General features: G+C 71.3%; 54 protein-coding genes and 1 riboswitch (2 of these 55 only partly in view). Of the genes, 22 read left to right on the top strand and 32 right to left on the bottom strand.

All coding sequences use genetic code 11. The annotated features are described in order from the left end of the window. The 8 genes from ACFQ6X_RS22225 to ACFQ6X_RS22190 form a co-directional block, all read left to right on the top strand. Positions 1-1,143, top strand: the 3' portion of a protein-coding gene (locus tag ACFQ6X_RS22225; protein WP_383183934.1) for a polysaccharide lyase family 1 protein. It extends 210 nt beyond the left edge of the window; 1,143 of the gene's 1,353 nt are visible here — the last part of the coding sequence; the start codon falls outside the window, past its left edge; its stop codon occupies positions 1,141-1,143. After that, on the top strand, positions 1,140-2,309 hold the full coding sequence (locus ACFQ6X_RS22220; RefSeq protein ID WP_383183932.1) for a Gfo/Idh/MocA family protein: 1,170 nt from the start codon (positions 1,140-1,142) through the stop codon (positions 2,307-2,309). Before ACFQ6X_RS22225 ends, ACFQ6X_RS22220 begins: the two co-directional genes overlap by 4 nt. Next, the gene (locus ACFQ6X_RS22215; RefSeq protein WP_383183930.1) at positions 2,306-3,130 is read left to right on the top strand and encodes a PmoA family protein; all 825 of its coding nucleotides are present in this window, start codon (positions 2,306-2,308) and stop codon (positions 3,128-3,130) included. The genes ACFQ6X_RS22220 and ACFQ6X_RS22215 overlap by 4 nt, the downstream gene beginning before the upstream one ends. Further along, a complete protein-coding gene (locus ACFQ6X_RS22210) occupies positions 3,127-4,671 on the top strand; it encodes a family 43 glycosylhydrolase (protein ID WP_383183928.1) in 1,545 nt (514 codons plus the stop codon). Before ACFQ6X_RS22215 ends, ACFQ6X_RS22210 begins: the two co-directional genes overlap by 4 nt. Positions 4,672-4,777: 106 nt before the next feature. Next, positions 4,778-6,109: an ABC transporter substrate-binding protein gene (locus ACFQ6X_RS22205; protein ID WP_383183926.1), complete on the top strand. Its 1,332-nt coding sequence runs from the start codon at positions 4,778-4,780 to the stop codon at positions 6,107-6,109. Between the two features lie 178 nt (positions 6,110-6,287). Continuing rightward, positions 6,288-7,112 (top strand): rhamnogalacturonan acetylesterase, encoded by an 825-nt coding sequence (locus ACFQ6X_RS22200; protein WP_383183924.1) that lies wholly within the window; start codon positions 6,288-6,290, stop codon positions 7,110-7,112. A gap of 53 nt (positions 7,113-7,165) precedes the next feature. Continuing rightward, a complete protein-coding gene (locus ACFQ6X_RS22195; RefSeq protein WP_383183922.1) occupies positions 7,166-8,497 on the top strand; it encodes a polysaccharide lyase family 1 protein in 1,332 nt (443 codons plus the stop codon). A 107-nt stretch (positions 8,498-8,604) separates the two neighbouring features. After that, entirely contained in the window at positions 8,605-9,708 is a 1,104-nt protein-coding gene (locus tag ACFQ6X_RS22190; RefSeq protein ID WP_383183920.1) for a pectinesterase family protein, read from the top strand. 96 nt (positions 9,709-9,804) lie between these two features. On the opposite strand, the gene ACFQ6X_RS22185 is transcribed toward ACFQ6X_RS22190, so the two are convergent. From ACFQ6X_RS22185 to ACFQ6X_RS22175, 3 genes are all read right to left on the bottom strand, one after another. After that, complete coding sequence (locus tag ACFQ6X_RS22185) at positions 9,805-10,644, bottom strand: pectate lyase (RefSeq protein ID WP_383183918.1); 840 nt, start codon at positions 10,642-10,644, stop codon at positions 9,805-9,807. Between the two features lie 136 nt (positions 10,645-10,780). Next, positions 10,781-11,503: a hypothetical protein gene (locus tag ACFQ6X_RS22180; RefSeq protein WP_383183916.1), complete on the bottom strand. Its 723-nt coding sequence runs from the start codon at positions 11,501-11,503 to the stop codon at positions 10,781-10,783. Continuing rightward, complete coding sequence (locus ACFQ6X_RS22175) at positions 11,503-12,075, bottom strand: SigE family RNA polymerase sigma factor (protein ID WP_383183914.1); 573 nt, start codon at positions 12,073-12,075, stop codon at positions 11,503-11,505. The genes ACFQ6X_RS22180 and ACFQ6X_RS22175 overlap by 1 nt, the downstream gene beginning before the upstream one ends. Before the next feature lie 218 nt (positions 12,076-12,293). On the opposite strand from ACFQ6X_RS22175, the gene ACFQ6X_RS22170 reads away from it, so the two are divergent. Beyond that, the gene (locus tag ACFQ6X_RS22170; RefSeq protein WP_383183912.1) at positions 12,294-13,778 is read left to right on the top strand and encodes an NCS2 family permease; all 1,485 of its coding nucleotides are present in this window, start codon (positions 12,294-12,296) and stop codon (positions 13,776-13,778) included. 42 nt (positions 13,779-13,820) lie between these two features. Here ACFQ6X_RS22170 and ACFQ6X_RS22165 read toward each other — a convergent pair whose 3' ends face one another. The 3 genes from ACFQ6X_RS22165 to ACFQ6X_RS22155 form a co-directional block, all read right to left on the bottom strand. Beyond that, on the bottom strand, positions 13,821-15,272 hold the full coding sequence (locus ACFQ6X_RS22165; RefSeq protein ID WP_383183910.1) for a peptidoglycan D,D-transpeptidase FtsI family protein: 1,452 nt from the start codon (positions 15,270-15,272) through the stop codon (positions 13,821-13,823). 94 nt (positions 15,273-15,366) lie between these two features. After that, positions 15,367-15,840 carry a GNAT family N-acetyltransferase gene (locus ACFQ6X_RS22160; protein WP_383183908.1) on the bottom strand — a complete coding sequence of 158 codons (474 nt, stop codon included), beginning with the start codon at positions 15,838-15,840 and terminating at the stop codon, positions 15,367-15,369. Positions 15,841-15,842: 2 nt separating this feature from the next. Beyond that, complete coding sequence (locus tag ACFQ6X_RS22155; protein WP_329212353.1) at positions 15,843-16,613, bottom strand: IclR family transcriptional regulator; 771 nt, start codon at positions 16,611-16,613, stop codon at positions 15,843-15,845. Between the two features lie 165 nt (positions 16,614-16,778). Here ACFQ6X_RS22155 and ACFQ6X_RS22150 point away from each other — a divergent pair, with 165 nt between their 5' ends. Further along, the gene (locus ACFQ6X_RS22150; RefSeq protein WP_383183905.1) at positions 16,779-18,299 is read left to right on the top strand and encodes an aldehyde dehydrogenase (NADP(+)); all 1,521 of its coding nucleotides are present in this window, start codon (positions 16,779-16,781) and stop codon (positions 18,297-18,299) included. Next, positions 18,296-18,901 (top strand): DUF1349 domain-containing protein, encoded by a 606-nt coding sequence (locus tag ACFQ6X_RS22145; protein WP_383183903.1) that lies wholly within the window; start codon positions 18,296-18,298, stop codon positions 18,899-18,901. The genes ACFQ6X_RS22150 and ACFQ6X_RS22145 overlap by 4 nt, the downstream gene beginning before the upstream one ends. Positions 18,902-18,957: 56 nt before the next feature. On the opposite strand, the gene ACFQ6X_RS22140 is transcribed toward ACFQ6X_RS22145, so the two are convergent. Continuing rightward, positions 18,958-19,743: an MBL fold metallo-hydrolase gene (locus ACFQ6X_RS22140; RefSeq protein ID WP_383183901.1), complete on the bottom strand. Its 786-nt coding sequence runs from the start codon at positions 19,741-19,743 to the stop codon at positions 18,958-18,960. A gap of 170 nt (positions 19,744-19,913) precedes the next feature. Here ACFQ6X_RS22140 and ACFQ6X_RS22135 point away from each other — a divergent pair, with 170 nt between their 5' ends. Continuing rightward, positions 19,914-20,888: a polysaccharide lyase family 1 protein gene (locus tag ACFQ6X_RS22135; RefSeq protein WP_383183899.1), complete on the top strand. Its 975-nt coding sequence runs from the start codon at positions 19,914-19,916 to the stop codon at positions 20,886-20,888. Positions 20,889-20,940: 52 nt separating this feature from the next. Here the strand turns inward: ACFQ6X_RS22135 and ACFQ6X_RS22130 are convergent, their stop codons facing one another. Both ACFQ6X_RS22130 and ACFQ6X_RS22125 read right to left on the bottom strand, forming a co-directional pair. Beyond that, positions 20,941-21,147: a DUF397 domain-containing protein gene (locus ACFQ6X_RS22130; protein WP_383183897.1), complete on the bottom strand. Its 207-nt coding sequence runs from the start codon at positions 21,145-21,147 to the stop codon at positions 20,941-20,943. Further along, complete coding sequence (locus ACFQ6X_RS22125; RefSeq protein ID WP_383183895.1) at positions 21,144-22,001, bottom strand: Scr1 family TA system antitoxin-like transcriptional regulator; 858 nt, start codon at positions 21,999-22,001, stop codon at positions 21,144-21,146. The genes ACFQ6X_RS22130 and ACFQ6X_RS22125 overlap by 4 nt, the downstream gene beginning before the upstream one ends. Positions 22,002-22,159: 158 nt before the next feature. On the opposite strand from ACFQ6X_RS22125, the gene ACFQ6X_RS22120 reads away from it, so the two are divergent. Next, positions 22,160-22,561: an ATP-binding protein gene (locus ACFQ6X_RS22120; RefSeq protein ID WP_383183893.1), complete on the top strand. Its 402-nt coding sequence runs from the start codon at positions 22,160-22,162 to the stop codon at positions 22,559-22,561. Here ACFQ6X_RS22120 and ACFQ6X_RS22115 read toward each other — a convergent pair. Continuing rightward, the gene (locus ACFQ6X_RS22115; RefSeq protein ID WP_383183891.1) at positions 22,554-22,964 is read right to left on the bottom strand and encodes an SgcJ/EcaC family oxidoreductase; all 411 of its coding nucleotides are present in this window, start codon (positions 22,962-22,964) and stop codon (positions 22,554-22,556) included. The two genes, ACFQ6X_RS22120 and ACFQ6X_RS22115, sit on opposite strands and share 8 nt — an antisense overlap. Before the next feature lie 104 nt (positions 22,965-23,068). Between ACFQ6X_RS22115 and cpt the strand changes: the two genes are divergently transcribed. Further along, the gene (cpt, locus tag ACFQ6X_RS22110; RefSeq protein ID WP_383183889.1) at positions 23,069-23,602 is read left to right on the top strand and encodes a chloramphenicol phosphotransferase CPT; all 534 of its coding nucleotides are present in this window, start codon (positions 23,069-23,071) and stop codon (positions 23,600-23,602) included. Between the two features lie 34 nt (positions 23,603-23,636). Here cpt and ACFQ6X_RS22105 read toward each other — a convergent pair whose 3' ends face one another. Further along, positions 23,637-24,134 (bottom strand): DinB family protein, encoded by a 498-nt coding sequence (locus ACFQ6X_RS22105; protein ID WP_383183887.1) that lies wholly within the window; start codon positions 24,132-24,134, stop codon positions 23,637-23,639. Positions 24,135-24,270: 136 nt separating this feature from the next. Here ACFQ6X_RS22105 and ACFQ6X_RS22100 point away from each other — a divergent pair, with 136 nt between their 5' ends. Beyond that, positions 24,271-25,005 (top strand): DsbA family oxidoreductase, encoded by a 735-nt coding sequence (locus ACFQ6X_RS22100; RefSeq protein WP_383183885.1) that lies wholly within the window; start codon positions 24,271-24,273, stop codon positions 25,003-25,005. A 69-nt stretch (positions 25,006-25,074) separates the two neighbouring features. Further along, positions 25,075-26,136 (top strand): aminotransferase class V-fold PLP-dependent enzyme, encoded by a 1,062-nt coding sequence (locus tag ACFQ6X_RS22095; protein WP_383183883.1) that lies wholly within the window; start codon positions 25,075-25,077, stop codon positions 26,134-26,136. 47 nt (positions 26,137-26,183) lie between these two features. On the opposite strand, the gene ACFQ6X_RS22090 is transcribed toward ACFQ6X_RS22095, so the two are convergent. Further along, positions 26,184-26,690: a MarR family winged helix-turn-helix transcriptional regulator gene (locus ACFQ6X_RS22090; protein ID WP_383183881.1), complete on the bottom strand. Its 507-nt coding sequence runs from the start codon at positions 26,688-26,690 to the stop codon at positions 26,184-26,186. Positions 26,691-26,858: 168 nt separating this feature from the next. Between ACFQ6X_RS22090 and ACFQ6X_RS22085 the strand changes: the two genes are divergently transcribed. Next, positions 26,859-27,929, top strand: coding sequence for an alkene reductase (locus ACFQ6X_RS22085; protein ID WP_383183879.1), 1,071 nt, complete (start codon positions 26,859-26,861; stop codon positions 27,927-27,929). 76 nt (positions 27,930-28,005) lie between these two features. Here the strand turns inward: ACFQ6X_RS22085 and ACFQ6X_RS22080 are convergent, their stop codons facing one another. The 6 genes from ACFQ6X_RS22080 to ACFQ6X_RS22055 form a co-directional block, all read right to left on the bottom strand. After that, positions 28,006-28,521, bottom strand: coding sequence for a DinB family protein (locus tag ACFQ6X_RS22080; RefSeq protein WP_383183877.1), 516 nt, complete (start codon positions 28,519-28,521; stop codon positions 28,006-28,008). Continuing rightward, positions 28,518-28,919 carry a VOC family protein gene (locus ACFQ6X_RS22075; RefSeq protein ID WP_383183875.1) on the bottom strand — a complete coding sequence of 134 codons (402 nt, stop codon included), beginning with the start codon at positions 28,917-28,919 and terminating at the stop codon, positions 28,518-28,520. Before ACFQ6X_RS22075 ends, ACFQ6X_RS22080 begins: the two co-directional genes overlap by 4 nt. Before the next feature lie 93 nt (positions 28,920-29,012). Then, entirely contained in the window at positions 29,013-30,047 is a 1,035-nt protein-coding gene (locus ACFQ6X_RS22070) for a LacI family DNA-binding transcriptional regulator (protein ID WP_383183873.1), read from the bottom strand. Positions 30,048-30,089: 42 nt separating this feature from the next. Next, positions 30,090-30,947, bottom strand: a complete 858-nt coding sequence (locus tag ACFQ6X_RS22065; protein ID WP_383183871.1) for a carbohydrate ABC transporter permease — start codon at positions 30,945-30,947, stop codon at positions 30,090-30,092. Beyond that, entirely contained in the window at positions 30,944-31,870 is a 927-nt protein-coding gene (locus ACFQ6X_RS22060; protein WP_383183869.1) for a carbohydrate ABC transporter permease, read from the bottom strand. Before ACFQ6X_RS22060 ends, ACFQ6X_RS22065 begins: the two co-directional genes overlap by 4 nt. Continuing rightward, positions 31,867-33,183 carry an ABC transporter substrate-binding protein gene (locus ACFQ6X_RS22055; protein WP_383183867.1) on the bottom strand — a complete coding sequence of 439 codons (1,317 nt, stop codon included), beginning with the start codon at positions 33,181-33,183 and terminating at the stop codon, positions 31,867-31,869. Before ACFQ6X_RS22055 ends, ACFQ6X_RS22060 begins: the two co-directional genes overlap by 4 nt. A 189-nt stretch (positions 33,184-33,372) precedes the next feature. Between ACFQ6X_RS22055 and ACFQ6X_RS22050 the strand changes: the two genes are divergently transcribed. Next, positions 33,373-35,418 (top strand): beta-galactosidase, encoded by a 2,046-nt coding sequence (locus ACFQ6X_RS22050; protein WP_383183865.1) that lies wholly within the window; start codon positions 33,373-33,375, stop codon positions 35,416-35,418. A gap of 76 nt (positions 35,419-35,494) precedes the next feature. After that, a complete protein-coding gene (locus ACFQ6X_RS22045) occupies positions 35,495-37,051 on the top strand; it encodes an arabinogalactan endo-beta-1,4-galactanase (protein WP_383183863.1) in 1,557 nt (518 codons plus the stop codon). 3 nt (positions 37,052-37,054) lie between these two features. On the opposite strand, the gene ACFQ6X_RS22040 is transcribed toward ACFQ6X_RS22045, so the two are convergent. The 6 genes from ACFQ6X_RS22040 to ACFQ6X_RS22015 form a co-directional block, all read right to left on the bottom strand. Next, positions 37,055-38,062, bottom strand: coding sequence for a VOC family protein (locus ACFQ6X_RS22040; protein ID WP_383183861.1), 1,008 nt, complete (start codon positions 38,060-38,062; stop codon positions 37,055-37,057). Positions 38,063-38,265: 203 nt separating this feature from the next. Beyond that, entirely contained in the window at positions 38,266-39,159 is an 894-nt protein-coding gene (gene thpD, locus ACFQ6X_RS22035; protein WP_383183859.1) for an ectoine hydroxylase, read from the bottom strand. Between the two features lie 3 nt (positions 39,160-39,162). Then, positions 39,163-39,561, bottom strand: a complete 399-nt coding sequence (locus ACFQ6X_RS22030) for an ectoine synthase (protein ID WP_037691652.1) — start codon at positions 39,559-39,561, stop codon at positions 39,163-39,165. 63 nt (positions 39,562-39,624) lie between these two features. Then, positions 39,625-40,893, bottom strand: a complete 1,269-nt coding sequence (gene ectB, locus ACFQ6X_RS22025; RefSeq protein ID WP_383183856.1) for a diaminobutyrate--2-oxoglutarate transaminase — start codon at positions 40,891-40,893, stop codon at positions 39,625-39,627. 73 nt (positions 40,894-40,966) lie between these two features. Then, complete coding sequence (gene ectA, locus ACFQ6X_RS22020) at positions 40,967-41,497, bottom strand: diaminobutyrate acetyltransferase (RefSeq protein ID WP_383183854.1); 531 nt, start codon at positions 41,495-41,497, stop codon at positions 40,967-40,969. Between the two features lie 336 nt (positions 41,498-41,833). After that, the gene (locus tag ACFQ6X_RS22015; RefSeq protein ID WP_383183852.1) at positions 41,834-42,940 is read right to left on the bottom strand and encodes a pyridoxal-phosphate-dependent aminotransferase family protein; all 1,107 of its coding nucleotides are present in this window, start codon (positions 42,938-42,940) and stop codon (positions 41,834-41,836) included. A 101-nt stretch (positions 42,941-43,041) separates the two neighbouring features. Between ACFQ6X_RS22015 and ACFQ6X_RS22010 the strand changes: the two genes are divergently transcribed. Then, on the top strand, positions 43,042-44,142 hold the full coding sequence (locus ACFQ6X_RS22010) for an amidohydrolase family protein (protein WP_383183850.1): 1,101 nt from the start codon (positions 43,042-43,044) through the stop codon (positions 44,140-44,142). A 316-nt stretch (positions 44,143-44,458) separates the two neighbouring features. Continuing rightward, on the top strand, positions 44,459-45,547 hold the full coding sequence (locus ACFQ6X_RS22005) for an SCO1860 family LAETG-anchored protein (protein WP_383183848.1): 1,089 nt from the start codon (positions 44,459-44,461) through the stop codon (positions 45,545-45,547). A gap of 80 nt (positions 45,548-45,627) precedes the next feature. On the opposite strand, the gene cobC is transcribed toward ACFQ6X_RS22005, so the two are convergent. Next, positions 45,628-47,139, bottom strand: a complete 1,512-nt coding sequence (cobC, locus tag ACFQ6X_RS22000) for an Rv2231c family pyridoxal phosphate-dependent protein CobC (protein ID WP_383183846.1) — start codon at positions 47,137-47,139, stop codon at positions 45,628-45,630. A gap of 78 nt (positions 47,140-47,217) precedes the next feature. On the opposite strand from cobC, the gene ACFQ6X_RS21995 reads away from it, so the two are divergent. Next, positions 47,218-47,940 carry a ZIP family metal transporter gene (locus ACFQ6X_RS21995; protein ID WP_383183844.1) on the top strand — a complete coding sequence of 241 codons (723 nt, stop codon included), beginning with the start codon at positions 47,218-47,220 and terminating at the stop codon, positions 47,938-47,940. Positions 47,941-47,969: 29 nt separating this feature from the next. Here ACFQ6X_RS21995 and ACFQ6X_RS21990 read toward each other — a convergent pair whose 3' ends face one another. The 7 genes from ACFQ6X_RS21990 to ACFQ6X_RS21960 form a co-directional block, all read right to left on the bottom strand. Beyond that, a complete protein-coding gene (locus ACFQ6X_RS21990) occupies positions 47,970-49,316 on the bottom strand; it encodes a cobyrinate a,c-diamide synthase (RefSeq protein WP_383183842.1) in 1,347 nt (448 codons plus the stop codon). Then, the gene (gene cobO / locus ACFQ6X_RS21985; protein ID WP_329212427.1) at positions 49,310-49,918 is read right to left on the bottom strand and encodes a cob(I)yrinic acid a,c-diamide adenosyltransferase; all 609 of its coding nucleotides are present in this window, start codon (positions 49,916-49,918) and stop codon (positions 49,310-49,312) included. Before cobO ends, ACFQ6X_RS21990 begins: the two co-directional genes overlap by 7 nt. Further along, positions 49,918-51,957 carry a putative cobaltochelatase gene (locus tag ACFQ6X_RS21980; protein ID WP_383183840.1) on the bottom strand — a complete coding sequence of 680 codons (2,040 nt, stop codon included), beginning with the start codon at positions 51,955-51,957 and terminating at the stop codon, positions 49,918-49,920. The genes cobO and ACFQ6X_RS21980 overlap by 1 nt, the downstream gene beginning before the upstream one ends. Further along, complete coding sequence (locus ACFQ6X_RS21975; RefSeq protein WP_383183838.1) at positions 51,954-53,579, bottom strand: cobyric acid synthase; 1,626 nt, start codon at positions 53,577-53,579, stop codon at positions 51,954-51,956. The genes ACFQ6X_RS21980 and ACFQ6X_RS21975 overlap by 4 nt, the downstream gene beginning before the upstream one ends. Beyond that, the gene (locus ACFQ6X_RS21970; RefSeq protein ID WP_383183836.1) at positions 53,576-54,523 is read right to left on the bottom strand and encodes a cobalamin biosynthesis protein; all 948 of its coding nucleotides are present in this window, start codon (positions 54,521-54,523) and stop codon (positions 53,576-53,578) included. Before ACFQ6X_RS21970 ends, ACFQ6X_RS21975 begins: the two co-directional genes overlap by 4 nt. Before the next feature lie 129 nt (positions 54,524-54,652). Then, positions 54,653-54,780: riboswitch (cobalamin riboswitch) on the bottom strand. Between the two features lie 163 nt (positions 54,781-54,943). After that, on the bottom strand, positions 54,944-55,165 hold the full coding sequence (locus ACFQ6X_RS21965; protein ID WP_329212435.1) for a hypothetical protein: 222 nt from the start codon (positions 55,163-55,165) through the stop codon (positions 54,944-54,946). A gap of 12 nt (positions 55,166-55,177) precedes the next feature. Then, on the bottom strand, positions 55,178-55,297 hold the 3' portion of the coding sequence (locus ACFQ6X_RS21960; protein ID WP_383183834.1) for an anion permease. 1,143 nt of this gene lie beyond the right edge of the window; 120 of the gene's 1,263 nt are visible here — the last part of the coding sequence; its start codon lies off the right edge, out of view — the gene reads right to left on this strand; the stop codon is at positions 55,178-55,180.

The raw sequence follows: 55,297 nt of genomic DNA, 5'->3' as shown, positions 1-55,297 counted from the left end.
GCCGCCGACGACGCCCACGTCTTCACCGTGCGCACCAGGGCCCAGCTCGTCGCCGCGCTCGACGGCGGCAGCTCCGTCCCCAAGATCATCCGTGTCGCCGGGACCATCGACGCGAACACCGACGACCGGGGACGGCGGCTGGACTGCGCCGACTACGCCACCGACGGCTACGCCCTCGACGCGTACCTCGCCGCCTACGACCCCCGTACCTGGGGCGGCGCCAAGCCCGCGGGACCCCAGGAGGACGCCCGCAAGGCGTCCGCCGCCCGCCAGGCGGAGCGCGTGGAGCTGCTCGTCGGCTCCCACACCACGCTCGTCGGCGTGGGCCGCAGCGGCGTGCTCAAGGGCGCGAGCCTCCAGGTCAAGGACGCCGACAACGTCATCGTCCGCAACCTCGAACTCCGCGACGCCTACGACTGCTTCCCGGCCTGGCAGCCCAACACCGGCGGACTCGGCGACTGGAAGACCGCGTACGACACCCTGTGGCTGCGCGGCGCCACCCACGTCTGGGTCGACCACGTCACCGCGAGTGACAAGGGCCACCCGGACGACCGCGAACCCACCTACTTCGGACGCAACTTCCTGCGCCACGACGGGCTCCTCGACATCACCAACGGCGCCGACCTCGTCACCGTCTCCTGGAGCCGGTTCGCCGACCACGACAAGGCGATCCTCATCGGCAACGGCGACGGCGTCACCACCGACCGCGGCAAACTCCGCGTCACCCTGCACCACAACGAGTTCCACTCCGTCGTCCAGCGCGCGCCCCGCGTCCGCTTCGGCCAGGTCCACCTCTACAACAACCGCTACGTCATCCCCGGGGAGGGCGACTACCGCTACTCCCTCGGAGTCTCGACCGAGTCCCGGATCGTCGCCGAGAACAACTCCTTCGAGAGCCCCGGCCACGTGGAGGTCGCCGACCTGCTGAAGAGCTGGAACGGCAGCGCCCTCACCCAGCGCGGCACGGTGTTCAACGGCTTCCCCGTCGACCTGGTCTCCATCTACAACGCCTACAACTCCGGCAGCGAGACCGACCTCGCCACCGACACCGGCTGGACACCCACCCTGCACGGCCGGGTCGACAGCGCCGAACGCGCCGCCGCCGACGTCGCCCGCGAGGCCGGAGCGGGGAGGGCCCGATGACCACGACACCGCTGACCGTCGTCCTCGCGGGCGCCCGGGGCCACGGCCGCTGGCACCTCGCCAACCTCCGCCGCCTGCAGCACCAGGGTCTCGTCAGACTGGCCGGGATCTGCGAACTGAACCCGCTGACCGACGGCGAACTCGACGCGTTCGCCGGAGAGATGCCCGAGCAGTCCGCCGACTTCGGTGCGCTCCTGGACTCCACCGGGGCCCGCGCCGCCATCATCTGCACCCCCATCCCGACCCACACCGCGCTGGCCCTGACGGCGGCGGCCCGCGGTGTGCACCTCCTCCTGGAGAAGCCGCCCGCCGCGACCTGGGCCGACTACGCCCGCATGGCCGACGGTGTACGGGAAGCCGGCATCGCCTGCCAGGTCGGCTTCCAGTCCTTCGGCTCGCACGCCGTGCCCGCCATCAAGGAACTCGTACGCTCCGGAGCCATCGGGAACGTACGCGGCATCGGCGCCGCCGGCGCCTGGGTCCGCGACGACGCCTACTTCCGGCGGGCGCCCTGGGCCGGCCGCCGCACCCTGGGCGGCACGGACGTGGTCGACGGTGTGCTGACCAACCCGTTGGCACACGCCCTCGCCACGGCGCTCGAACTCGCCGACCGGGGCACCGCCGAGGACGTGGCGTCCATCGAGACCGAGCTGTTCCGGGCCCATGACATCGAGGCGGACGACACCAGCTGCGTCCGCGTCACCACCACGGACGGGCTGCCGGTCACCGCCGCGGTCACCCTCTGTGCCGAACAGGCCGGGGAGCCCTATGTGATCGTCCACGGCGACCGGGGGCGCATCACCTTCTGGTACAAGCAGGACCGGGTCCTCGTCCAGCGCGCGGGACACGGTCCCGAGGAAGCCGTGCACGGGCGGACCGACCTCCTGGAGAACCTCGTCGACCACCTGGAGCGGGGCACCGACCTGCTCGTACCGCCCCACCGCACCGGCGCGTTCATGCGGGTCGTCGAGGCCGTGCGCACCGCCCCCGAACCCACCGCGCTGCCCGCCGGCGCCTGGGTCACCCGGCCCGCCGAGACCGGTGGCGGGGTGCGGCGCATCGTGCGCGGCATCGACGCCGTGGTCGCCGCGGGGGCCGACACCCTCACCCTCTTCTCCGAACTAGGCGCCCCCTGGGCGCAACCCAGCGAGGTGAGCACACCGTGACCACCGCACTCCTCAGCTGCGCCGGACGCCCCGTAGGCCGCTACAGCTACCGGCCCGGGACGGACAGCCGCCCCTACCTCCACCCCGTCACCACCCTGGCGGGCACCCCCGTCACCGAGGAACGCCCGGCCGACCACATCCACCACCTGGGCGCCTCCGTCGCCGTCCCCGACGTGGCCGGGCACAACTTCTGGGGCGGGCGCACCTACGTCCGCGACCAGGGCCCCACCGAGCTCGACAACCACGGGGTCCAGCGCCACCTCGGCTGGAAGCTCCGCGACCCGGACGGCTTCGTGGAGGAGCTCAGCTGGGAGGCCGACGGCACCGAGCTGCTGCGCGAGCACCGCACCGTCGCCGTCAGCGAACTCACCGACACCGCCTGGGCGCTGGACTTCTCCTTCTCGCTGACCAACCGGGGCAGCACGGACCTCTCCATCGGCAGCCCCGCCACCAACGGCCGGCCCGGCGCCGGATACGGCGGCTTCTTCTGGCGCGCCCCCAAGGAACCCACCGCGCCCGGTGTGTTCAGCGGCACCCTCGACGGTGAGGAGGCGGTGCACGGCAGGGCCGCCGACTGGCTGGCGCTGACCGGTGACGGCTGGACCCTCGTCTTCGCCGGGGCGACCGACGAGACGCGGCGCGACCCGTGGTTTGTACGGACCACCGAGTACCCGGGCGTCGGATCCTCCCTCGCCGCGGACCGGCGGCTCCCCGTCGCAGCCGGTGCCACCGTCGTACGCCGGGTCGTCACCGTCATCGCCGACGGCACGCTCGACCGGGAGACCGCCGCCGGCTACGTCCGCAAGGTGGCGACCGCATGAGCCGACCCTGGACCGCGGACCTCGGCAACGGCACGTACCGCAACCCCGTCCTGAACTCCGACTGGTCCGACCCGGACGTCGTACGGGTCGGCGACGACTACTACCTCACCGCGTCCAGCTTCGGCCGGGTCCCCGGACTGCCCCTGCTGCACTCGCGCGACCTCGTCAACTGGTCCCTCATCGGCCACGCGCTCGAACGCCTCGAACCGGCCGCCGACTTCGCGGTTCCCCGCCACGACTGCGGGGTGTGGGCCCCCTCGCTGCGGCACCACGCCGGACGCTTCTGGATCTTCTGGGGCGACCCCGACCACGGGATCCAGCAGATCAACGCCGAGGACATCCGCGGCCCGTGGAGCGCCCCGCACCTCGTCAAGGCCGGGAAGGGACTCATCGACGCCTGCCCCCTGTGGGACGAGGAGAGCGGCGAGGCCTACCTCGTGCACGCCTGGGCCAAGTCCCGCTCCGGTATCAAGAACCGGCTCACCGGCCACCGGATGAGCCCCGACGGACGCGAGCTGCTCGACGAGGGCAAGACCCTCGTCGACGCCGACACGATCCCCGGCTGGTTCACCCTGGAAGGGCCCAAGCTCTACCGCCACGACGGGTACTTCTGGATCCTCGCCCCGGCCGGCGGGGTGGAGACCGGCTGGCAGGGAGCCTTCCGGTCGCGGGAGTTCTTCGGCCCGTACGAGGAGAAGGTCGTCCTGGCCCAGGGCGGAACCGACGTCAACGGGCCGCACCAGGGCGCCTGGGTGCAGACCGCGGACGGCGGTCCCTCCTCCCACTGGTTCCTGCACTTCCAGTCCCGCGGCGCCTACGGACGGGTGGTCCACCTCCAGCCCATGAGCTGGCCCGCCGACGGCGACGGCTGGCCGGTCATCGGCGACGGGGGAGAACCCGTCGCCGTGCACACCAAGCCCGAGGCGCCCGAACAGCCCGTCGAGGCACCGGCCTCCAGCGACGGCTTCCCCGGCGGACGGTACGGCAGGCAGTGGCAGTGGACGGCGAGCCCCCGGCCCGGCTGGACCGTCGAACACGCCGGGGACGGGCTGCGGCTCAGCTGCGTACGGACCGCCTACGCACACGATCTGCGGGCCCTGCCCAACGTCCTGGTCCAGCGGCTGCCGGCCGAGGAGTTCAGAGTCGAGGTCGACCTCGCGCTGAACAGCCGGGAACCCGGTGCCAACGCCGGACTCGCGGTGCTGGGCGACGCCTTCAGCTGGATCGGGCTGGAGGCCGGGGACGACGGGACGGCCCGGCTCGTCCACCGCTACGCCGAGTCCGTCGCCGAACACGAACGGGACGCCGAGCACCCCCGCGCGGCCCCCGAGGGACGGGTCCGGATCGGCATCGAGGTCACCACGGGGGCCCGCTGCCGCTTCTTCGCCGACACGGGTGACGGATTGCGGCCCTCGGGCCAGGTCTTCGCCGCCACACCCTGGCGCTGGGTGGGCGCCCTGCTCGGCCTCTTCGCCACCGCACCGGCCGGGACCGGTCCCGCCGGAACGGCCGCCTTCACCGCTTTCCGTACCAGCGGCTGACCGCACACACCACAGACCACCCCCACGGCAGCCCCCCACTGACGTAACGCACAGCACCTGCGACATCAGCGATTTCACCGACAGAACCGAGAGAGAAGAGCCGACGATGACTATCTCGAAGACGCAGCGGGGGCGCGCCATGGCCGCGATGTCCCTCACGGCGGCACTCGCCCTGACGGCCACCGCGTGCGGTGATGACGGCAGTGGCACCGGCAACGAGGGCAGCGGCAAGGGCGAGATCACCTTCTGGGACAACAACGGTGGTCCGCGCACCGCCATCTGGACCGAGATCATCAAGGACTTCGAGAAGAAGTACCCCGAGATCAAGGTCAAGTACGTCCCGATCCCGATCGCCGACGTCCAGTCCAAGTACGACACGGCGATCGCGGGCGGCGGCCTGCCCGACGTCGGCGGCGTCGGCACCGCGTACCTCGCCAACATCGTGTCGCAGGAAGCCCTTGTGCCGGTCACCGACCGGATCAAGGAGTCGTCGCTGAACGGCAAGCTGGTCGAGGGCATGGTCGACAGCGTCAAGACCGCGGGCGGCCGGGGCGAGGACCTGTACAGCGTGCCGACCTCCGCGAACAACGGTGCGCTCTGGTACCGCACCGACCTGTTCGAGGCGGCGAACCTCGAGGCGCCCACCACCTGGGACAACTTCTACACGGCGGCCGACAAGCTCACCGACGCGAAGAACAACAAGTTCGGCTACACCATCCGCGGCGGCGCCGGCTCCATCGCGCAGGCCCTGGACGCGGTCTACGGCCAGTCCGGCATCACCGAATTCTGGGCCGGCGAGAAGACGACGCTCAACGACCCCAAGAACGTCGCCGCGCTGGAGAAGTACGCCGCCCTCTTCAAGAAGACGACGCCGTCCGCCGACGTCAACAACGACTTCACCAAGATGGTCGCCCAGTGGGACACCGGCACCATCGGCATGCTCAGCCACAACCTCGGTTCCTACCAGGACCACCTGAAGGCACTGGGGGCGGAGAAGTTCGCCGGCATCCCCGCACCGATCGGCGCGGGCGGCACCCGGGTCCAGGTCTCCAACCCGGTCGACGGTCTCGGCCTGTTCCGGGCGAGCGACAACAAGACGGCGGCCTGGAAGTTCATCGAGTTCGCCGCCTCGCACGAGTCGAACAGCAAGTGGAACGAGGCCGCGGGTGCCATCCCGGCCAACACCGACGCGGCCAAGGACCCCTGGATCTCCAAGACCGAGCCGACGGCGCTCGCCGCCAAGGCGCTCACCGACGGCTCCACCAAGATCGTCCAGCTGCCGTACTACCTGCCCGACTGGAACAACATCAGCAAGGCGGACAACGAGCCGGAGTTCCAGAAGCTGCTGCTCGGCAAGGTCACGGCCAAGCAGTTCCTGGACAAGATCGCCGAGGAGCTGAACACCGCCCAGAAGGAGTGGAAGGACCTGGGCCACTGATCCGACCGTCTCGCCACGGCCGGTACCCGATGACCGGGGACCGGCGGCGGTCCGGGTCGCGCCCCGCCGCCGGTCCCTCTCCCCTTGTACGCCAGGCCTTGTACGTCAGGTACGTCAGGTACGTCGAGCACGTCCGGTACGTCGTACGAGTCAGTCGTACGAGAGAGGCAGTCCCGCTGTGTCACTCACCCGCAGGCGGACGGCAGCCGCGCTCCTCGCGCTGCCGCTCGCACTCACCGCCACCCCCGCGCTCGCACACGGCGGCGGGGGCGGGCAACGGTCCAGGACGCTCCACATCGCGGGCGACTCCACGGCCGCCCAGAAGTACGCCGACGCCGCACCCGAGACCGGGTGGGGCATGGCCCTCCCCTTCTTCCTCGGCCGTGGACTCACCGTCTCCAACCACGCGATGAACGGCCGCAGTTCCAAGAGCTTCATCGACGAGGGCCGCCTCACCGCCCTCCTGGAAGGCGTCCGGCCCGGCGATCTCGTCCTCATCCAGTTCGGGCACAACGACGAGAAGACGGAGGACCCGGCCCGCGGCACCGACCCGTACACCACGTACCAGGAGTACCTGCGCCAGTACGTGAAGGGCGCGCGGGCCCGCCGCGCGGAGCCCGTGCTGCTGACCCCGGTGGAGCGACGCCGTTTCGCCGCCGACGCCATCGCCCGGCCCACCCACGGCGAATATCCCGCCGCCATGCGCGCCCTTGCGGCCGAGGAGCGCGTGCCGCTGCTCGACCTCCAGGCGCTCTCCCTCGCCCGCTGGCAGGAACTCGGCCCGGACGGGACCGAGCCCTACTTCAACTGGCTGGAGCCGGGGGAGTCCCCGAACTACCCGGACGGCAAGCAGGACAACACCCACTTCCGGCCCGCGGGCGCGATCGACGTGGCCCGGGCGACCGCCCGTGCCCTCGGCGCGGAACGCGTGCTCGCCCCACGGGACCTGCGCCGTCTCGACGACCGGGTCCCCGTCGAGTGGATCACCTGGCCGCAGGCCTGAACCGCTTCACCACCACCTTCTTCCTCCTCCCGTACGACAGTTAAGGATTCGCCATGCCCGCACGCATGACTCATGCCCGTGCCACCGCCGTGGTGCTGGGCTGCGCCTCGCTGGCCCTCGCCGTGAGCGTCCCCGCCCAGGCGGGGACGCACCACCACGGCAAGGGGATCGAGCGCGCCGTACTTCCCGCAGGCGACGGCTGGGCCGCGGCCGACGGCTCCACCACGGGCGGCTCGCAGGCCACGCCCGACCACATCTACACCGTCACGAACAGAGCCGAGCTCATCGCGGCCTTCGAGGACGCGGGCGACGCCCCCAAGATCATCAGAATCGCCGGCACCGTCCACGGCAACTCCGACGTCAGCGGAACCCCGATCGGCTGCGCGGACTACGAGCAGGACGGCTACACCCTGGAGAAGTACCTCGCGGCCTACGACCCCGCGGTCTGGGGCACGGCCGAGGTCCCGTCGGGTCCGCTGGAGGACGCCCGGGTGGCCTCCGCGAAGCTGCAGGCGGCAGCGGTCAACGTGAACGTCCCCTCCAACACCACCCTCGTCGGCGTCGGCGACGACGCGACGATCATCGGCGCCAGCCTGCAGGTGAAGGGCGTCTCCAACGTCATCATCCGCAACATCGCCTTCGAGGACACCTACGACTGCTTCCCCCAGTGGGACCCCACCGACGGGGAGAAGGGCGCCTGGAACTCCGAGTACGACAACCTCGTCGTCTACGGCTCCACCCACGTCTGGGTCGACCACAACACCTTCAGCGACGGTGACCGGCCCGACGCCGACCAGCCCCTCTACTTCGGCCAGGTGTTCCAGCAGCACGACGGGCTCTTCGACATCGTCCGCGGCGCCGACCTGGTCACCGTGTCGTGGAACGTCCTCAAGGACCACGACAAGACCATGCTCATCGGCAACAGCGACGGCGCCGGGGCGAGCGACCGCGGCAAGCTCCGCGTCACGCTGCACCACAACCTCTTCAAGGACGTGAAGGAGCGCGCGCCCCGCGTCCGCTTCGGCCAGGTCGACTCGTACAACAACCACTTCGTCGCCACCACGGGCAGCGCCTACGGCTACTCGTACGGCATCGGAGCCGAATCCAAGCTCGTCGCCGAGCACAACGCGTTCAGCCTCGGCAGCGGCTTCGACAAGGCCACCATCCTCAAGAAGTGGTCCGAGTCCTCGCTCACCGCAGGCAACAACTACGTCAACGGGCGCAAGACCGACCTGATCGCCGTGCACAACGCGGGCGTGCCCGCCGAGCAGCTCACCGTGGGCGCCGGCTGGACGCCGGAGCTGCGCACGAAGGTCGACCACCCGCTCGTCGTCCCCGTGCTCGTCGCACTCAAGGCCGGAGCGGGCAAGGTCTCCGGCCGCTGACGACGCACATCCGAACCGGCCGGAGCGGCACCGCACTCTCCCCACCACCCCGGGGAGAGCCGCTCCGGCCACTCACTTTCCCCGCCTCGCACGTCAGGAGTACCGCCATGACCAGCAGACGCAGCGCGCTGTCACTGCTCGCCGGCGCGGGCGCCGCCCTCGCCGTCGGCGCCCCCACCGCACACGCCCGGCCCGCGCAGGTCCGCCCGTTCGGCCGCTACGGCTCACCGGCCCGCCGCCTGGACTCCCGCACCCTCTATGTCGACCCGCAGGGCCGGGGCGACCACACCGACGTCCGGTCCGCCGTGGCCGCGGCCACCGGCACCGGACACACCCTGGTGCTCGCCCCCGGCACCTACCGCGGAACGGTCACCGTCCCGGCGGACCGGGCCGGCCTCACCCTCATCGGGGCGAGCGGCGACCCGCGCGACACCGTCATCGTCCACAACAACGCGGCCGGCACCCCCAAGCCCGACGGCCCGGGCACCTACGGCACCAGCGGGTCGGCCACCGTCACGGTCCAGGCCGCCGGCTTCACCGCCCGCGACCTGACCTTCGCCAACGACTGGCTGCGCTCCGACAACCCCGAGTACACCGGAACCCAGGCCGTCGCCATCAAGGTCCAGGGCGACCGTTCGGCGTTCTACGGCTGCCGCTTCCTCGGCCACCAGGACACCCTGTACGCCGACTCGCCCTCCCTGACCGCGTTCGCCCGCCAGTACTACCGCGACTGCTACGTGGAGGGCGACGTCGACTTCGTGTTCGGCCGTGCCACCGCCGTGTACGACCGCTGTCACTTCCGCACCCTGACCCGCACCGACCTCGCGTCGGCCCCGTACGGCTTCGTCTTCGCGCCCAGTACCGCCGGTGCCAACCCGTACGGCTACCTGGTCCTGCGCTCCCGGGTCACCAGCACGGCCCCCGACGCGTACTTCAAACTGGCCCGCCCCTGGGTGCCCTCGTCCGATCTCACCGCACGGCCGATGCTGACCGTCCGCGACAGCCACCTGGGCGCGGGCATCGACGCCGTCACGCCCTACGCCACCATGTCCGCCGGCTTCCCCTGGCAGGACCAGCGCTTCGCCGAGTACCGCAACACCGGCCCGGGCGCCCGCGTCACCGTGCCCGGCAACCGCCCCCAGCTCGCAGCGTCCGAGGCCCGCGCGCACACACCCGCCGACTACCTCGGCGACTGGCGGCCCTGCGTGTGACCGCAGGGCCGGACACGGCTCGGCGCCCCCGCCGGGCCGGGTTCGGGGCCCGGCCCGACGGAGGCACCTCGACTGCCGTTCAGCCCCCAGGGGCCCCTAGTCGTAACTGATGTCCGAGGAGGAGTAGCGGCAGTACGTGCCGTCGGGACCGCTGCCGGTCTCCTTCGGCTCGGCGCCCGTGTTGTTGCCCGTGTAGCGGACGCACGGCTTGATCTTCTTGCTGCTGTCCCCGTGGATCCGCACCGAGCGCAGGGTGGCGGTGTCCCCGTAGTTGGTGTTGATGCCGACCAGGGACTTGCCCGGCACGGTCACATCCACGTCGTTGACGGTGATCGTGCGCTTGTACTGCGTGGAGCAGTTGCCGCAGGACCGGACCAGTTTGCCGAAGTCGGAGACCTGGAACTTCGTGATGGTCAGACTGCCCGCGCCGTTGAACTGGAAGACCTTGTCCGAGGCCTTCCTGGCACCGCCGCCGTTCACCGTGTACACGGCGCCCGACGACGTGCCCTTGAAGGACGCGGCGTCCTCGCCGACGTCCTCCCACCAGACGTTCTGGAGCGTGCAACTGCCGGAGCAGTGAATGCCGTCGGCGGCGGGCGATCCCAGAATGACGTTCTTCAGCGTCGCCCCGTCCTTCAGCTTGAAGATCGGGTCCTGGCCCTCGTCCTGGCCTCCGTCGCCGAGGTCGCCGCTCCCGTAGAAGCGCTTCAGGCCGCCGTCGTACGTCCCCGATACCTCGATGGTCGACGAGACGGCCTGGCTGCCGTTGGCCGTGGGCCAGGCGGGCACCGCGGCGGCGGCGCCGGCCGGCTGGAGCATCACGTTGGTGGCCAGGGCGGCGCCGGTGAGACCCAGTGCCGCGGTGAGCGCGGCTGCCATGCGGCGGCGGCCGGGACGGCGCCGGTGGGTGTGCCGGAGTGCGGCTCGTTCCCTCATGTTCGGTGTTCCGTTCCTCGGTGGTGGGGGAGTGGTGCGCTCCTTGGTCGCCACCGACGCACGGAAGGGTTGCCGTGTACGGATCATTTTCCGGTGCGGACTCCTCGCACCACCAACCCCGGCCGGCCCGGGTGCCTCAGCGGCCGACGGTGAAGCCGCCGCCCACCGAGGCCTGTCCGCCGGCCGCACGGCCCCGCGCCGTGTAGTCGTCACGCCCGGCACTCCGGACGCCTTCGGCGTGGTTGTACTGGCCCGCGAAGGTGTACGTGCCCGCCCGCACGTTCCGTCCGGGCTTCAGCGTCCACCGGTAGACGAGGAAGCCGTCCTCCTGCTGTGCGGAGGCCACGAAGTCCTCCTCCGGAAGGGACCGCCAGGAACCGGTGGTGTTCACCCCGCCGTTCAGCGCGACCCGGAGCTCGACGGCGAGCGCGGTCAGCGGCTGCGTGGTCCTGAGCGTCACATTGCTCTGCGCCCAGTACCTGTTGCTGTGGGGGTCGACCGAACCGTCCGACCACAGCGGCCCGTTCTCGGCGGGCAGCGCACCGCCCCGCTCGGGGGCCGCCGACTCCGGCGCGGGCGCCACGGGTTCACCGGCCACCTGCTGCCCCGGCCGTCCCGTGTCCTGCTTGCCCTGCCCCGCCGAGGTCACGGCGATCGCGCCGACCGCCAGGACCCCGCACACGGCCGCCGTCGCGCCCACGACCCGGAGCCACGGCTTCGGGGCGTGCGGGGCGCGCAGGGGGAGGCGGGCCGGCGGCTCCTCGGCCATGCTCCGCTCGATCCGGGCCAGCATCCGCTCCCGGTCGGGGCGGTGCGAGGCGGCGGCGTGGTGCAGCCGCTCACGCAGGTCGTCGTCCATCAGTGCCTTCCTCCGGTGCGCTGCCCCGCCACGGCCACCTGCTTCTGCGCCGCCGGGGCTTCGGGGCCCAGCAGCCGTTGCAGCTCCGCCACACCGCGCGAGGTCTGGCTCTTCACCGTACCGACCGATATTCCCAGCACCAGCGAGGTGTCCCGCTCCGACAGATCGAAAGCGTGCCGCAGCACCACGCACGCCCGCTTACGGAACGGCAGCCTCCGCAGAGCCCCCTGCACGTCCACCACGGCCGACACATCGGGGTCGTCCACGGCGTATCCGTCCCCGGACCCGCGCGGCGCCCAGAACAGCGCGATCCTGCGGCGCTCTCGCACGGCGCTGCGGATGCGCGTACGGGCCAGGTTGGCGACGACCCCGCGCGCGTACGCGACGGGGTGGTCGGCGCCCCTGACCCGGTCCCACCGGTGCCAGAGGGCCATGAGAGCATCGGCCGCCAGATCGTCCGCCGCGTCGGCCTCACCGGTCAGCAGATGGGCGAGCCGGGCGAGTTCGGCATAGTGCGCCTCGAAGAACGCATGGAACTCGGCGGCAGCAGCATCGTCGACGACTGTGCCCACGGGAACCTCTCTCTGCACTCGGCTCCTTGCGCGATCGAAGGAGCTGTGTACGTTCTCACTTCCGTCCGCGGGGACGAGAGCGTACCAACGCGCACCCCGGAAGCGCTTCGACGAGGGTGCGTAACCAGTAAGGCGTAACACGGCGAAAACCTGAACCCCCTGCGACAGGTGAACAATCCAGCTACCCATCGCGGGTCCTTCACGCACCGAGGAGCACCATGCCGGACACACCCGAATCCACCGTGAACAAGAGCGAGGAATCTCCAGCCCCAGCGGCGACCGCACCCCCGGTGACCGGGCGGAACGCCCTAGACCGCTACTTCTCGATCAGCGCCCGGGGCTCCAGCCTCGGCCGGGAGATACGCGGCGGCTTCGCCACCTTCTTCACGATGGCCTACATCCTGGTTCTCAACCCGATCATCCTCGGCTCGGCCGAGGACAAGTTCGGCGCCCACCTGTCAGGGCCCCAACTCGTCACCGCCACCGCCCTGGTGGCCGCCGTGATGACGGTCATCATGGGCCTCGGCGGCAACCTGCCGCTCGCCATCGCCGCCGGACTCGGCCTCAACGCGGTCGTCGCCTTCCAGATCGCACCCCTGATGAGCTGGCCCGACGCGATGGGGCTCATCGTCATCGAGGGGCTGCTGATCTGCGTCCTGGTGGTCACCGGGCTGCGCGAGGCGGTCATGCTCGCCATTCCGCCCGCCCTCAAGCAGGCCATCAGCGTCGGCATCGGGCTCTTCATCGCCTTCATCGGCTTCATCGACGCGGGTTTCGCCACCCGCATCCCCGGTGAAACCGGCTCCGTGCCCGTCCAGTTGGGCCTCACCGGACACCTCTCCGGCTGGCCGGTCCTGGTCTTCTGCCTCGGTGTGCTGCTCACCGTCGCGCTCCTCGCCCGCAAGGCGAAGGGCGCCATCCTCATCAGCATCGTCGTGATGACCGTCGTGGCCGTCCTCATCAACGAGATCGCCGACATCGCCCCCGCCGCCTGGGGTCTGACCGTGCCCGTGGTTCCCGACGACCTCGTGACCGCCCCGGACTTCGGCCTGATCGGCTCGTTCAGCCTCTTCGGGGCGTTCGAGCAGGTCGGTGTCATCACGATCGTGCTGCTCGTCTTCACGCTGCTGCTCAGCGACTTCTTCGACACGATGGGCACCGTCGTCGGCGTCTCGCACGAGGCGGGCCTCCTCGACGAGGACGGCAAGGTCCCCCACCTCGGCCGGGTCCTGCTCATCGACGGCGCGGCCGCGGTCGCGGGCGGTGCCGCCTCCTCCTCGTCCAACACGTCCTACATCGAGTCCGCGGCCGGTGTCGGCGAGGGGGCCCGCACGGGCTTCGCCTCCCTGGTGACCGGCGGACTCTTCGCCGTGGCGCTCTTCCTCACGCCGCTGGCCACCGTCGTCCCCGCACAGGCCGCGGCGCCCGCACTGATCGCGGTCGGCTTCCTGCTGATGGCCCAGGTCCGGCACATCGACTGGGAGAAGTACGAGATCGCCATCCCGGCCTTCCTGACGATCGCCGTGATGCCCTTCACGTACTCGATCACGAACGGCATCGGGGCGGGCTTCCTGGCCTACGTGGTGATCAAGACCGTTCTCGGCAAAGCCCGGGAGATCCACTGGCTGCTGTGGGGCACCTCGGCGCTGTTCGCGGTGTACTTCGCCATCGACCCGATCGAGCAGCTGCTCGGGGTGAAGTAGCGGGCACGGTGGGTTCCGGCCGCTGCCGGAACCCACCGTCCGTCAGCCCTTGAGCGCCGCCTTCATCATCTTCTGCGCGATCGGCGCCGCCAGGCCGTTGCCGCTGACCTCCGAGCGGGCCGCCCCCGAGTCCTCGACGACCACCGCGACCGCGACCTGCTTGCCGGTGGAGTCGTCCTTCGCGTACGAGGTGAACCAGGCGTACGGGGTGTTGCTGTTGTCCACGCCGTTCTGCGCCGTACCCGTCTTGCCGCCCACCTCCGCGCCGTCGATCCGGGCGTTGGTGCCGGTGCCCTCCTCCACGACGGTGACCATCGCGCTGCGCAGCTGTTCGGCCGTGGACTCCGACACGACCCGCTCGGTGTCGCCGTCCTCGAACTCCTGCAGCGTGGAGCCGCCGGCGTCCGTCACCTCGGAGACCATGTGCGGCGCGGCCAGCTCGCCGCCGTTCGAGAGGGCCGCCGAGACCATGGCCATCTGCATCGGCGTCGCCGTCACCTCGAACTGGCCGATGCCGGTCAGTGCGGTCTGCGCCTTGTCCATGCCCGTCGGGTACACGCTCTCGGAGGCCCGCACCGGCACGTCCAGCTTCTCCGTGTCGAATCCGAACGCGTCCGCCATCGCCTTCAGCTTGTCCTGCCCGAGGTCGGCGGCCACCTTCGCGAAGACGTTGTTGCAGGAGTACTGGAGCGCGGTGCGCAGCGTGGCGTTCTCGCAGGGGGCGGAGGGGTTCTCGTTCGACAGGACCGTCGTCGTGCCCGGCAGGGTGTACGGGTCGGGGCTGTCCGTCGGCTCGTCGACCGACTCGTACAGGCCGTCCTCCAGGGCCGCCGACGCCACCACCAGCTTGAAGGTCGAGCCGGGCGGGAGCGGCTGCCGCAGCGCCCGGTTGACCAGGGGCTTGCTCTTGTCGTCGAGCAGTTTCTGCCAGGCGTCCCCGTCGGTCGTCCCGCTGATGCCGGACGGGTCGTACGACGGCGAGGAGACCATTCCGAGGATCCGGCCGGTCTCCGGATCCATCGCGACGGCTGCGCCCCGGTCGTCCCCGAGCGCCTCGAAGGCCGCCTTCTGGACCTCCGGGTCGATGGTCGTCAGCACCTGCCCCGGGGCGGTCTGCTCGCCCGTGAGGACCGCGGCGGGATCCTTCAGCCGGTTGTCGGTGCCGTCGAGCACATCGCTGTAGATGCCCTCGAGCTGCGTGGCGCCGTAGGCCTGTGAGCTGTAGCCCGTGACCGCCGCGTACAGCTCGCCCTGGGTGTAGGTCCGCTTGTAGCGGAGGTCGCCGCCCGTGGTCTCCTTCGAACCGGTGACCGGGGAACCGGCCACGATGATGTCACCGAGCGGCTGCGCGTACTGCGCGATCGTGTTCCGCCGGTTGTGCTCGTCGTCTGCGAGCGCCCGGGCCTCGTACGCCTGCACCCAGGTCGCCCGCACCAGCAGGGCGAGAACCATGAGCAGACAGAAGACCGAAGCGCGCCTGATTGTCTTGTTCATCCCGCTGGAGGGACGAGCGGGGGAGCCCGGGACGTTCCCGTTCGTGTCCCTTCTCACCCTTTTCTCAGTTGCCGTGCCGTCGGCCCCAGGTGGGTCAGGCGTCCAGCCGCAGGAGCACCTCGTCGGTCTCCTCGCCCCTGGCCTGCGCATAGCCCCGGTCGGTGCCGGTCAGGGTGAACCCGCACTTCTGCAGCACCCGCACCGAACCGGTGTTGTCGGCCGCGGCGCGCGCGTGCAGCGGACGCTCGGGCACGGCGTCGAGCATGGCCCGCAGTGCGGCGGTCGCCAGCCCCCGGCCCCACTGCGCCCTGTCCAGCCAGTAGGTCACCTCACGCTCGGCCGGAGGCCCGTACACCCCCACGCTGCCGACCACGACGCCGTCGGCGAGCACCGTGCGCATGATCACCGTGTCCGAGGCGCGGATGCGCTGCCAGTGGGCGTCGAACATGGCCCGGTCGGAGGGGTCGGCGCTGGTGAAGGCCGCCATCCGGGTCGCCTCCGGGTCGCTCATGAACGCGAAGAACAGGGGCAGGTCGCCGTCCCGCACCTCGCGCAGTTCCAGGTGCACGGTCAGAGCCTCCGGGTCGCCAGGGTCAGCCGGTCGCGGGCGTCGAACAGGGCGTCCTTGACCATCTGTTCGTGCGCGGGCGTGAGCCGGGCGACCGGCACCGAGCAGCTGATCGCGTCGCGCGCCGGGGTGCGGTACGGGATCGCGACCCCGAAGCAGCGCAGGCCCAGCGTGTTCTCCTCACGGTCCACCGCGTACCCCTGCTCGCGGATGAGGCGCAGTTCCTCGATCAGCTTCTCGCGGTCGGTGAGGGTGTGCTCCGTCAGCGCGGGCAGCGTCTCGGGCAGCATCTTGCGGACCTGCTCGTCGCTGTGGGTGGCCAGCAGCGCCTTGCCGAGCGAGGTGGAGTGGGCGGGCAGCCGGCGGCCGACGCGGGTGAACGGGCGCAGGTAGTGCTGGGACTGCCGGGTGGCGAGGTACACCACGTTCGTCCCGTCCAGACGGGCCAGGTGGATGGTCTCGGTGGTGTCGTCGGAGAGCCGGTCCAGGGTGGGACGGGCGGCGGCGACCACCTCGTCCCCGTCGATGTACGAGGTGCCGACGAGCAGGGCCCGCACCCCGATCCCGTACCGCGTGCCCGTCGCGTCGGTCTCGACCCAGCCCAGCTCCACCAGCGTGCGCAGCAGCATGTAGAGGCTGGACTTGGGGTATCCGACGGCCTCCTGCACGGCGGCCAGTGAGTGCATACCGGGGCGCCCCGCGAAGTATTCGAGGAGCTCCACCGTCCGTACCGCAGACTTGACCTGTGTCCCACCGGACTCGGCAACCGACATCGCCCTATGCCCCTTCCAGCCTTCTTGTACTACCTGCGCAACGCTGCGACTTCTTGCCAACACGGAACGCCCGGAAATAGAGTCCCCTGCATATTCACGATCAGGAACTCTGTTCAGAATACCGAACAACTCCTGATGTGTGGCAGTGGACCGGAAGGAAACACGGTGGCAGCAGCACCAGTCTGGAGTGTCGACCCCCGAACCGGGAACCCGCGTGAGCAGGTTGCGGTGGAGGCTACAGCGGAGGAGGTCGACCGCGCGGTCCGGGCCGCGCATGCCGTGCGCGACACGCTGGCCGACCGCACGGTGCGCGCCGCGTTCCTGCGTACCGCGGCCGATCTGCTCGCCGGTGCCGGGGCGCACGTCATCGAGGCCGCCGACGCGGAGACCGCGCTCGGCCCGGCCCGGCTCACCGGCGAACTCGCCCGCACCGCAGCCCAGTTGCGGGCCTTCGCGGAGGTCGTCGAGGAGGGGTCCTTCCTCGACATCCACATCGACCACGAGGACGGCAGCAGGACCCCGCCCTGGCCGGACCTGCGCCGCTACAAGATCCCGCTCGGCGTCGTCGCCGTCTACGCGGCCAGCAACTTCCCGCTCGCCTTCTCCGTCCCCGGCGGCGACACCGCCAGCGCGCTCGCCGCGGGCTGCCCGGTCGTCGTCAAGGCGCACCCCGACCACCCCGCCACCTCCGAACTCTGCGCCTCGCTCCTGCGCAGGGCGGCCGCGCAGAACGGCCTGCCCGAGGACGTCGTGACCGTGGTGCACGGCTTCGACGCGGGCGTCGAGCTGGTCAAGCACCCCCTCGTCACCGCCGCCGGGTTCACCGGCTCGATCCGCGGCGGCCGGGCACTCTTCGACGCCGCGGCCGCCAGGCCCACCCCGATCCCCTTCCACGGCGAGCTCGGCTCCCTCAACCCCGTCGTCGTCACCGCCGCGGCCGCCGAGGAGCGCGGCGAGCAGATCGGTGCCGGGCTCGGCGGCTCCATGACCATGGGCGCGGGACAGTTCTGCACCAAGCCCGGCTTCGTCCTCGCCCCGTCCGGCGAGGCCGGTGACCGACTGCTGAAGGCCCTCACCGAGACGGTCAGCGACACCGGTGCGGGCGTCATGCTCGACCACCGGATGCGGGACGCCTTCGTCGCGGGAGTGGCCGAGAGGGCAGCACTCGCGGACGTGGAGGCCCCCGTCACCCCGGGCGCGGGCAGCGAGCACACCGTCTCCGCGGGCTTCCTGACCGTCCCCGCCCAGCGGCTGGCCGCCGAAGGCCCGCACGACGCGCTGCTGGAGGAGTGCTTCGGCCCGGTCACCGTCGTCGCACGCTACGACTCCGAGGACGAGATCACCGCCGTCCTCTCCCGCCTCCCCGGCAACCTCACGGCCACCCTCCAGATCGCCACCGAGGAGGCCGACGGAAGCGCCGCCGGTCTGCTCGCGGCGCTCACCCCGCTGGCCGGACGCGTCCTGGTCAACGGCTGGCCGACCGGCGTCGCCGTCGCCCCCGCCCAGCACCACGGCGGCCCGTACCCGGCCACCACCTCCACCTCCACCTCGGTCGGTGCGACAGCGATCGAGCGCTGGCTGCGCCCGGTCAGCTACCAGTCGACGCCCGACGCGCTGCTCCCGCCGGAGCTGCGCGAGGACAACCCGCAGGGCCTGCCCCGCCGGGTCGACGGGCGCCGCGTATGACCGTCCACCTCCCCGAAGTGCCCTTCGTGCTGGAGCCGTTCGGCCCGGAGGGGTCCTGGGCGTACGCGGACGGCGTGCTGACCGGCCGGGCGGGCGCCCGCCAGGACCGCTTCGTCCCGCCGGGCGGCGACGCCCTGGAACCCGCCTCCGACGCCCCGCGCCTGCTGGGTGCCGTGCCGGAGGGCGACTTCCAGCTGGCCGCCCGGGTGAAGGTGGGCTTCGCGGGGGCCTTCGACGCGGGCGTGCTCTATCTGCACGCCGGTGAACGGGAGTGGGCGAAGCTCTGCTTCGAGCTCTCCCCGGACCGCCCCACTATCTGCACGGTCGTCACCCGCGGACACTCCGACGACGCCAACTCCTTCGTCGTGGACGGTGACACCGTCTGGCTGCGGCTCAGCCGCACCGGCAGGGCGTTCGCCTTCCACGCCTCCGAGGACGGCGAGAGGTGGACCTTCGTCCGTGTCTTCGCCCTCGGGGCGGAGCATGCGCCGGTACTGGCCGGCTTCCTGGCCCAGGCGCCCACGGGCGAGGGCTGCGAGGTGGCCTTCGACCGGATCGCGTACCGGCCCACCGGCCTCGGAGACCTGCGCGACGGCAACTGACTGTCAGCGGAGCTCACCCCCCTGCCCCGGCCGGGGGGTGAGCACCTGTCGGGCCCCTACGGTGCGATGAACGCCGGAGTCAGGTGGGCGGGTGCCAGCAGGGCGCGGTGTGCCGCGGCGCGCTCCAGCAGCGCCTCGCGGGAGGCGCGGGCGGTGACCGGGTCGCGCTCGTGGGCGTAGGCGACGGCCGGGTTGCCCAACTGGACGGCGTGCACCAGTGCGTCGCCGGTGACGACGACGTCCCGGCCGCCGGGCTGCTCGACCAGGACGGACTGGTGGCCGGGAGTGTGTCCGGGCGTGGGAAGCAGCGTCACGCCCCGCCCGAGCGGGTGCTCCCCGCGGACCTCGTCGAGCTGTCCCGTGGCACGGAGCGGCTCGACGACCCACTGCCACACGGGGTCCGACCGGTCGAGGGCGGCCGTCTCCGCGTGCTGGACGACGTACCGGGCCCGGGGGAACAAGGGGTCCCCGGCCGCCGTCGTCGACCAGCCCACATGATCCTCGTGCAAGTGGGTCAGGACGACGGACTCCACGTCCGCCGGTGCGATCCCGGCCTCGGACAGGGCCTGCGGCAGCCGGCCGGGTACCGGGCACCACGGAGCGCCCGGCCCCTCGGCCGGCCCGACACCCGCGTCGACGAGGACCCAACGCCCGCCGGGCCGCTCGATCGCGAAGCACCAGAAGTTCAGCCGCCACGTACCGTCCGGCCCCCGTGCGCCCGGATCGAGGGACGCAGCGCGTTCCCAGTCACGTTCGCCCGCCCCCGGAAAGGCGAGCCGTTCCGGCTTGAAGAACGTGCCTGCGGCGTCCAGCAGCGCGAGAACGCTTCCGTGCCGTTCCAATGTGCCCTCCTCCTACGGCTGCCGTCGCGGACGGCAGCGGAAGCCGGGGTCACATACCCAAGTCCGGCTCCACGTACGTGAATTAATCGACCCGACCCGGCAACCTGAGCGCCACCTGCGGCGACCCATGAGTGCACCCCGCACTCAGTCGTACCGAGAAAGGGCCCCCCATGCGCACCCATCTCCGCAGCCGCCGAAGCCGTATCACGGCACTGGCCGCCGCCTCCGCCGTCGCGGCACTCACCGTCGCGGCGCTCCCCAACTCCGCAGGTGCCGCCGAGTCCAGCCCCGTGGGCTTCGGCGCCGGCACCACCGGCGGTGGCAGCGCCGCCGCGGTGACTGTCAGCAGCCTCGCCGCGTTCAAGTCGGCCGTCACCGGCGACACCGCCAAGACGGTCAAGGTGAGCGGGCTCATCTCGCTCAGCGGCCAGGTCGACATCGGCTCCAACACCACGGTGCTCGGCGTCGGTTCGTCCTCCGGATTCACCGGCGGCGGCCTGCGCCTCAAGAGCGAGTCGAACATCGTCATCCGCAACCTGAACATCAGCAAGCCGCTCGCCCCCTCCGACGGCATCACCGTCCAGAACTCCACCAAGGTCTGGATCGACCACAACTCCTTCTTCGCCGACCGTGACCACGACAAGGACTACTACGACGGCCTGCTGGACATCACGCACGCCTCGGACAACGTCACCGTGTCCTGGAACACCTTCAAGAACCACTTCAAGGGCAGCCTCGTCGGGCACAGCGACAGCAACGAGAGCGAGGACAAGGGCCATCTGCGCGTGACGTACCACCACAACCACTTCCAGAACATCTTCTCCCGCATCCCGAGCCTCCGCTTCGGCACCGGCCACTTCTACGACAACTACGTCGAGGGCGCGGACACCGCCGTGCACTCCCGTATGGGCGCGCAGATGCTGGTCGAGAACAACGTCTTCCGCAACACGAAGATCGCCATCACGACCAGCCGCAGCAGCGACGAGGACGGCTATGTCGTCCAGCGGGGCAACGACCTCGGCGGCGCGGCCACCGAGATCTCCCGGACGGGCTCGTTCACCACGCCGCCGTACTCCTACACGGCCGAGCCGGCGTCGTCCGTCGCGGCCTCGGTGACCGCGGGCGCGGGCGCCGGCAAGATCTGACCCGGGACGGGTGAGTGACGGGTGCGCCGCCCGGACGCGGGCGGCGCACCCCTCAGCGGTCGGCCGCGAACCGCACGAAGCGGGCCCAGTGGGCGGGGGAGACCGTCAGGTGGGGGCGGGTGAGGTCCTTCGAGTCGCGTACGAGGACGGCGGGGCCGCGGGAGGCGACCTCCACGCACGCTCCCCCTTCGTTGGAGCTGTAGGTGCTCTTGGCCCACGTGAGGGATGCCGTCATGTCCACAGCGCCGTTGTCACTCATGCCGCTCCCAGCAACTCCTTGATGACAGCGAGGGATTCGGACGGGTTGAGCGCCTGTGCCCTGATGCTGCCGTAGCGTGCGGCCAGGATACGGACTTCGTCCGGATCGGTGACCAGACGGCTGACGTTCTGAACCTCCAGGTACGCCACCTGGGGTCGCCCCTTGGGCGTCAGAAGAATGAACGGCCCACCCATACCGGCATGCTGCACCCGGTCGGTCGGCATGACCTGAAGCTCCAGGCTCCTCAGCCGGCCCAGATCGAGCAGCTTCTCCAGCTGCTCCCTGTGCACCGCAGAACCGCCGATCGGCCGACGCAGCACGGCCTCTTCGATGATGCACGTCAGGATCGGCGCAGGCCATCGAGTCAGGAGCTCCTGACGAACCATGCGTGACGCGACCCGTAGTTCGATGGTCGCATCGTCCAGGAGCGGCTTGCGCATCGCGAACAGGGCCCGCGCGTGGTCCTCGGTCTGCAGAAGGCCCGGCACGACATGGCTGCCGTACTCGTGGACCTCCACCGCATCCGTCTCCAGTCGCGCATAGTCCCGGAACCACGCCGGATGCCTCACCCGCGCCCGGGCCTTCGCCCGGGCGACGTCCTCCGTCGCGGCCCGCAGCAGCCCGCCCGCACCCAGCGCGTCGTCCGCCGCGTCCAGGAACTCCGGCTGTGGCGTCCTGCGTCCGCACTCCAGCGACCGGACCAGGTCCTCGCTGTAGCCGAGCCGCTCACCGAGGTCCCGCTGGGTGAGTCCCGCCCGTTCACGGAGCAGCCGGACCTGGCGGCCGATCACCCGGAACAGGTCCGCCGCGCCCTCCGAGTCGTCGTTCTCCCCGATCGCGTCCGTCAGCCCCATCGCCGGCCCCGTTCGTCCCGCGTGCCGCACGGCGGACGACCGGTACCGATCACCACGCGCACCGGTACACGCACGCTGCGTACCGTAGTCACTCCTGGTCAGCGTACGGTCACCCGGCCACGCTGAGTGGCGTGAAGAGCGAATCCGTACACACAGGCATGCGCCAACCGGTAACACCCGCACCGCAGTTCACCCAGCTGCTGAGCGCCACCCGACGGGGCGCGCGGCTCGCCCGGCTGCTCGCCGTGGAGCAGCTCGCCGCATGGGGGTGGCCGCGTGGCGGCGAACCCATCGACGCGGCCGCGCTCGTCGTCGCCGAACTGGCGGCCAATGCCGTGCGGCACGGGCGGCTGGAGGGGCGGGGCTTCCGGCTCGGGCTCGTACTCCTGCCGGGTGCGCGGCTGCGCATCGAGGTCACGGATCCGCGTGGTGAACGGGCCCTCGCCCGGTCCGGCGGGGGATGCGGGCTGGTCATCGTCGACGCGCTCGCCGTGGACTGGGGTGTGAGGCCGTTCCCGCCCTCGGGGAAGACGGTCTGGGCGGAGATCGGCATCAGGTGACGACGACGGTGTTCTGGCAGGCGGTCAGCAGCCAACGGCCGTCGTCCTGCTTGGAGATCACGTAGAGCGGGGCGCCCTCGCTCTCCTCGCCCGGGGTCAGATAGCGCTGGCGGACCTTGACCGCCGCGACGTCGGGGCGGATGAAGAGGACGTGGGCGACCTCGTAGGTGACCTTGCCGTCCCAGTTCGAGGAGGGGAGCACCTCGCGGGTGAATTCCGAGATCGCGTCGAGGCCGATGAGGACCTTGCCGTGGCCGGTCGTCCAGATCGCGTCCGGGTGGAAGAGACCGAGGAACTCCTCGGGGTCCTTGTTCTCCTGGGAGTGCTCGACGGTGGCGACGAGCCGGCTGATCGCTTCGAGGTCTGCCGCGCGTGACGTGTCTGGTGTGGTCATGGGGACCATCGTTGGACCTCAAGTGCGATTGAGGTCAAGGGGTGATCGCGGAAAGGCGGTCACCGGGCGGAAAATCGCTTCGAGCGCCGTGGGATTGCCTCTACCGTGCCCGGATGGCGACTCAGGTGATTGTGCTGAACGGCGGGTCCAGCTCGGGCAAGTCCGGGATCGTCCGGTGTCTGCAGGCGGTACTGCGGGATCCGTGGCTCGCCGCGGCGGTCGACTCGCTGATCGAGGCGATGCCCGCGTCCATGCGGGCGTCGGACGCGGGAATCGAGTTCGCCGCGGACGGCGGGGTGGAGGTCGGCACGCAGTTCCGGGAGCTGGAGGCGGCGTGGATGGAGGGGGTCGCCGCGATGGCCCGGGCGGGCGCCCGGGTCATCGTCGATGACGTCTTCCTCGGCGGCGCGGCGTCCCAGGAGCGGTGGCGGAAGGCCCTGGGCGGACTGGACGTGCTGTGGGTCGGCGTCAGGTGCGGGGGTGAGGTCGCCGCGGCCCGTGAGGTCGCCCGTGGGGACCGGGCCCAGGGGATGGCGGCCTTGCAGGCGGAGACGGTCCACCGGGGCGTGGTCTACGACCTTGAGGTGGACACCACGCACACGGAGTCCCTGGACTGTGCGCGGGTCGTCGCCGCGCGGGTCGAGTGACCGCGACTCCAGGAGCCGGGACCGCGCTGCGCCGTCACGGGACCCGCCGGGCCGTGCTGTTCGCGCCGTCGAGCGACTCCCGGATGATGTCCGCGTGCCCGGCGTGCTGGGCCGTCTCCTGGAGGAGGTGCAGCAGGATCCGGCGTACCGGCCAGTGGTGCACGACGCCCGGCTCCCAGGGCGCTTCCGGCAGGCGTACCTCCGCGTCCGGATCCGCCTTCGCGTACGCCTCGTCGGTGGCGCGCGCGGATTCGGCGTAGGCGGCGCGCAGGCTGTCGACGGTCGCGCCCTCGGGCGCCAGGTACTGGGTCATGTCCCACATGCCGTCCGGGGTCCGGCCGGTGGTGTCGGTCATGATGTGGGTCCAGACCCGCTCGCCCTGGGTGAGGTGGTTGAGGATGCCGCCGAGCGTCAGCTCGCTCACGGTGGAACGCTCCGCGACCTGCGTGTCCGTGATGTCCTGCACGGTGATGAGGAGGAGCCGCCGCGCCTCGCGCAGAGCGGTCAGGATGGCCTCGGTCTCAGGTGTCATGCGGACAGGCTACGAAGCGAACAGGTCAGGTTCCGGCCTAATGGGAACCCGGGAATCAGCCGCTCCCGTTGAACGTTTAACGGGCGGCGGAGGGTGGCTCCGCACCCGTACGGCAGAGCTGGAGAGAAGAAGAGTCATGCGCGTCGAGATCTGGAGCGACATCGCCTGCCCCTGGTGCTACATCGGGAAGGCGCGCTTCGAGAAGGGCCTGGCCGAGTTCGCCCACCGTGACGAGGTCGAGGTGGTGCACCGCTCCTTCGAGCTCGACCCCGGGCGCGCCAAGGGTGACACCGAGAAGGTGATCGACATGCTGGCGCAGAAGTACGGGCGCACCCCCGAGGAGGCCCGCGGCATGGAGGCCAATGTCGCCGCGAACGCGCAGTCCGAAGGGCTCGGCTACCGCTCCGAGGGGCGTGATCACGGCAGCACCTTCGACATCCACCGGCTGCTGCACCTGGCCAAGGCGCGCGGTCGCCAGGACGAGCTGCTCAGCCTCGCCTACCGGGCGAACTTCGCCGAGGAGCGCTCGGTCTTCGACGACGCGGTACTGGCCGACCTCGCCGAGGAGGCCGGGCTCGACCGGGAGGAGGCGCTGGCGGTGCTCGCCGACCCCGCGGCGTACGCCGACGAGGTACGGGCCGACGAGCGCGAGGCGGCCGAGCTGGGCGCGAACGCGGTGCCGTTCTTCGTGTTCGACCGGCGCTACGGAATCTCCGGCGGCCAGCCCTCGGAGGTCTTCGTCCAGGCGCTGGAGCGGGCGTGGAAGGACCGTCCGGTCAGCGCGCTCACCACCCTCGGCGGCGACGCCGAGGCCTGCGACGCGGACGGGGCCTGCGAGGTCCCCCAGGGTGCCTCCGACCGGCACGCATAAGCACTGCTTGGGTCTTCCCCTTAACTCTTCGTGATTGACGAGGGGTTGAGGGGCGGACAGGCTGGACTCATGGAGACGTCAACGATTCACCAGGTCACAGCCGCCGAGTTCGCACCGGAGACCACCTACCTCAACACGTCCAGCTGCGGTCTGCTGCCCCGCCGGACCGTCGAGGCGGTCAAGGAACTGGCCGACGACAACGCCACGGGCCGCCGGGCCGGTGCCGGCAGCTTCGAGTCGGTGGACGCCGCCCGGGCCGGCTTCGCCCGGCTCGCCGGTGTCGGTCCCGACCGGGTCGCCACCGGCGGCTCCGTCGCCGCCCATGTGGGGCTCGTCGCGGCCTCGCTGGCGCCGGGCTCCGAGGTCCTCGCCCCGGAGGGCGAGTTCAGCTCGGTCGTCGGCCCGTTCGCCGTCCGCGGTGATCTGAAGATGCGGTACGTCCCGCTGGAGGAGCTCGCCGAGTCCGTACGGCCTGAGACCGCGCTCGTCGCCTTCTCCGCCGTCCAGTCCGCCGACGGCAGGGTCGCGGACCTGGACGGCGTCCGGGGGGCGGCCCATGCGCACGGCGCGCGGACCCTGCTCGACGCCAGCCAGTCCGCTGGCTGGCTGCCGCTGGACGCCGGGGCGTACGACTACACGGTCACCGGAGGCTTCAAGTTCCTGCTGTGCCCCCGGGGCGCGTCGTTCCTGACCGTGACCGAGGAGGCGCAGGAGACGATTCCCGTGCTGTACGCGGGCTGGGTGTCGGCCGAGGACCGCTGGAACAGCACGTACGGGCCGGTCGAGCAACTGGCCGTCACCGCACGGCGCTTCGACGAACCGGCCGCCTTCCTCGCGTACCACGGCGCGGAGCGCTCCCTGGAGCTGCTGGCGGAGGTCGGAATCGACGCGCTGTACGCCCATGCCACCGGGCTCGCCGCCCTGTTCCGCTCAGGGCTGGCCGGGATCGGGCACGAGGCGGTACCGGGGGAGTCGGCGATCGTGGCCGTGCCGGGGCTCGGCGGCCGTCTGGACGAGCTGACGCGGGCGGGTGTCATGGTCTCGGACCGGGCGGGGAATCTGCGGGTCGCCTTCCACCTGTACAACACGGAGGCCGACGTGGACCGTGCGCTGGACGTGCTCTCGGGCTGAAGCGGCAGGCCGCCCGGGCCGGGCGGTTCACTCTCCGGCCGAACCGGTCACTCCGGCCCGGGACACCCCTCGGTCTCCTGGCAGAGGTTCGCCTCGACCTTGGCCAGGAGCCTGGCCAGCTCCGTACGCTCCGCCGGGTCCAGCCCCGCGAGGGTGTGGTCCTCCAGGCTCGACCAGGCGTCGCGCACCGAGGCGTGGAGCCCGCAGCTGTCTTCGGTGGCCTCGACCAGGACGGCCCGCCGGTCGTCCGGGTCGGGGCAGCGGCGCACATGCCCGGCCTGGTCGAGCCGCTGGAGCATCTTGGTGACGGTGGACGGGTCGAGGTCCACGGCCTTGATGAGCTCCGACTGGCGGACCGCACCGCCGTCCCACAGGTGCATCATCAGGAGTTCCTGGCCGGGATAGAGGCCGAGCCCCTTGAGCAGCCTGCCCGCCGCGATCCGGTGCAGCCTGGCGATGCGCGAAACGGCATGGCTGACGGGGCCTCCGCGGGCGGCGCTGGGCAGCGCCTCGGCACAGGCAGGATCTGCGGGGGCCGTGCTGTCGGCCTTCATCGGGACTCCTCGGGGCGGTGGTGCTGCCCGGTTGTTTCCGTTGCCGGGTCCGCGACGTCGCCTGGTTCATGACGTCTCCATGAACTTTACCTTGGTCGGCCAATTAATGGGTTACAGTGACGCGGAGATAATTACTTGGCCGACCATGTAAATGCCCCGGGAGCTCCCATGACCACCGTGTTCGACCCCATCGACCTCTCCGGTACGCAGCTCGCCAACCGCATCGCGCTCGCGCCGATGACCCGCAGCCGGGCCGGTGACGGCGGTACGGCCACCGATCTCGTCGTCGAGTACTACACCCAGCGGGCCTCGGCCGGACTGATCATCACCGAGGGCATCCAGCCGTCGGTGGTGGGCCAGGGCTACCCCGCCACCCCCGGACTGCACAGTGCCGAGCAGGTCGCCTCGTGGCGCAGGGTCACCGACTCCGTCCACGAGGCCGGCGGGCGCATCTTCGCCCAGATCATGCACGCGGGCCGGATCGGCCACCCCGTCCTGCTGCCGGACGGACTCACCCCGGTCGCCCCCTCCCCGGTCGCGGCGCCCGGCCAGGTCTACACCCAGGTGGGCCCGAAGGACTTCGTCGAGCCGCGCGAACTGACCGACGCCGAGATCCGGGCGACCATCGAGGACTTCGCCACGGCCGCCCGCAACGCCGTCGACGCGGGCTTCGACGGGGTCGAGCTGCACGGAGCCAACGGCTACCTGATCCACCAGTTCCTCGCACCGAACACCAACCTGCGCACCGACGAGTGGGGCGGTTCCGAGCAGGCCCGCATCCGGTTCGCCGTCGAGGTCGCCAAGGCCGTCGTCGCCGAGATCGGCGCGGAGCGCACCGGACTGCGCATCTCGCCCGGAAACCCGTACAACGGCATCGAGGAGCCCGCCCCCGACGCCGTCTACACCGCGCTCGTCGCGGAGCTCGAACCGCTCGGGCTCGCCTACCTGCACATCCTGGAGCAGGTCGAGATCCGCGAGCTGACGCTCGCGCTGCGCAAGCAGTTCTCCGGAACCGTGGTCCTCAACGTGTTCACCGACGGGCCGACCGGGCCGGAGCACCACACGGTGATCGACGACGGGATCGCGGACCTCATCTCCTACGGCGCGCTGTTCCTCGCCAACCCGGACCTGCCGGCCCGGCTGAAGGCCGGCGGGCCGTTCAACACCCCGGACCCGTCGACGTTCTTCGGCGGCGAGGCCAAGGGCTACACCGACTACCCGGCCCTGCAGGACCGGTAGCCGAGCGGCTGTCGCACCGCGTACTCCGGCCCCCTGACGGGCGAAGGCCCGTCAGGGGGCGACGCGTGTGCGATCCCTAGGAGGTCAGGACCAACCAGCGGCGGCCGTCGATGAGTTCCCGCGCCGCATCCAGGTGCCCGGCGTGGCACGCCGTCTCGGTGATGACGTGCAGCAGGACGTCGCGGAGGTTGTGCAGGTGCGCGTCGCCGAAGAGGTGCTGAGGCCACCACGCCAAGGGGGTGTCGGCCGGCGTCGCGCTGATGACGGCGTCAGCGAGGTCCGCCTCCCGGCGATACCGTTCGAGGACCTCCTCGGCCCGCACGTCCGAGCCCACCCGCCAGGCGTCCTCGCTGTCGTCCAGGCCGCGGATGACCTCCTCGTCCCCGGCGACGACGGCACGGAACCAGAACTGCTCGACGTCCAGTGCGAGGTGCCGGGTGAGTCCCAGGCAGGACCACCCCGACGGCAGTACGGCCCGCCGCAACTCCTCGTCGTCCAGCCCGTCGAGGATGCCCAGGACATGGCGTCGCTGCCCGTGGAGGGCGGCCAGGAGTGCCCGGACCTCGTTGCCGGGCTGTGCTTCCCCGGTCATTTCGCGATCTCCCAGATATGGCCGCCGGGGTCGCGGAAGCTGGCGGTCCGAATCCCCCAGGGCCGGTCCATCGGCCCATTCAGCAGGGTCACGCCGCGTGCGGTCAGCTCCTTGCACATCGCGTCCACGTCATCGACGCCGAGCGTGAGCTGCAGGCGCGATCCGGCCTCAGGACCCGCGACGGGAGCGGGCTCGACCAACCCGTGCGCCGCTGTGGCGCTCAGCAGGTTGATAACGGTGTTCCCGAAGTCGAACACGGCGGAGTTGTCGTCCTCGAACACCACCGGCAGTCCGAAGACCTCTTCGTAGAACTGCCTGGTGGCGCCCAGGTCTTCGGTGAACAAGGTGATGGCGCTGATGCCCTTCGGCCAGACGGGATCGATCGGCTTGTCGGTCATGGGACCAAGATCTCCGATCCGGAGGTCCCGTGTACAGGCTTCTGCCGGGACGTGCCGTCGGGCGGGCCCGGTGGCCGGACCCACCCGACGGCGCTAAGCCGACTCCCGGCGGACCAGTTCGGTGGGCAGGATGACCGCGGCCGGGTCCTCCCCGCCGATCTGCGCCAGCAGCACCCGTACCATCTCGGAGCTGATCCGGTCCCACGGCTGGCGGACCGTCGTCAGTGCGGGACGGGCCGCGAGCGCCGCGGGCGAGTCGTCGAAACCGCCGACCGCGATGTCCTGCGGTACCCGTCGGCCCGCCTGCTCCATGGCGGTCAGCACCCCCTGCGCCATCAGGTCGGACGCCACGAACACCGCGTCGATGTCCGGCGCGCGCTCCAGCAGGAGCGAGGCCGCGGCCTGACCGCCCGCACGGCTGTAGTCGCCCGGCACGACCAGCGCCTCGTCGAAGGGCAGCCCGCATTCGGCGAGCGTCTCGCGGTAGCCCGCCAGCCGCTCCACGCCGCCTGGGGTGTCCAGCGGGCCGGTGACCGTGGCGATGCGGCGTCGCCCGGACTCGTACAGGAACCGCACCATGTCCCGTGCGCCGTCCCGGTCGGCCGCCGCCACGTAGCTGACCTTCGAGCCCTGCCCGAGCGGCTTCCCGCAGGCGACCAGCGGCACGCCCGCCTCGTGCAGCTGAGCGGCGACCGGGTCGCCGGAGTGGCTGGAGACCAGCAGCACCCCGTCCACGTGCCCGGCGATGTACCGCATGTTCCGGCGGCGCTCCGCCTCCGTCCCCGCGATCATCAGCAGGAGCGGGATGTCGTGCGCGGCGAGCGCTGTGGTGCAGCCGCGCAGCAGCACGTTGAAGTTCGGGTCCTCGAAGAACCGCTCCTGCGGCTCGGTCAGCAGGAACGCCACCGAGTCGGAACGGCCGGTGATCAGCGACCGGGCGTGCCGGTTCACGGTGTAGCCGGTCCTGTGTATGGCGGAGTTGACCGCATCGAGCGCGGCGGGGCTGACGTTGTGGCCGCCGTTGAGCACGCGGGAGACCGTGCCCCGGGAGACTCCGGCCTCCCGTGCGACATCGTGGATCGTCGGCGGCCGGCGCCGTCCCGCGCCGTTCTGTTCTGTGCGGCTCATGGTGCTTGATCTTTCATCAAAGGGAGCCCTGTTGAGGAGCTGTCAGGACTTTACGGCGCCGGAGAGCAGGTCGAGGCTCCAGAACCGCTGGATCACGAGGAACAGGGCGATCAGCGGAATGATCGCCAGGAGCGCCCCGGTGATGACCAGCGTGTACAGCGCCGGGGTGTTCGAACCCTGCTGGAGCAGCGTGTAGAGCCCCAGGGTCACCGGGAACTTCTCGTCGTCGCCGAGCATGATGTACGGCAGCAGGAAGTTGTTCCAGACCGCCACGAACTGGAACAGGAACACCGTCACCAGTCCCGGCAGCATCATCGGCAGCGCGATGGTCCGGAAGATCCGCCACTCGCCGCCGCCGTCCATGCGCCCGGCCTCGATCACATCGGCCGGCACGGCCGCCGCGGCGTAGATCCGGGCCAGGTAGACGCCGTACGGGGAGAGGATCACCGGCAGCAGCACCGACAGGTACGAGTCGGTCATGTCCGCCTTGGCCAGCAGCAGGTACTGCGGTACGGCGAGGATCACCGGCGGCATCAGCACCCCGGCCAGCAGGATGTTGAAGACGGTCTCCTTCCCGCGGAAGCGGTACACGGCCAGCGCGTACCCCGAGACCGCGGACACCGCCGTGGACAGCAGGGCGCCCACCCCGGCGTAGAAGGCGGAGTTGGCCATCCACTTCCAGTACACGCCGTCCCGGTACGCCGTCAGGTCGGCGACGTTGTCGGAGAAGCCGGAACCGGGCAGGAAGGTGAAGGTGGAGAACAGCTCGCTGCCGGACTTGGTCGAGGCGACCAGGACCCAGAGGACGGGCAGCAGGCAGTACAGGGCGCCCAGGAGCAGCGCGGCCGTCGGGACGAGCGGGAAGCGGCGGGGGCCGGTGGCAAGGGACTGCGTACTCATCGGGAGTCTCCCTGCTTCGTACGGGAGTTGGCCGCCTTGAGGAAGCCGAAGGACAGGGCCAGCGTGGCCAGGGCGATGATGACCGCCTGCGCCGCCGCCGCGTAGATGTCGTTGTTGACGAAGGCGTCCTGGTAGACCTTCATCAGCGGACTCCAGGTGGTGGACAGCGAGTTGGTCAGCGGCTTCAGCGTGGTGGGCTCGCTGAACACCTGGAGCGTCGCGATGATCGAGAAGAAGAAGGTCAGGATCAGTGAGGGCGCCACCATGGGGATCTTGATCCGCAGGGCGATCTGCAGCTGCGAGCAGCCGTCGAGGCGCGCGGCCTCGAAGATCTCGACGGGGATCGCCCGCAGCGACGTGTAGATCACGATCATGTTGAAGCCGGTGCCGCCCCACACCGCGATGTTGGCGAGGGAGAGGTACAGCGGGCCGCCGTCCAGGAGATCCGGCTGCGGCAGCCCCACCTTGTCGAGCAGGTAGAGGAAGGGGCTGACGTCGGGCAGGTACAGGAAGCCCCACATCAGTGCGGCGATGACACCCGGGATCGCGTACGGCAGGAAGATCGCCAGCCGGGTGAAGCCGCGCAGCCGGACCCGTTCGGTGTCCAGCAGCAGGGCGAACAGCAGGGCGAGCCCGAGCATCACCGGGACGACGATCGCGCCGTACCCGAGGATGCGCAGTGCTCCGTGCAGCAGCTCCGAGTCGGAGAGCGCGTCGGTGTAGTTGGCCGGTCCCGCCCAGATCTCGTCCCGGGCGCCCTTGCCCAGGCCGAGCCCCTTGACCTCGGTCCTGCGGAAGCTGAGGTACAGCGCGTACCCGATGGGCAGGGCGAAGAAGAGAAGGAAGAGGACTGTCGCGGGTATCAGGAAGGCGTACGGGGCGCTCTTGACCCCGTACGGCCTCCTGCGGGGTGCGCGTGTCACTCGGAGACTCCGAAGCCCTGCTTCTTGAGGTCGGCGACGGTGGCGTCCTGCATCGCGGTCAGCGCGGGACCGAAGTCCGACTTGTTCTTGGCGGCCTCCGCGAAGTTGTCCTTGAAAGCGGTGTACGCGACGTTCACGTTCGGGCCCCAGGCGGCCGGGGCGGTGCCCTGGGCGATCTTGGCGGCCTCGGTGTAGAAGTCGGGCTGGTTGGAGAAGTAGTCCGGGGCCTGGGAGAGCGCCCCACCGGTCTGGGCGGCTGTCGCGGCGGGGTAGATGCCGCTCTCCTTGACGAGGGCCGCGAGTGCGGCCGGGTCCGTGTTCAGCCACTTCGCGAAGGTGGCCGCGGCCTTCTTGTTCTTGGAGTCATTGGTGACCGCGGTGGAGGAGCCGCCCCAGCTGCCGGTGACGTTCTCGCCGGCGGTCCACTGGGGGAGCGGGGCCATCGCCCACTTGCCCTTCGTCTCCGGTGCCGCGGTGGTCAGGGTGCCCGGCGCCCAGACGGCGCTGACCCAGGCCACCTGCTTGCCGGTGTTGAGCGCCTTGTTCCAGGCCGGGGTGTACATCGGCTGGTTGTCGATGGCGCCCTCCTTGACGAGGCCGCCCCAGAAGTCGGCGACCTTCTGCGTGGCGGGGTCGTCGATCGCGACCTTCCACTTGTCGCCGCCGGTGGTCCACCACCGGGCGCCGGCCTGCTGGGCGAGGCCCGCGAAGAGGCCCGAGTCGTTGGAGGAGAAGGTCGTGAGGTCCCTGTCCGGCGCCTTCTTCTTCAGGGCGCGCGCGGTCTCGGCGAACTCGTCCCAGGTGGTGGGCACGGTCAGGCCGTACTGCTTGAAGAGGTCCTGGCGGTAGTAGAACATCAGCGGGCCCGAGTCCTGCGGCAGGGCGTACAGGGCGTCGGAGCCCAGGGTCGTCTGCTGCCAGACCCCGTCCGCGAAGGCGCTCTTGGCGTCGCCCGCCTCCTTGGATATGTCGGCGAGGACGTCGTTGGAGACCAGGGTGGGGAGCGCCTGGTACTCGGCCTGCACCAGGTCGGGCGCCTTGTGCGCCTTGGCCGCCGTGATGATCTTGGTGACGAGGTCGTCGCCCGACGCCTGCTTCTTCACCGTGACCGTGATGCCGGCTTCCTTGCCCGGACCCTTGTTCCAGATGTCCGCGACCTTGTCCAGGCCGGGAGCCCAGGCCCAGTAGGTCAGCGAGGCGGGTCCGGAGGCGGCCGGCTCGTCGCCGCCGTCGTCCGAGGAGCCGCAGCCCGAGAGCAGGGCGCCGGCGGCGAGTGCGGCGGCGGTGGTCACCGCGACAGAGCGGTATTTCATGGTTTCTCCCCTGACGAGACGGGCGGGCGCATCGGCAGACCGGCCGATCGGACGCTGTGAGCGTTCACAGTAGAGAAACGAAACCGACACTTGTCAATGGTTGTTGCTGTGCGGTTATGTTGGGCCCTGCGTCGCCACGAGTGTGTGTGCACGTTCCCAGAAGTTGTTCCAAAGAGCCAGGAGACGTCCATGCCGCACTCAGCGTCCGCTGCCACCCCGCTCGGCCTGCACAAGCTGGCCTTCGGCGGCGACTACAACCCCGAGCAGTGGCCCGAGGAGGTCTGGCACGAGGACGTGCGCCTGATGCGGGAAGCCGGCGTCACCATGGTCAGCGTCGGGATCTTCTCCTGGGCGCTGCTGGAACCCGAACCGGGCCGCTACGACTTCGGATGGCTCGACCGCCTCCTGGACCTGCTGCACGTCAACGGCATCCGCGCCGACCTCGGCACCCCCACCGTCGCCCCGCCCGCCTGGTTCTACCGCGCCCACCCCGAGGCCCTCCCGGTCAGCCGCGACGGGGTCCGCCTCGCCTTCGGATCACGCGGCGCGATCTGCCACAGCTCGTCCCCGTACCGTGCGGCCGCCGCGAACATCACCGAACAGCTCGCCCGCCGGTACGCGAACCACCCGGCCCTCGCGATGTGGCACGTCCACAACGAGTACGGCGTCCCCGTCAGCGCCTGTTACTGCGACAACTGCGCCGCCCACTTCCGCCGTTGGCTCACCGCCCGGCACGGCTCCGTCGAAGCGGTCAACGAGGCCTGGGGCACCAACTTCTGGGGCCAGCGCTACCGCACCCTCGACGAGATCGACCCGCCCCGCACCACCCCCACGGTGGGCAACCCCGCCCAGCAGCTGGACTACGCCCGCTTCGCCGACGCCACCATGCGCGAGAACTTCACCGCCGAACGCGACATCCTGCACCGGCTCGCCCCCGGCGTCCCCGTCACCACCAACTTCATGACGGCCCTCAGCCAGTGCGACTCCGTCGACTACTGGGCCTGGGGCCGCGAGGTCGACATCGTCACCAACGACCACTACCTGATCACCGACGGCCGCCGCACCCACGTCAACCTCGCCATGGCCGCCGACCTCACCCGCTCGGTGGCGGGCGGCGCCCCCTGGCTGCTCCTGGAGCACTCCACCAGCGGCGTCAACTGGCAGCCCCGCAACCCCGCGAAGCGCCCCGGCGAAATGGCCCGCAACAGCCTCGCCCACGTCGCCCGCGGCTCCGAGGGCGCGATGTTCTTCCAGTGGCGCCAGTCCCGGCGCGGCGCCGAGAAGTTCCACTCCGCGATGGTCCCGCACGCCGGCACCGACTCCCGCGTCTGGCGCGAGGTGACGGCGCTCGGTGAGGGCCTCGGCCTGCTGGAGGGCATCCGGGGCACCCGTACCGTCGCCGACGCCGCGATGCTCTGGGACTGGCAGTCCTGGTGGGCGCAGGCCCTGGAGTGGCGCCCCAGCGAGGAGCACGACGCCCGCGAGCGCGCGGACACGTTCTACGCCTCGCTCTACGACCGCCACCTCACCGTCGACTTCGCCCACCCGGACGCCGACCTGTCCGCGTACCCCCTCGTCGTCGTCCCCGCCCTCTACCTCGCCACCGAGGAGACCGGCCGCAACCTGCGCCGCTACGTCGAGAACGGCGGCACCCTCGTCGTCTCGTACTTCTCCGGCATCGTCGACACCCACGACGCCGTGCACCCCGGCCCGTACCCGGGCGCGCTGCGGGACGTCCTGGGCCTGACGATCGAGGAGTTCTCCCCGCTCGGCGAAGGCGAGACGGTCCGCCTGATCACTCCCGAGGGCGCCCCCGAAGGGCCGGAGCTGACCGGGGACCTCTGGACGGACGTGGTGATCCCGCGCGGCGCCGAGACGGTCTGGTCGTACGCCGACGGCATCCCGGCAGGCCGGCCCGCCGTCACCCGCAACCGGCTCGGCAAGGGCACCGCCTGGTACGTCTCCACCCGGCTCTCCGGCCCCCAGCTGGACGCCGTCCTCGACCGTGCCTGCGCCGACGCCGCCATCGCACCGCGCACCGGCCTCTCCCACGACGTCGAGGTCGTACGGCGCGCCGGGGACAACGGCACGTACCTCTTCGCGATCAACCACACGGACACCGACACCGAGGTGGCGCTGGACGCCCCCGGCACCGAACTCCTCACCGGCGAGCCCGCCGCGCACTCCCTCGCCGTCCCGGCGGGCGCGGTGCGCGTCGTACGGCTCGACGGCTGAGGCGCACCGAGAACCCCCGCAGGACCCGCACACCCATCCCCCGTTACCCCGCACAACTGTCGAAGGGACATCGACGATGTACGGAACGACGCACACCCGCAGAGCCGCAGGAACGGTGGCCGCACTCTCCGGCCTGCTGTTCGCCGCCCTCCCCGCCCAGGCCGCCCACGCGGCCACCACCCCCGCCAACCCCGGTTTCGAATCGGGCAGCACCGGCTGGTCGACCTACTCGGCGGGCGGGCAGACCGCCGCCTCCTTCACCGAGGCGGGCGGCCGCACGGGCAGCACCAGGCTCAGCCACTGGTCCGCCTCGGCGTACAAGGTCGAGACCTACCAGTACCTCTCCGGCCTCACCGACGGCACGTACACCCTCAGCGCCTGGGTCCGTTCCGGCGGCGGCCAGAACTCCGCCTACATAGCCCTGCGCAACTGCGGCGGCGCCGAGCAGCGCACCGACCTGCCGCCCACCGCCAACGGCGCCTGGATCCGGCTCGTCACCTCGGTCAAGGTGACCGGAGGGGCCTGCACGGTCAGCCTCAACTCCGACGCGCACGCGGGGGAGTGGGCCAACTTCGACGACATCACGTTCACCCAGGGCACCACCGGGCTGAGCGTCAGGGGCGGCGACCTCTCCACCCTCCCGAAGAACGAGGCGCACGGCGCGGTGTACCGCGACGCGAGCGGTACGGCCGGCGACGCGATGACCATCCTCAAGAACTCCGGGATGAACTACGTGCGCCTCAAGGTCTGGGTGAACCCGGCCGACGGCTACAACAACAAGGCCCGGGTGCTCGCCATGGCCAAGCGCGCCAAGGCACTCGGCATGAAGACGCTCATCGACTTCCACTACTCCGACGCCTGGGCCGACCCCGGCAAGCAGGTCAAGCCCGCCGCCTGGGCCGGCCACAGCTACAGCCGGCTCCGCACCGACGTCTACAACCACACGTACGACGTGCTGAACGCGCTGAAGGCCCAGGGCACCACCGCCGACATGGTGCAGATCGGCAACGAGACCAACGCCGGAATGCTGTGGCCCGAGGGGTCCACGGACAACTGGTCCCAGCTGGCCGGCCTCCTGACCTCCGGGGCGAACGCCGCCAAGGCCGTCTCCTCCGGTACGAAGGTGGCGCTGCACCTCGCCAAGGGCGGCGACAACGCCGGCACCCGCTGGTGGTTCGACAACGCCGTGTCGCAGGGCGTCCCCTTCGACGTCATCGCCCTCTCGTACTACGGCTACTGGCACGGCTCGCTGTCCGAGCTGCAGACCAACCTCGACGACACCGCCTCCCGGTACGGAAAGCCGGTGCTGGTCGCCGAGACCGCGTACGCTCACACACTCGCGGACGACGACGGCCTGGAGAACAACGTGGCCACCGCGTCCCAGCTGGTCACCGGCTACCCGGCGACCCCGGCCGGCCAGGCCGCCAACCTCCGCGACGTCATGAACGTCGTCGAGGCCGTCCCGAACGGCCGCGGGCTCGGCGCCGTCTACTGGGAGCCGGCCTGGACCGCGGTCACCGGCAGCGGCTGGGACCCGGCCGACCCCTCGTCGGGCAACGCGTGGGAGAACCAGGCGGTGTTCGACTACGACGGGAAGCTGCTCCCGGCGGCGAGCTGGTTCTCCCACCGGTAGGGGTTACAGGGGCGCGCCGTGCCACTTCCACGAGGTGACACGGTCGCGGCCCGGCAGCTCGGCGCGGCCGGTGGACCAGAGCAGGACGGCCCACCGGTCCTCGTCGTCCGGCGCACCGGGGAAGAGCCGGGCCAGCACCCGGTCGCACAGGTCTGCGGGCGGAGCCCAGGACAGGGACAGGCCCTCGGCGATGTCGTGGGTGTGCACGAGGGTCTCCACGATGCCCATCGCGGCGAAGCCCTCGGCGTCGGAGAGCCCGAACACATGGTGCGAACGGACCTCCGCCGGAGTCGTCCGCACCATCGCCGTGAGCAGGGCGCCGCTCGCCTCCAGGGTCTGCAGCAGCCCGGCGGACCCGGCCGCCGGGTCCGCGAAGATCGAGTTCGCCGGGCCGCCCTCGCGCTCCGCCGCCCACCGGTAGGGCACCTCGGTGTCGGTCGGCGGCTTCCGGGGGCCGAGCTGGACCGCGTACGCGAAGAGGTCGTCGCTCAGGTGCTCGACGGTCTCCCAGCAGCTCCACTCCAACGATCCGGCCGGTACCTGCCAGTTGTCCGCCGGGGACTCCTTGAGGACGTCGACCGCGAGGTGCACGGCCCGGGCCACGTCGTCCGCGGTGACCGGCATCCGGGTCCCGCTCAGCGCCGCGCGCTCGGCGGCGCTGCACTCCACGCAGAACTCGTTGCCCTCGGGGTCGGCCATCGTCGCCCAGCCCCGCCCGTTGGGCTTGCGGTGGTCGGCGACGAGCGTGGCGCCGAGAGCGAGCAGCCGCTCGACCTCCGCGTCACGGCTGCGGTCGTCGGGGCGCAGGTCGAGGTGGACGCGGTTCTTGGTGGTCCTGGGCTCGGGCACCGTGACGAAGAGCAGCGCCGCACGTGGTGTCTCGACGAGCGCCTCGGGGTCACCGGGCTCGTCGTCGTCGGACACGGAGGAACCGAGGACCTCGGCCCAGAAGGTGGCCAGCTTGAAGGCGTCGGCGCAGTCGATGGTGACGTGCTGTACGAGGGATGTCATGGGCGCCACCTTCTCCGCTGACCCGGTCCGAGGTCCAGCGAGTTGAACGGCCGGGTGGGCCCTCGCGGTGGTGGACGCCGGTGGCGCTCCGCGTACGCCGATGTCAGCCGAGGCTCCCGGCATCCGCGGCGGGCTCGGGAGCGGGGAACGCCGGAGGGGCGGGGCGCGTGATGCGTCCCGCCCCACCTGACCGTCGTACGCCCCTACTTCACCGGCGTGAAATCGCGCGCCCCGATGAACTCGGGGCGGCGGATCGGAGCCGCGAAGGGCTCCTCGGCCGTGTTCTCCACGCTGTTGAACACGATGAAGACATTGCTGCGCGCGTACGGGGTGATGTTGTCCCCCGAGCCGTGCATGCAGTTGCAGTCGAACCAGGTCGCCGAACCGGCCCTGCCCGTGAAGAGCTTGATGCCGTGCCGGTCGGCCATCTTCGTCAGCGCCTCGTCGGACGGGGTGCCGGCGTCCTGCATCTGCAGGGACCTCTTGTAGTTGTCCTTCGGCGTCTCGCCCGCGCAGCCGAGGAACGACTTGTGCGAACCGGGCATGATCATCAGCCCGCCGTTGGTGTCGTAGTTCTCGGTCAGCGCGATCGAGACGGACACGGTCCGCATGTTCGGCAGACCGTCCTCGGCGTGCCAGGTCTCGAAGTCCGAGTGCCAGTAGAAGCCCGAAGCACCGAAGCCGGGCTTCACATTGATCCGGGACTGGTGGACGTACACGTCCGAACCGAGGATCTGACGGGCCCTGCCCACCACGCGCTCGTCGCTCACGAGCCGGGCGAAGACCTCGCTGAGCTTGTGGACCTCGAAGACGGACCGCACGCTCTGCGACTTCGGCTCGATGATCGAGCGCTCGTCGGCACGGACCGCGGGATCGGCGATGAGCCGTTCCAGCTCGGCGTGGTAGCCGGCCACCTCGTCGTCCGTGATGATCTGGTCGACGGTGAGGAAGCCGTTCTCCTCGAAGCCCTGGAGGTCCTTCGCGGCGACGGGACCGGGTGCGCCCGGCGCGGACCAGATGACCGGGTCCTGGCGGGGAGTGGTCATCTCGGCGGCGCCGCGCGAGGGGTACAGGTCGGCGCGTACTTCGGTGGTCATGGTTCAGCCCTCCTCTGTCAGCAGCGGATAGACACCGTTCTCGTCATGGTCCTCCCGTCCGGTGACGGGGGGGTTGAAGACGCACACGCAGCGGAAGTCGGTCTTGGGCCGCAGCGTGTGGTGCTCGTGCCCGTTCAGCAGGTACATCGTTCCCGGGGAGATCCAGTGCTTCTCGCCGGTCTCGTCATTGGTGAGCTCGGCCTCGCCCTCGGTGCACAGCACGGCCTCGATGTGGTTCGCGTACCACATGGACGTCTCCGTGCCCGCGTACAGCACGGTTTCGTGGAGCGAGAAGCCCACCTTCTCCTTGGCGAGCACGATGCGCTTGCTCTCCCAGGTTCCTGAGGCGGCCTTCACATGCCGGTCGGTGTTCTCGATGTCACTGAACGATCGGACGATCACGGTGGGATGGTGCCTTTCTCTTCTGTACTGCTCAGATGTGCCTGCCCCGGGGGCGTACCCCGGTCAGGCGGTCTCACGGACGGACCGGGCCAGCGTGCGCAGGCCCTCGTCCAGCTCTTCGGGGGTGATGGTCAGCGACGGAAGCAGCTTCACGACCTCGCTCTGCGGGCCCGAGGTCTCCAGCAGCAGACCCAGCTCGAAGGCGCGGGCGCAGACGGCGGAGGCGCGCGAGACGTCGGGGAACTCAAGGCCCCAGACCAGGCCGCGACCGCGGAAGTGACCGCCGAGCTCCGGGTTCTCGTCGCAGATCGCGAGCAGCGCCCGCTCCACCTGCTCGCCGCGTGCCAGGGTCTGCTTCTCCATCTGGCCGTCCGCCCAGTAGGCGTCGAGCGCGGCGGCGGCCGTGACGAAGGCCGGGTTGTTGCCGCGGAAGGTGCCGTTGTGCTCGCCCGGCTCCCAGATGTCCAGCTCGGGCTTGAACAGGCAGAGCGCCATCGGCATGCCGTAGCCGCTGATGGACTTCGACAGCGTGACGATGTCCGGGACGATGCCGGCCTCCTCGAAGGAGAAGAAGCCGCCGGTACGCCCGCAGCCCATCTGGATGTCGTCGACGATCAGGAGCATGTCCTGGCGGTGGCACAGGTCCTGGAGCGCGCGGAGCCACTCGGCGCGGGCGACGTTGATGCCGCCCTCGCCCTGCACGGTCTCCACGATCACGGCGGCGGGCTTGTTGAGCCCGGAGCCCTGGTCCTCCAGGAGCCGCTCGAACCACAGGAAGTCGGGGACCTGGCCGTCGAAGTAGTTGTCGAACGGCATCGGGGTGCCGTGCACCAGCGGGATGCCGGCGCCCGCCCGCTTGAAGGCGTTGCCGGTCACGGCGAGCGAGCCGAGCGACATGCCGTGGAAGGCGTTCGTGAACGAGACGACGGACTCGCGGCCCTTGACCTTGCGGGCGAGCTTCAGCGCCGACTCGACGGCGTTGGTGCCGGTCGGGCCGGGGAACATCACCTTGTACGGCAGGTCACGGGGGCGCAGGATCACGTTCTGGAAGGTCTCCAGGAAGGCGCGTTTGGCCGTCGTGGCCATGTCCAGACCGTGGGTGATGCCGTCGCGCTCGATGTAGTCGATCAGCGCGCGTTTCAGCACCGGGTTGTTGTGGCCGTAGTTGAGGGATCCGGCACCGGCGAAGAAGTCGAGGTACGAGTGTCCGTCCTCGTCCGTCAGCCGGGCGCCCTGCGCGCGGTCGAAGACTGCGGGCCAACCGCGGCAGTAGCTCCGTACTTCCGACTCCAGGGTCTCGAAGACACTCAGGGCGGGCGGGGTGATGGTCACAGCGAATCTCCTGCTCGAGGGGGGTGTGACGGGCGGCGGGTGAGGCACGCCCCGGGCGGGGGCGGGTCAGGCCCTACGCGTGGAGCGGGCCGATGCGGTACAGGACCTCCGGCAGGTGCGTTCCCTCCGGGAACAGCCCGCCGTCGAAGAGCACCTCGTGCTCCAGGGGAACGTCGTGGCGCTGCGCGAAGGAGGTGAACAGGCGGTCGGACGCGGTGTTGTCCGGAGTGACGGTCGTCTCGACCGTGGCCAGGCCCTGGGCGGCGGCGACGCGGGCGATCAGGGCGTCCAGCAGCGTGGCAGCCAGTCCCTTCCCGCGGTGGGCCCGGTCGACGGCCACCTGCCAGACGACGAGCGTCTCGGGGCGGTCGGGGCGGATGTATCCCGTCACGAAGGCGACGGGGTCGCCGTTCTCGTCGCGGGCGACCACGGAGGTCGCCGCGAAGTCACGGCACCACAGCAGGTAGCTGTACGAGGAGTTGAGGTCCAGGACCTCGGAGTCGCGGGCAATTCGCCAGATCGCGGCTCCGTCCTCCACTCGCGGGGTGTCGATTCTGAGGAATTCGCTTCGGGCACGTGCAAAGTCTGCTGGTGCTGCGGTCATGCGAATTGAATTTACCCAGCAAAAATCAAAATTGCATCGACGTAGGGGGTTGGGTGGGAGGTGCCGATGTGTTATCACGCGGGCGCGATCCGGGCCGGATCGGGGGACGTTTTCTCACCCTTTGACCGGAATTTATCCGGCATAACGGCCTCTCTGTGGAGTCGGTCACAGGGTCGTAACTCTCGTGACACGCATCCGGATTACGCGGCCGGGCCAGGTGGGAACTGGGGTGTTTAGGTGCGAGGAAAGCGGGCAGAAGAATGCGGGGAGCTGCTCCTGATAAAGCAGCTCCCCTTATTCATCGATTTAGGCGCCCAATTATGGGTCCGGGGGAATTCAGTTGCCCGGCCAGGTTTCCGATACGGCCGTGCGGGCAGCCTCCGGATCGGTCGTGCGTCCGGCGCCGTCCAGCGCGGCACCCAGGGCGGCGAGCGAGGACCGCACCGCGTCCCGCGTCGCGTCCACGCCGTAGTGGTTGACCCGGATCATCTCCTTGGACAGCGCGCCGCCGCCCGCGATCAGAGGCAGCGAAGGGTCGGCGGCGAGCGCCCGCTCGACCAGGGCGGAGGCGTCGAGGCCCTCGGGGGCGCGCAGCGTCGTGGCGACCGGCGCCGCGTCGCGGGCATCGTGGACGTACGGCTCCAGCCCGCCGCCGAGCGCCAGGGCGCCCGCCCGGGTCGCCGCCGCCGCCGAGGCGTGCCGGGCCGTCAGGGAGTCCAGGCCCTCGGCCTCGATCCGCTCCAGACAAGCCTCCAGCGCCAGCATCTCCAGCTGCGCGGGCGCGTGCAGCAGTGCCTTGCGCCCACCGTCGATCCAGCGCGTCTTCCAGTCCAGGAGGGAGAGGTACGAGTGCCGCGGGGCCTTCGGGTTGGCCGCGATCCGCTCCCAGGCACGCCCGCTCACCGACACCGCCGAGACCCCGGCCGGGCCGCCCATCGCCTTCTGGGCGCCGATGACACACAGATCCACACCCCAGGCGTCCGGCAGCAGCGGCTCGGCCCCCACCGACGCGACGGCGTCCAGCATGAACAGCGCACCGTGGGCCCGGACCACCTCACCGATCTCCGCGACCGGATTGGTGTTGCCCGTCGCGGCCTCGGCGTGCACCAGCGACACGAAGTCGATCTCCGGGCGCGCGGCCAGCGCCTGGGCGACCTGCTCGGCGGTGACCGCCGTGTGGAACGGCACCGCGAGATCGACGACATCGGCGCCGCAGTCCCGCAGCCAGTTCCCGAAGGTCTGGCCGTACGGACCCGTGACGATGTTCAGCGCGGTCGAACCGGGCCCGGCCCCGCCCCGGATGCAGCCTTCGAGGGGCAGCAGCGCCTCGCCCTGCATGATGACGACGTCCTGCTCGGTGGCGAGGAGGCCGGCCACCCGACGCTCGATCGCCGCGAAATGCGCGGCGGTGAGCGGGGGAAGGTCGAGGAAGGGGTGCGTCACGGTGGTGCTCTCTTCGGATCGGTCCAGCTGCGGTCAGCGGTGCTTCGAGGGTACCCAGCGCCTCTTGGAGGCCCTTGTCCACCGCCTCGTACAGTGCAGCCATGAGTGATCACGAGGTGGCGCCGGTGCTGCGGATCAAGGGGCGGGTGCTCGTCGGCCCCGACGACGTCAGGGACGGACTCTGGGCCGTCGACGGGCGGATCACCTACGAGCGGCCGCCCGGCGCGGACGACGCGGTGACCGTCAGCGGCTGGGCCCTGCCCGGTCTCGTCGACGCGCACTGCCATGTCGGCCTCGACCGCCACGGACCCGTCGACGCGGCGACCAGCGAGAAGCAGGCCCTCAGCGACCGGGAGGCCGGCACGCTGCTCATCCGGGACGCCGGATCGCCCTCCGACACCCGGTGGATCGACGACCGGGAGGACCTGCCGAAGATCATCAGGGCGGGCCGTCACATCGCCAGGACCCGCCGGTACATCAGGAACTACGCCCACGAGATCGAGCCCGGTGACCTGGTCGCGTACGTCGCGCGGGAAGCGAGGCGCGGGGACGGCTGGGTGAAGCTGGTCGGCGACTGGATCGACCGCGACGCCGGCGACCTGACCGCCTGCTGGCCGCGCGCCGAGGTCGAGGCCGCCATCGCCGAGGCGCACCGCCTCGGGGCCAGGGTCACCGCCCACTGCTTCGCCGAGGCCGCCCTGCGCGACCTGGTGGAGGCCGGGATCGACTGCATCGAGCACGCGACGGGGCTGACCGAGGACACCATTCCGCTCTTCGCGGAGCGTGGCGTCGCGATCGTCCCGACGCTGGTCAACATCGCCACGTTCCCCGACCTCGCGGCGGGCGGCGAGGCCAAGTTCCCCCAGTGGTCCGCTCATATGCGGCAGCTGTACGAGCGCCGGTACGACACCGTGCGCGCCGCGTACGACGCGGGCATCCCGGTCTTCGTCGGCACGGACGCGGGCGGTTCACTGGCCCACGGCCTGGTGGCGGGGGAGGTCGCCGAACTGGTGAAGGCGGGCATCCCGCCCCTCGAAGCCCTCTCCGCGACGGCCTGGGGCGCCCGGAAGTGGCTCGGCCGGCCGGTGCTGGAGGAGGGCGCTCCGGCGGACCTGGTCGTGTACGACGAGGACCCGCGGGCGGACGTGCGCGTACTGGCGGATCCGCGGCGGGTGGTGCTCAACGGGCGGGTGGTCGGCTGACCTGCCGGGGGAGGCGCCGAGTTGACCGGCAGGTGACCCGGCCGCCGCCCACTCGTTGAAGCACTTCGTTGGGTTCTCCCGGTCGTCCGGTGACCGCGCCGCCCGCGCTGGGCGAAACGAGTGACTCCGGGGAACTCCTGTGCCGGAATATTCGAAGGTGTACGCGAAAACCCCCCTTTGGAGTGAACTGACGCCAGGTGTCTGTCAGTTCACCCTCTGTGCGTAAAGATTCACGGAGTCGAGGCCCCCGGCGCACGCGATGTCCCCCATTGACGGCGCCGGAGGGCTCCATGTCTCTTGTGGGGGTTCCACCATTTTGAACAGCAACACCTTCCGCCTGGCTGCCCTGGCGGTCGCCGCCGCTCCCGTCGCGCTGCTGGTCGCCGTCCCCGCGCAGGCCGCCACCGGAACGGCGCCGGCCACCCCGGCCGACGGCCGCGGAAAGGCGAGCGCGGTCGTACTCCGTGCCGCACTCGACGTCTCGCTCCTGAACAAGTCGGTCGAGGTGCCGCTCAAGGCCACGCTGAACGAGGTGCAGGCACCCGCGAGCGCCGAGGAGACCGCGCTCAGCGTGGAGCTCGACGGAGCGGAGCGGGGGCGCCCCGTCCATGTGCTGAAGGCCGACGTGGCCACCGCGAACGCAACCGTCGACAAGCGCAGGGCCGAGGGCTACGCCAACCTCGTGAAGGCCCGGGTGCACGTGCCCGGACTGCCGCTGCTCTCGCTCATCGAGGTCCAGAAGGTCACCTCCAAGGCGGTCTGCGAGGTGGGGAAGAAGCCGGTCGCGGAGTCGAACGTGCTGGGACACGTCTCGGTGCTCGGCAAGCGGATCAGGCTGACCTCGGGCGGTCGGACGCAGGTCGAGGTACCGGGCGTCGGCGAAGTGACCCTGGACCTGTCGAAGACCAGCACCACCTCACGTACAGCCGCCGCGACGGCGCTTCAGCTGCGGGTGTCCGTGAACCCGGGCAAGCTCAACGTGGCCGATGTGCAGGGAGAGGTCACGCTGGCCGAGGCCACGTGCAGGACGCCGAGGGGTGAGGGCGGCTCGGACAACGGCGGCTCGGACAACGGCGGTTCGGACAACGGCGGTTCGAGCAGCGGCGGTTCGAGCAGCGGGGGTTCTCAGGGCGGCGGCTCCACCGCCGGGTCCTCCGGCGGCGGTTCGACCGGCGGATCCGGTGACACCGGCAGCACGGGCAGCACAGGCAGCACCGGCGACAAGGGCGATGCCGTCGACGTGAAGCCCCAGACCGGCTCCGACCCGGTCCAGGCATCCGGCAGCGGCGACCTCGCGGAGACCGGATCCAGCTCCTCGACCCCGTACATCGCAGCCGGTTCGGCCCTTCTGCTGGCGGCCGGCGCCGGTGCCACGGTCGTCGCCCGCAGGCGCGCCCGGAGCTGAACCACCCGAGGGGGACGTGGGGGGCGGGGCGGGAAGCGGCGTTCGTGTGACGGAACACCGCTCCCCGCCCCCCGGGTCCCTCAGCCGGCCGCTCTCCGGGGCAGCCCCTGCAGCGCCAGGTCGAGGGCCTGGAGGAATCTGTTGGTCGTCACGCGGTCGCGTACGGCCAGCCGCAGCCACTCGCTGCCCAGCCCGGGGAACGTGTCACCGCGCCGTGCGGCGAACCCCCGTGAGCGCAGCCGCTCCCTCACCTCGTCCGCCCGGTCCACCCGCAGGAGAACGAACGGTCCCGCCGCCGGCTCCACCACCTGCACTTCACTGAACTCCGCGAGCCCGGCCAGCAGATGCGCCCGGTCCACCACGACACGGTCCGCCGCATCGGCCGCCTCCACCAGCGCACGCGGCTCCATGCAGGCCTCCGCCGCCGCCAGGGCGGGGGAGGACACCGGCCACAGGGGCTGCGCCTCCTGCAGCAGAGCGAGCGTCGCCGGATCCGCGAGCACATAGCCGATCCGCAGTCCCGCAAGGCCCCAGGTCTTGGTCAGGCTCCGCAGCACGACGAGCCCGGGGACGTCCTCGCGATCGCACAGCGCCTCCCGCTCGCCCGGAACGGCGTCCATGAACGCCTCGTCGACCACCAGCGTCCGCCCGGGCCGAGCCAGTTGCTCCAGCACGCCCGCGGGGTGGAGCACGGACGTCGGGTTGGTCGGATTGCCGACCACCACCAGATCGGCGTCCTCGGGCACCGCCGACGGATCCAGCCGGAAACCGTCCTCCGGACGCAGCACCACCCGCCCGACCTCGTGCCCGGCCGCGCGCAGCGCCGCCTCCGGCTCGGTGAACTGAGGATGCACGACGACCGGCCGCCGGGCCGGCAGCGCCCGTGCGATCAGTACGAAGGCCTCGGCCGCACCCGCCGTCAGCAGGACACGCTCCTCGGGCAGTCCGTGCCGTGCGGCCACCGCCGCCCGTGCCGGACGGCCGTCCGGATAGGCGGCCAGCGAGCCCAGTGACGCGGCTATCCGCTCCCGCAGCCAGTCCGGGGGCGTACCGGTCCGTACGTTCACGGCGAGGTCGGTCAGATCCAGGCCGCGTACTTCCGCGTCGCCGTGGTGCCGCAGATCGGGCCCGGCGCTGTCGATGTGCTTCGTGGGGGGCAGCATGGCAGCCATGGTGAACGGCTCAGCGCCATTCGTCGACGCCGGGGTGCCGACAGAAAGCAGCCGGCGTGCCACCGCGCAGGTCGCCGAGGCCGACTTCCGTTTCGGTACGAGGAGTTCATCCGCGCCGACGAGCGCGGCAGCCTCCGCGACCGACGGTGTGCCGACGGCGTCCCGCGGCGCCCCCGAGGGGTTCGGTACGCGGACGGCGGCCAGCACCGCGGCGGGAAACGCGCGGACCGGCACCCCGAGCCGTGCTGCCGCACCCGTGATCCCCGGTTCGTCCGCCCTCGTGTCGAGCGTTGCCAGTTCCACCACGTCGGAGGCCGCCGACCCGGCCGCGCGCAGTGCCTCGAGGACCAGCTCGAGAACCTCGTCGGCCGTGACGCCCCGGCGGGCACCGACGCCGACGACGAGCACGGTGCGGGTCATGAGCGGAGTCCTTTTCGGGGTGGCGGGTTAGGGCTGCCTGAGATGCGGGCCCGGGGGTCGATCGGCTAGCAAGGGCCCATGGCGGTGTTCGTCGCGCTCGGCGCGTTCCTGATGACCCTGGCCGGCGGCTGGGTCGCTCAACGCGTCACCGACCGCCGTCACCTGGTGCTGGGCCTCGCCGGCGGACTGATGCTCGGCGTCGTCGGTCTCGATCTGCTGCCCGAAGCGGTGGAGGCCGCGGGCGGAGCGGTCTTCGGTGTCCCCGCCGCGCTGCTGCTCTTCGTGGGCGGCTTCCTGGTGGCCCATGTCGTGGAGCGTTCACTGGCCGTACGCCAGGCGGCACATGGTGCGGGCGAGGAGAGAGTGCCGCAGGTCGGGATGACGGCCGCGGCCGCGATGGTGGGACACAGCCTGATGGACGGCATCGCGCTCGGCGCCGCCTTCCAGGTCGGCGGCGGCATGGGCGCCGCCGTCGCTCTCGCCGTGATCACCCACGACTTCGCCGACGGATTCAACACCTACACGATCACCAGCCTCTACGGGAACGCCCGCCGCAAGGCCCTCCTGATGCTGTACGCGGATGCCCTGGCCCCGATCGTGGGCGCGGCGACCACCCTGCTGTTCACCCTTCCGGAGGAACTGCTCGGCTGTTATCTCGGCTTCTTCGGCGGGGCACTCCTCTACCTCGCCGCCGCCGAGATCCTGCCCGAGGCCCACCACGACCACCCGGCCCGCTCCACGCTGCTGTGCACCGTCGCCGGAGTGGGCTTCATCTGGCTGGTCGTCGGCATCGCGGAGTGACCCGGGGCCTCTCGAGCCTCTTGCCGTGCTCATGCCCGGCAGTGCTCCACGAACCGCCGGGCCACCCCGGGTGACGCCGCCCAGTGCGTGTGCAGGTAGCTCGCGTGCACACCCTGCTGGACGAAGCCCTCCACCCGGCGTTCCGGCTGGTGCATCCCCCAGGCAGGGGTGGCACCGGCACCGGGCTCCAGCACCGTCCGGTGGAACTCGTGCCCGCGCAGCCGGGTTCCCGCCGCCGCCAGCACGCTGTCGGACACCGCGACGGCCTGCCGGTAGCCGAGCGTCAGCCGTTCGGACATCCGGGCCGAGGCGTCCAGCACCCCGCACATCGGACGCCCGTCCAGCTCACGCGCCAGATACAGCAGCCCCGCGCACTCGGCCGCCACCGGGGCGCCGGACAGGGCGAGTTCGGTCACCGACCTGCGCAGCGGTTCGTTCGACGACAGCTCCGGCGCGTACATCTCGGGGAAGCCGCCACCGATGACCAGTCCCGCCGTCCCCGCGGGCAGCTTCTCGTCGTGCAACGGGTCGAAGACCACCACATCCGCTCCGGCGGCCGTCAGCAGCTCGGCATGCTCCGCGTACGCGAACGTGAACGCGGCCCCGCCCGCCACGGCCACCACCGGCCGCACCCCGTCGACGGAATGCCGCTCCGGCTCCCACACCTCGTCGGGCAGCGCGGGCGCCGAACGGGCCAGCGCCAGCAGGGCGTCCAGGTCGCAGCCCGCCCGTACGCGCTCCGCCATCGCCCGTACGGCGTCGACTGCCTCGGTCTGCCGCTCCGCCACCGGAACCAGACCCAGATGACGCGAAGGCGTGACCACCTGCGGCGCCCGCCGCAGGGCCCCCAGCACCGGCAGGCCCGTCTCCTCGAGCGCCTCCCGCAGGAGGGCCTCATGCCGGTCGGACGCCACCTTGTTGAGGATCACCCCGCCGATCCGCACCTCGGGATCCCAGGACGCGAAACCGTGCACGAGGGCAGCGACCGAACGGGACTGCGACGAGGCGTCGACGACGAGCACCACGGGAGCCCGGAGGAGCTTCGACACCTGGGCCGTGGAGGCGAGTTCACCCTGCCCCGAAGCGCCGTCGTACAGCCCCATCACGCCCTCGACGACCGCCAGGCCGGCACCGGCGGCACCGTGTGCGAACAGCGGGGCGATCAGCTCCGTACCGCACATGTACGCGTCCAGGTTGCGCCCCGGACGGCCGGTGGCCAGCGCGTGGTACCCCGGGTCGATGTAGTCCGGGCCCACCTTGTGCGGGGACACGGCGAGGCCGCGGCCCGCGAAGGCCGCCATCAGGCCCGTTGCGACCGTTGTCTTGCCGCTGTTGGAGGCCGGCGCGGCAATGACCAGACGAGGAACACTCACCACTCGATGCCCCTCTGGCCCTTCTGACCGGCGTCCATCGGGTGCTTGACCTTCGACATGTCGGTCACCAGATCGGCGGCCTCGATCAGCTTCGCGGGAGCGTTGCGCCCGGTGATCACGACATGCTGCGTCCCCGGACGGTCGCGCATCACCTCGACGACCTCGTCGGTGTCGATCCAGCCCCAGTGCATCGGATAGGCGAACTCGTCCAGCACGTACAGCTTGTACGTCTGAGCCGCCAGGTCGCGCTTGACCTGCTCCCAGCCCTCACGGGCCTTCTCCTCGTTGTCGGAGTTGTCGCCGTGGAGGCCACGCTGGACCCACGACCAGCCCTCGCCCATCTTGTGCCAGTCGACGGTGCCGCCCTCGCCGCTCGCCCCGAGCACCTTCAGCGCGTTCTCCTCGCCGACCTTCCACTTCGCCGACTTCACGAACTGGAACACCCCGATCGGCCAGCCCTGGTTCCAGGCCCGCAGCGCGAGCCCGAAGGCCGCCGTCGACTTGCCCTTGCCGATGCCCGTGTGGACGAAGAGGAGCGGACGGTTACGTCGCTGACGTGTCGTCAGTCCGTCGTCCGGCACCGATACAGGCTGTCCCTGTGGCATTACGCGGCCCTCCCGGCTGCTTGAACATCCTTGACCAGCCCGGCGATCGAGTCGGCGCGCAGTTCGTCGAGCGTGACCGCGCCGCCCCCCATGTCCCGGGCGAGCTGTGCGGCGAGCCCGAGGCGCACGTACCCCGACTCGCAGTCCACGACGACGGACGCCGTGCCCTCGGCGGCATGCAGCCGGCCGGCCCGCGCGGCCAGCGCCACCGGGTCCGGACCACCGGTCGCCCGGCCGTCCGTCACCACGACGAGCAGCGGCCGCCGGGACGGATCGCGCATCCGCTCCACCCGCAGGACGTCGTGCGCCCTCAGCAGGCCCGCGGCCAGCGGGGTGCGCCCACCGGTCGGCAGCGACTCCAGCCGCGCCGCCGCCGCGTCCACCGACGAGGTGGGCGGCAGTACGACCTCGGCATCCTTGCCGCGGAACGTCACCAGGCCCACCTTGTCCCGCCGCTGATAGGCGTCCAGCAGCAGCGACATCACGGCGCCCTTCACGGCGCTCATCCGCTGCCGGGCCGCCATCGACCCCGAGGCGTCCACCACGAAGAGCACCAGGTTTCCCTCGCGCCCCTCCCGCGTCGCCTGCCGCAGGTCGTCACGCCGTACGACGAGGCCCCGGCCGGACCGCCCGCGCGCCCGCTGGTGCGGCGCCGCCGCCTGCACGGTCGCCGCGAGGTGCAGCTTCGTCAGCGACCCCTGGGGCCGCCGCGCCCCCGTCGTGCGCCCGTGCTCGGTACGCGCCCGGGACCGCCGCCCGGCCGCGCCCTCGCCGAGACCGGGCACGCTGAGCATCTTCGTGCGGAACGGCTCCGAGGCGCGTACCGGCTGCTGCTCCCCGCCGCCGGCCGGCGCGGGCGCGTCGGGACGGCCGGATCCGGGACCGCTCTCCTCCTCGGGACCGCTCTCCGTGCCCGGTCCGTTCTCCGTGCCCGGACCGCCCTCCGCGTCGGGACCGCCGCCCTGAGGAGGCAGCCCGCCGCCACCCGGCCCGTCGGGATCCGGATCGTCGTCGCCCCCGTCCGCGTCGTCGGCCGCGTCCCTGAGGGTGTCGTCCAGCTTGTCCTCGTCCAGCCCGGGCGCGTCGAAGGGGTTCCGCCGCCGCCGGTGGGGGAGCGCAAGGAGCGCGGCCTGCCGCACGTCCTCGGCGGTGACCTCATCGCGCCCCGCCCACGCGGCCAGCGCCGTAGCGGTGCGGGCCATGACGATGTCGGCACGCATGCCGTCCACCTCGAAAGCCGCGCACGTCGCGGCGATCTGCCGCAACACACCGTCCCCGAGCACCACTTCGGGCAACAGGACACGCGCGGCGGCGATCCGCGCCCGCAACGCGCCCTCCTCCTGCGCCCACCGGGCGGCGAACCCGTCCGGATCGTCGTCGTACGCGAGCCGCCGCCGTACGACCTCGACCCGCTGGTCGGTGTCGCGGGAGGCAGCCACCTCGACGGTCAGCCCGAAGCGGTCCAGCAACTGCGGTCGCAGCTCGCCCTCTTCGGGGTTCATCGTCCCCACCAGCAGGAACCGCGCCGCATGCCGTACGGAGACACCTTCGCGCTCGACGTACGAGGCACCCATGGCCGCCGCGTCGAGCAGCAGGTCCACCAGGTGGTCGTGGAGCAGATTGACCTCGTCCACGTACAGGATCCCGCGGTGCGCGTCGGCGAGGAGCCCCGGTTCGAAGGCCTTCACCCCCTCCGAGAGCGCCCGCTCGATGTCCAGCGCACCCACGAGCCGGTCCTCGGACGCGCCGACGGGCAGCTCCACGGTCCGCGCGGCGCGCGACACGCCGGTCCCGGCCTCGTGGGGACCGTCGGGACACGCCGGGTCGGGCGCGACCGGATCGCACGAGAACCGGCACCCGGAGACCACGGACACCTCCGGCATGAGCGCGGCGAGCGCCCGCACGGCGGTGGACTTGGCGGTGCCCTTCTCGCCCCGCACGAGAACGCCGCCGACGGCCGGACTGACGGCGTTCAGCAACAGCCCGAGCCGCAGATCGTCCTGTCCGACGATGGCGGTGAAGGGATACGGGGTACTCACGGTGCCTCCTCTGTCACATGCACAATGGGTCCAGCCACATCAGGCGTTCGCTGCGCGTCCGGGGCGGAGCCCCGGCCTGGGGAAGGGACAGAAGCCCCAGCCCCCCGCGGCGCCCCGGGCGGCACGAACGGCAGCCCCGCCGGCGACCCCTCCTCGATCAGCCGCCACAGCGCATCCGTGTCCGCGTGCTCCTCGATCAGATCCCCCAGCCGGTCCAGCTGCTCCTCCCGCAGCTCCGCGAAACTCGTGTCCGGAGCCGCCACGAACCGCCGTCCGGCCGCCCGCGCCACCTCCGCCAGGAACCGCCGCCTGAACGCATCGCTCTCCAGCGACCCGTGCCAGTGCGTCCCCCACACGGCGCCCACCCGGCACCCGTCCAGGAACGGCTCGCCGCCGCGCACCTCGGCGACCCCGTGATGGATCTCGTACCCCTCCACGGGCTCTCCGAGCGCCGACCCGACAGGCCGGCCCAGCACCTTCTCCCGGCCGAACCGGATCCGCACCGGCAGCAGCCCCAGCCCGTCGACCAGCCCCGCCCGCGACTCCACCTCGTCCTCGATGGACTCACCGAGCACCTGGAACCCGCCGCAGATCCCCAGCACCGGAAGCCCCTCGGCGGCCCGCCGCAGCAGCGCGTCGGCCAGCCCCCGCTCGCGCAGCCACGCCAGCGCCTTCACCGTGCCGCGCGTACCGGGCACGATCACCAGGTCCGCGTCGGCGAGCTCCTCGGCCCGGTCCACGAACCGCACCACCACGCCCGGCTCGGCCGCCAGCGCGTCCACATCGGTGAAGTTCGACATCAGCGGCACGGCGCACACCGCGACCCTCAGGACGTCCTGCCCGTGGGGCGGCGCGACGACCGACTCCCGCACGGCGCCGCGCATCGACACCCGCAGCCCGTCCTCCTCGTCGATGCCGAGGCCGTGGGCGAACGGCAGCACCCCGTACGTACGGCGCCCGGTGAGCTCGTACAGCATGTCCAGGCCGGGCTCCAGCAGCGACACATCGCCGCGGAACTTGTTGACGAGGTACCCGGCGACCAGCGACTGGTCCTCGGCGCTCAGCAGCGCCGTCGTACCGAAGAACGAGGCGAACACCCCGCCCCGGTCGATGTCCCCGACGACCAGCACCGGGAAGCGGGCGGCACGCGCGATGCCCATGTTCACGATGTCCGTGCGCCGCAGATTGATCTCGGCCGGACTGCCCGCCCCCTCGCAGATCACGGCGTCATACGTGCCCCGGAGCTGCTCCAGACAGTCCACGACCGTCCCCAGCAGCGATTCCTGGCGCCCGCCGTGGTAGCCGCGCGCGCTCATCTCGCCGACCGGCTTCCCCATCAGGACGACCTGACTGGAGCGGTCACCGCCGGGCTTGAGCAGCACCGGATTCATGAGCACGCTCGGCTCCACCCGGGCGGCCTGCGCCTGCATCGCCTGGGCCCGGCCGATCTCCGCACCCTCGCGGGTCACGAACGAGTTCAGCGACATGTTCTGCGCCTTGAACGGCGCGACCTTCACCCCCCGGCGCACCAGCCACCGGCAGATACCCGCCGTGACGACGCTCTTGCCCGCGTCCGAGGTCGTCCCCGCGACCAGCAGCCCGCCGCCCTGTCCGCCGTTCATGCCCGGCCTCTCCTTCCCGAGGCCAGCCGCGCGGCCGCACACACGCCGAGGGCCAGCACACTCACACGGCGCGAAAGCCGCACCGCGCGTTCGATATCCGCTACGTGCACGTCCCGGCCGGTCGCCCCGTTGAGCACGGGCCGGTGCTCGACCCGCCCGCCGTACGCGAGGGTCCCGCCGAGGCGCACGCCGAGCGCACCCGCGAACGAGGCCTCCACCGGGCCCGCGTTGGGGCTCGGGTGCTTTCCCGCGTCGGCCCGCCAGGCCCGCACGGCCTCGCGCGGACGGCCGCCGGCGGCCACGGCGAGCACGGCGGTGAGGCGGGCACCGGGCCAGCCGGCGAGGTCGTCGAGACGGGCCGAGGCCCAGCCGTAGCGCCGGTGGCGCGGCGACCTGTGGCCGACCATGGCGTCGAGGGTGTTGACGGCCCGGAACCCGACGAGGCCCGGGACACCGCCGATGGCGCCCCACACCAGGGCGCCGACGACGGCGTCGGAGGTGTTCTCGGCGACCGACTCCACCACCGCGCGGGCGATCTGGGGTCCGTCGAGGGCCTGGGGGTCACGTCCGCAGAGGTGCGGCAGCCGCTCGCGGGCCACCTCGATGTCACCGGCGGCGAGCGCGCCGCCGATGGCGCGGGCCTCCCGCCCCAGCGACGTACCGCCGACGACGGACCAGGTGGCGGCGGCGGTCAGCGCCACGGCCGCGGCGGGACGGTTCCGTACGGCACGAGCGGCCAGCGCGGCGGCACCGGCGGCGCCCCCGGCGCAGACCAGCGCGTGCAGGGCGCCCCAGCCGCGGTGATCGCGCCACAGCCGGCTCTCGACGCCTGCCGCGGCCTGCCCGAAGGCGGCGACGGGGTGGCCCCGCCGGGGGTCACCGAGCAGCAGGTCGCCGATCAATCCGGCGGTGGCGCCGTACGCGAAGATGCGGTCGGCTCGCACGGTTCAGCCGGCCGTCGTGCCTCGAACGACCTTCGGAGCGGGTGACACAGGGACCGACGCACGGCAGCCAGGCATGGCAGATGTCCTTAACTCAGGGTCCGCGCCCTGGTTCGACGTGACCGGCGACGAGAGTCTCCTGGCTTCCGGATCCGCAGTTCCCCCGGCCTTCCAGTCCGTGCCGGACCGTGACTTCCGTGTGGGGGCCTGCTCCCCGGTGACAGTGGCGGGACCGCGCCGGATTCGCACCGGCTTCCTCTCCTGTCGCCGTAAATGGCACCGGCAGTCCACCACGCCCCGTGAACGCCCGTCAACCTGCCGTTGACCTGCGGGAGTGCAGTGTGCGCAGACGCACATCGGGCCGGACACACACGTGGTGTGTCCGGCCCGACGGGAGGAGACGGCGGCTCGGCGCCGGGGTGGTCAGACGACGATCAGATAGATCCCGTAGGCGACCGCCGCCGCGCACAGCCCGAAGCAGGCGTACGCGCCGGTGCGCGCCAGCGTGAGAGACCCTCCGGACTGCACCGCCGATGCCTGCTTGGAGAGGCCGATGATGCCGAGGGTGAAGAGGCCGACCAGTGCGACGGTGACCACGAGGCTGACGCCGAAGACGGAGGCGAGAGCTGCCCAGTCGATGTTCATACGGATCTGTCCTTACACCGTGGCCGGTCGGGCCGGGTCGGCCGGGGATCCGGCCGTCGGGGCCGGGGCCGGGATGGTGGTCTTGAGGTCCGGGACGCCGGAGCCGACGGGCGGCGGGCTGACGGCCGCGAT

The organism is Streptomyces sp. NPDC056452, from assembly GCF_042796085.1.
Taxonomy (GTDB): domain Bacteria; phylum Actinomycetota; class Actinomycetes; order Streptomycetales; family Streptomycetaceae; genus Streptomyces.
The sequence above is the reverse complement of the archived record's forward strand: the minus strand, read 5'-3'. Positions and strand labels throughout refer to the sequence as shown.

What these genes read in the sequence shown, in the direction of transcription:
- ACFQ6X_RS22070 (WP_383183873.1), bottom strand. Translation starts at nt 30,047, where the DNA reads ATGAGCCGCACAGAACAGAACGGCGCGGGACGGCGCCGGCCGCCGACG.
- ACFQ6X_RS22210 (WP_383183928.1), top strand. Translation starts at nt 3,127, where the DNA reads ATGAGCCGACCCTGGACCGCGGACCTCGGCAACGGCACGTACCGCAAC.
- ACFQ6X_RS22050 (WP_383183865.1), top strand. Translation starts at nt 33,373, where the DNA reads ATGCCGCACTCAGCGTCCGCTGCCACCCCGCTCGGCCTGCACAAGCTG.
- ACFQ6X_RS22155 (WP_329212353.1), bottom strand. Translation starts at nt 16,613, where the DNA reads ATGTCGGTTGCCGAGTCCGGTGGGACACAGGTCAAGTCTGCGGTACGG.
- cpt (WP_383183889.1), top strand. Translation starts at nt 23,069, where the DNA reads ATGGCGACTCAGGTGATTGTGCTGAACGGCGGGTCCAGCTCGGGCAAG.
- ACFQ6X_RS22100 (WP_383183885.1), top strand. Translation starts at nt 24,271, where the DNA reads ATGCGCGTCGAGATCTGGAGCGACATCGCCTGCCCCTGGTGCTACATC.
- cobC (WP_383183846.1), bottom strand. Translation starts at nt 47,139, where the DNA reads ATGACCCGCACCGTGCTCGTCGTCGGCGTCGGTGCCCGCCGGGGCGTC.
- ACFQ6X_RS22165 (WP_383183910.1), bottom strand. Translation starts at nt 15,272, where the DNA reads ATGAACAAGACAATCAGGCGCGCTTCGGTCTTCTGTCTGCTCATGGTT.
- ACFQ6X_RS22065 (WP_383183871.1), bottom strand. Translation starts at nt 30,947, where the DNA reads ATGAGTACGCAGTCCCTTGCCACCGGCCCCCGCCGCTTCCCGCTCGTC.
- ACFQ6X_RS22055 (WP_383183867.1), bottom strand. Translation starts at nt 33,183, where the DNA reads ATGAAATACCGCTCTGTCGCGGTGACCACCGCCGCCGCACTCGCCGCC.
- ACFQ6X_RS22045 (WP_383183863.1), top strand. Translation starts at nt 35,495, where the DNA reads ATGTACGGAACGACGCACACCCGCAGAGCCGCAGGAACGGTGGCCGCA.
- ACFQ6X_RS22120 (WP_383183893.1), top strand. Translation starts at nt 22,160, where the DNA reads ATGCGCCAACCGGTAACACCCGCACCGCAGTTCACCCAGCTGCTGAGC.
- ACFQ6X_RS22180 (WP_383183916.1), bottom strand. Translation starts at nt 11,503, where the DNA reads ATGGACGACGACCTGCGTGAGCGGCTGCACCACGCCGCCGCCTCGCAC.
- ACFQ6X_RS22190 (WP_383183920.1), top strand. Translation starts at nt 8,605, where the DNA reads ATGACCAGCAGACGCAGCGCGCTGTCACTGCTCGCCGGCGCGGGCGCC.
- ACFQ6X_RS21995 (WP_383183844.1), top strand. Translation starts at nt 47,218, where the DNA reads ATGGCGGTGTTCGTCGCGCTCGGCGCGTTCCTGATGACCCTGGCCGGC.
- ACFQ6X_RS22080 (WP_383183877.1), bottom strand. Translation starts at nt 28,521, where the DNA reads ATGACCGGGGAAGCACAGCCCGGCAACGAGGTCCGGGCACTCCTGGCC.
- ACFQ6X_RS22130 (WP_383183897.1), bottom strand. Translation starts at nt 21,147, where the DNA reads ATGAGTGACAACGGCGCTGTGGACATGACGGCATCCCTCACGTGGGCC.
- ACFQ6X_RS22125 (WP_383183895.1), bottom strand. Translation starts at nt 22,001, where the DNA reads ATGGGGCTGACGGACGCGATCGGGGAGAACGACGACTCGGAGGGCGCG.
- ACFQ6X_RS22220 (WP_383183932.1), top strand. Translation starts at nt 1,140, where the DNA reads ATGACCACGACACCGCTGACCGTCGTCCTCGCGGGCGCCCGGGGCCAC.
- thpD (WP_383183859.1), bottom strand. Translation starts at nt 39,159, where the DNA reads ATGACCACCGAAGTACGCGCCGACCTGTACCCCTCGCGCGGCGCCGCC.
- ACFQ6X_RS22105 (WP_383183887.1), bottom strand. Translation starts at nt 24,134, where the DNA reads ATGACACCTGAGACCGAGGCCATCCTGACCGCTCTGCGCGAGGCGCGG.
- ectA (WP_383183854.1), bottom strand. Translation starts at nt 41,497, where the DNA reads ATGACCGCAGCACCAGCAGACTTTGCACGTGCCCGAAGCGAATTCCTC.
- ACFQ6X_RS22115 (WP_383183891.1), bottom strand. Translation starts at nt 22,964, where the DNA reads ATGGTCCCCATGACCACACCAGACACGTCACGCGCGGCAGACCTCGAA.
- ACFQ6X_RS22090 (WP_383183881.1), bottom strand. Translation starts at nt 26,690, where the DNA reads ATGAAGGCCGACAGCACGGCCCCCGCAGATCCTGCCTGTGCCGAGGCG.
- ACFQ6X_RS21975 (WP_383183838.1), bottom strand. Translation starts at nt 53,579, where the DNA reads ATGAACGGCGGACAGGGCGGCGGGCTGCTGGTCGCGGGGACGACCTCG.
- ACFQ6X_RS22135 (WP_383183899.1), top strand. Translation starts at nt 19,914, where the DNA reads ATGCGCACCCATCTCCGCAGCCGCCGAAGCCGTATCACGGCACTGGCC.
- ACFQ6X_RS22040 (WP_383183861.1), bottom strand. Translation starts at nt 38,062, where the DNA reads ATGACATCCCTCGTACAGCACGTCACCATCGACTGCGCCGACGCCTTC.
- ACFQ6X_RS22145 (WP_383183903.1), top strand. Translation starts at nt 18,296, where the DNA reads ATGACCGTCCACCTCCCCGAAGTGCCCTTCGTGCTGGAGCCGTTCGGC.
- ACFQ6X_RS22195 (WP_383183922.1), top strand. Translation starts at nt 7,166, where the DNA reads ATGCCCGCACGCATGACTCATGCCCGTGCCACCGCCGTGGTGCTGGGC.
- ACFQ6X_RS22085 (WP_383183879.1), top strand. Translation starts at nt 26,859, where the DNA reads ATGACCACCGTGTTCGACCCCATCGACCTCTCCGGTACGCAGCTCGCC.
- ACFQ6X_RS22010 (WP_383183850.1), top strand. Translation starts at nt 43,042, where the DNA reads ATGAGTGATCACGAGGTGGCGCCGGTGCTGCGGATCAAGGGGCGGGTG.
- ACFQ6X_RS21965 (WP_329212435.1), bottom strand. Translation starts at nt 55,165, where the DNA reads ATGAACATCGACTGGGCAGCTCTCGCCTCCGTCTTCGGCGTCAGCCTC.
- ACFQ6X_RS22170 (WP_383183912.1), top strand. Translation starts at nt 12,294, where the DNA reads ATGCCGGACACACCCGAATCCACCGTGAACAAGAGCGAGGAATCTCCA.
- ACFQ6X_RS22185 (WP_383183918.1), bottom strand. Translation starts at nt 10,644, where the DNA reads ATGAGGGAACGAGCCGCACTCCGGCACACCCACCGGCGCCGTCCCGGC.
- ACFQ6X_RS22205 (WP_383183926.1), top strand. Translation starts at nt 4,778, where the DNA reads ATGACTATCTCGAAGACGCAGCGGGGGCGCGCCATGGCCGCGATGTCC.
- ACFQ6X_RS22075 (WP_383183875.1), bottom strand. Translation starts at nt 28,919, where the DNA reads ATGACCGACAAGCCGATCGATCCCGTCTGGCCGAAGGGCATCAGCGCC.
- ACFQ6X_RS22095 (WP_383183883.1), top strand. Translation starts at nt 25,075, where the DNA reads ATGGAGACGTCAACGATTCACCAGGTCACAGCCGCCGAGTTCGCACCG.
- cobO (WP_329212427.1), bottom strand. Translation starts at nt 49,918, where the DNA reads ATGCCACAGGGACAGCCTGTATCGGTGCCGGACGACGGACTGACGACA.